Below are 56430 nucleotides of genomic sequence, written 5' to 3' on the forward strand. Positions count from 1 at the left end.
CGCTGGGCAATACGGCGGGCGCCCTGCCCGGCCCCGATCTCATGCTGTGCCTGACGCTGGCCTGGATGATGCGGCGGCCCGATTTCCTGCCGGTCTGGATGCTGGTGGTGGTCTTCCTGGCCGAGGATCTGATCCTGATGCGCCCGCCGGGCCTGTGGACGGCGCTGGTGCTGGTGGCGACCGAGTTCCTGCGCGCCCGCACCGCGCTGACGCGCGAACTGAACTTTCTGGTCGAATGGCTCCTGGCCTCGGGGTTGATGCTGGCGATGCTGCTGGTCTATCGCACGGTCTTCGTTGTCACGCTTCTGCCGCAGCCGCCCTTTGGCTTTGCCGCGGTTCAGGTGGCCTGGTCGGCGCTGGCCTATCCGGTGGTCGTTGGCCTGTCGCGGCTGGTCTTCGACCTGCGCAAACCCGCAACGGGCGAGATCGACGATCAAGGGAGGCGCCTGTGAATGCGTAAGTCCCCGTGAGGCGCACCCAGAAGGACACCGAGAAAAGCGCCCGCACCATCACAAGGCGTGGGCTGATGCTGGGCGGGGCGATGACCGCCATGGTGACCGCGCTTGGCGTGCGGATGCGCTATCTCCAGATCGACCAGGCCGAGGAGTTCAAGCTTCTGGCCGAGGAGAATCGCGTCAATATCCGGCTGATCCCGCCCGTGCGCGGCATGATCTATGACCGCAATGGCAAGATCCTGGCCCAGAACGAGCAGAATTACCGCATCTCGATCACCCGCGAGGATGCCGGCGATGTCGATGTGGTGATGCGGCGGCTGGCGACGCTGATCCCGATGACGGCGGAAGAGCTGGAGCAGACGATTTCCGACGTCAAGAAGCACTCGGCCTTCGTGCCGGTCGTGGTGAAGGACCGGCTGAGCTGGGACGAGTTCTCCAAGGTCGCGATCAACGCCCCCGCCCTGCCCGGCGTGGTGCCAGAAGTGGGCCTGTCGCGCCTTTACCCGCGCGATTTCGATTTCGCCCATGTGGTGGGCTATGTCGGCCCGGTCTCGGACAAGGATCTGGCCGGGCTGGAAGATCCCGACCCCGTGCTGCGCCTGCCCAAGTTCCAGATCGGCAAGATCGGCGCCGAGCGCTGGCTTGAGCCGATGCTGCGCGGCACGGCTGGCACGAAGAAGATCGAGGTCAACCATGTCGGCCGCGTGATGCGCGAGCTGGAGCGCAAGGAAGGCCAGAAGGGATCCGACATCCTTCTGACCATCGACGCCAACCTGCAAAACTTTACGCAGGCAAGATTGGGCGAGGAAAGCGCTGCTGTGGTGGTGATGGATGTCACCAATGGCGATGTGCTGGCTTGCGTCTCCTCGCCCAGTTTCGACCCCAACCTTTTCGTGCGCGGCATCAGCCATGCCGATTACTCGGCCCTGACCGAGCATGACCACCGGCCTCTGGCCAACAAGTCGGTCTCGGGCGCCTATCCGCCCGGCTCGACCTTCAAGATGGTGACGGCGCTGGCAGCGCTGCATTCCGGCTCGATCGGCGTGGGCCATTCGGTGCGCTGCCCCGGCTATCTGGAATATGGCGGCCGCAAGTTCCATTGCTGGAGCCGCGGCGGCCATGGCGCGGTCGGGCTGACACGGTCCTTCGAGCAAAGCTGCGACGTGTTCTATTACGACGTGGCGCAGAAGGTTGGCATTGACAAGATTGCCGAGATGGGCCGGATGCTGGGCCTGGGCCTGCGCCATGACCTGCCGATGTCGGCGATCACCGAAGGCATCATGCCGACCAAGGCCTGGAAGCAGGAGCGCTACAAGCAGGACTGGCGGATCGGCGACACGATCAACGCCTCGATCGGCCAGGGATATGTGCTGGCCTCGCCGCTGCAACTGGCGGTGATGACAGCGCGGATCGCAAGCGGGCGCGCGGTGGAGCCGCGGCTGGTGCATGTGGTCGATGGCAAGGAAATGCCCGTGGCCGAGGCACCCCTTCTCGACATCGCGCCGGAATTCCTGACGGCCGTGCGCAAGGGCATGCATGACGTGGTGAACGGCGCGCATGGCACGGCGAAAGGCAGCCGGGTGGTCGAACCGACCATGGTCTTCGCGGGCAAGACCGGCACCAGCCAGGTGCGCAACATCACCGCCGCCGAACGGGCGCGGGGCGTGGTGTCGAATGATCAGCTGCCCTGGAACCGCCGCGACCACGCGCTGTTCGTGGGCTACGCGCCCTATGACAATCCGCGCTATGCCGTCTCGGTGGTGGTGGAACACGGCTCGGGCGGATCGACCACCGCCGCGCCCATCGCGCGCGACGTGATCCTGGCCGCGTTGAACAAGGGCCTGCCGCCGCTGGAGGCCTATCCCGCCTCGCAGCGCGGCCGGATCGAGACCATGCTCAAGGAGCTGCCGTTGCGTGATCCGGCGACCGGCATCGCCCCCAAGGCGGAAAGGGCCTGAGCCATGGCCTATCTGGAAAACCGGCTCAAACATGTGCCGACCGGGCTGCGCAAGGTCCTGTACATCAACTGGCCGCTGGTCGTGCTGGTTACCGCCGTTTCGCTGGTCGGGATATTGATGCTCTATTCCATCGCGGGCGGCGATTTCGATGTCTGGGCGCGGCGGCAGGCCCAGGTCTTCGTCGCCGGCATGGTGCTGATGTTCATCGTGGCCTTCGTGCCGATCTGGGTCTGGCGGTCGATGGCGGGGGCAGCCTATATCGTCTCTTTCGCGCTGCTGATCTTTGTCGAGTTCATGGGCCGGATCGGCATGGGGGCGCAAAGGTGGATCGAGCTGGGGCCGATCAACCTGCAACCGTCCGAGATGATGAAATTCGCCCTCGTGATGCTGCTGGCGGCCTATTACGACTGGCTGGACCTGAAGAAAGTCTCGCGGCCCTTCTGGGTGCTGGTGCCGGTGCTTCTGACCGTGGCGCCCACGGTGCTGGTTCTGATGCAGCCGAACCTTGGCACTTCGGTCATGCTGCTGGCGGCGGGGGCGACCGTGATGTTCGTGGGCGGCGTATCCCTGTGGTATTTCGGCGCGGTGATCGCAGTGGTCGCCGGCGCGGTCGCCTCGGTCTTCCTGTCGCGCGGCACGCCCTGGCAATTGCTGCATGACTATCAATATCGCCGGATCGACACCTTCCTTGACCCTTCGGCCGATCCTTTGGGCGCGGGCTACAATATCATCCAGGCCAAGATCGCGCTGGGGTCGGGCGGTTGGAGCGGCAAGGGCTTCATGCAGGGCACGCAATCGCGGCTGAACTTCCTGCCGGAGAAGCAAACCGACTTCATCTTCACCACGCTGGCCGAGGAATTCGGCTTTGTCGGCGCCTTCTCGCTTCTGGCGATCTATGCGCTGATCATCGGCTTCTGCCTTTATGCCGCCTTGCAGAACAAGGACCGCTTCTCCTCGCTGCTGATCATCGGGGTCGCAGCGAATTTCTTCTTCTACATCGCGGTGAACCTGTCGATGGTCATGGGCATGGCCCCGGTCGTGGGCGTGCCGCTGCCGCTGCTGTCCTATGGCGGTTCGGCGATGCTGGTGATCCTGGTCGGCTTCGGGCTGGTACAAAGCGCCTATGTCCACCGCCCGCGCTGAGGCGGATTCTCTCTTGTCTTTCCTTGGCTTGCCGCTTCATCTTGGTGTGAAACGCTCCGGGGGTCCGGCGGCTGGTCCCCGGGGCCTTGCCGCCAACGCCGCCGCCTTGTCCTGAAAGGCCCTGCCCATGCTGACTCTGCTCTTCGCCTCTCCTGCCAATTGGGACGAATATCGCGAAGTTCTGCCCGGCGCGCTGGAGGCGGCGGGGATCAGGGCGCAAATCTTTACACTGGAAAATCAACCGGCACCGGACCAGGTCGACTATCTCATCTACGCGCCTTCCTCACCCTTGCAGGATTTCACCCCCTTCACGCGTGCCAAGGCGGTGCTGTCGCTCTGGGCGGGAGTGGAGCGGATCGTGGGCAATACCACGCTCACCCAGCCGCTCTGCCGCATGGTCGATCCCTGGCTGACCGAGGGGATGGTGGAATGGGTGGTGGGCCACACGCTGCGCCACCACCTGGGCATGGACAGGCATATCGTCAACCCGGACCATGTCTGGGACCCCGCCAGCCCACCCCTGGCGCGCGACCGGCGGGTGGCGGTGCTGGGCCTGGGCGCCCTGGGCCTGGCCTGCGCCCGGGCGTTGCAGGGTTTGAACTTTGCCGTGTCAGGATGGAGCCGGACCGCGAAGGACATCGCCGGCCTGCCCACCGCCCATGGTGCCGATGGCCTGCGCGCCACGCTGGCCGCGGCAGAGATCGTGATCCTGCTGCTGCCCAAGACGCCAGAGACAGAGAACACGCTGGATGCCGCCGCGCTGGCGGCGATGCCCAAGGGCGCGGTGATCCTGAACCCGGGCCGCGGCGCGCTGATCGACGATGCGGCGCTGCTGGCCGCGCTGGATGCGGGCCAGATCGGCCATGCCACGCTGGACGTATTCCGCGTCGAACCCTTGCCCAAGGATCATCCGTTCTGGTCCCATCCGGGGGTAACCGTCACCCCGCATATCGCTGCCGATACGCGGCCCGCCTCGGCGGCGCGGGTGCTGGTCGAGAACATCCGCCGGGGCGAAGCGGGGGAACCGCTGCTGAACCTCGTGGATCGCGCGCGGGGCTATTGAGCGCGGCGCCCCGGGTCAGGGCTTGCCGACCTTGGGGGCGCGGAACACTTTGGTGCGGGCAAACAGATCCTCAAGCTGGTTGAGCCGGTCCTGCACCGCATCGGCCAGCCGGCCCTGAACCTGGGCCAAGAGCGCCTCGACCACGACAAGGATCGCGGCGGTGGAATCCCAGGCGGCGGGGACCTCGATCTGGCAGGCCAAAGTGTGCCGGGCATGGGCCACGGCGGGCGAGAGCCAGCGATCGGTGATCAGCACCACCTCGGCGCCCTGCGCCGCCGCCAGTTCGGCGAATTGCCCGGCATTGCCCTCGTATCGGCGGATGTCGAAGATCACCGCGACATCGCCCGCCCGCAGGTCGAGCAGCGCCTGCTGCCAGTCGGTCAGGTGATCGGCCAGGAAGGAAACCTCGGGCCGGATCACCCGCAGAAGCGTGGCCATGTAGTCGGCATGGGCATGGGTCAGCCGCCCGCCCATCACCACCACCCGCCGGTTGATGTCGGACAGAAGCTCGGCCGCGCCCAGGAAATCGGCGGGGCGGATCTGGGCCAGCGTCGCGTCGATATTGGCGACGACCTGCGCGGCGAAACCCTGCAAGGGATGGGCAGGCGCGCCTTCGGTCAGCGACAAAGGCGCGACCAGAAGATGCTCGACCTCGCGCCGCAGGACCTGCTGGTAATCGGAATAGCCCTTGAAGCCCAGTTTCTGCACCAGCCGCACCACCGTGGGCGATGACACATCCGCCGCCCGCGCCAGCGTGGTGATGGACCCCAGCGCCGACATCGGGAAATGCGACAGGATATGGGTCGCGGCCTGGCGCTCGGCCCGTGTCAGATCGGCCAGCGCCGCGCGCATCCTGTCTTCGATCCGGGCCGGTTCAGCCATTTCGCCCCCAATGTCGAAAGAAACGATTGTAACAGAGATTCGCACGCCGGAATATTCTTGACAGAAATCGCGCGGGCGGGAACCCTTGATCAAAACGGGGAGATGACTCGCAGATGACAATGGGGGCAACCACGCCGGGAGCGGCGCGGGCGGCGGCTTGGCCGCGCCTTATGGGGCGCTGACCGATGCCGCGCAGCGCGATCATCTTCGTGCGCCTGATCGAGGCGCTTAATTACCGCATCGGCCGGATGGCGATGTATCTGCTGTTCGTCCTTGCCGGTGTCTTGCTGTGGTCGATCATTGCCAAGGCCTTTGGCCGCCCGCCGCTCTGGACGCAGGAAATGGCGCAATTCGCCATGGTGTCCTATTTCGTGCTGGGCGGGGCCTATTCGCTGCAATTGGGCGCCAATGTGCGGATGGATCTGATCTACGGCCGCTGGTCGCCACGGCGGCAGGCGGCAGTGGATGCGGTCACGGTCTTCGCGATGATCTTCTTCCTGGGCGTCGTGCTGTATGGCGGCATCGACAGCACGATCTATGCCTTTGAAATCGGCGAGAGGTCGCGCACGGTCTGGCGGCCCTATATGGCCCCGATCAAGATGATCATCTGTTTTGGGGTCTTCCTGATGATCCTCCAATCCCTGGCCTTCCTGATCCGTGACATCGCGCGGCTGCGCGGGGAAGAAATCTGATGCCGAACGAATATATCGCCCTCGTGATGTTCGGCGGCATGGTGATCATGCTTTTGACCGGCCAGCGGGTCTTTGCCGTCATCGGTTTCGTCGGCGCGGTTGCGGCCCTTGCGCTCTGGGGCACCGGCGGCTCGGCCATCCCCTTCACCAGCGGCATCAAGCTGATGAACTGGTATCCGATGCTGACCCTGCCGATGTTCGTCTGGATGGGCTATGTCATGTCGGAAACCCGCATGGCGGACGATCTGTACAAGATGTTCCATGTCTGGTTCGGCGCCATTCCGGGCGGGCTGGCGATCGGGACGATCTTCCTGATGGTGCTGATTTCCGCCATGAACGGCCTGTCGGTGGCGGGTCTGGCGATCGGCGCCACCATTGCTTTGCCCGAGATGCTGAAGCGCGGCTATGACAAGGTGATGATCACCGGGGTCATTCAGGGCGGGTCGAGCCTTGGCATCCTGATCCCGCCATCGGTCGTGCTGGTGCTCTATGCGATGATCGCGCGCCAGCCGGTCGGGCAATTGTGGCTTGCCGGGGTGTTTCCGGGCCTGCTGATGGCCGGGGTCTTCCTGATTTACATCATCATCCGCTGCGCGCGGAACCCCGCGCTTGGCCCGCCGCTGAGCGCCGAGGAACGCGCGGCAAGCCAGGGGGAGAAATACCGGCTGCTGCGCGCGGGCATCCTGCCCTTCGCGATCTTCGCAGCGATGATGGGGCCGTTCCTATATGGCTGGGCCAGCCTGGTCGAAGCCTCGGTGATCGGCGCCACCATCGCGACGCTGGTGGCCGTGGTGCGCGGCCGGATGACCCGCAAGGTCTTTGACAGCTGCATGGTCCAGACCCTGGGCGTCAGCTGCATGTTCATGTGGATCATCTTGGCCGCCCTGGCCTTCGGCGCGGTTTTCGACGGGCTGGGCGCGGTCAAGGCGATCGAGACGCTGTTCCTGCAGGATATGGGTCTGTCGCCCTGGACGATCCTGATCCTGATGCAGGTGTCCTTCCTGATCATGGGCATGTTCCTGGACGACACCGCGATGCTGGTGATCGTGGCGCCGCTCTACATACCGCTGGTCGCCAAGCTGGACCTTGGCATGCCGCCGCAGGATGTGCTGATCTGGTATGGCGTTCTCTACACCATCACTTGCCAGATCGCCTATATCACCCCGCCCTTCGGCTATAACCTGTTCCTGATGCGCGCCATGGCGCCCGACCATGTGTCGCTGGCCGATATCTACCGATCCATCGTGCCGATCGTCGGGCTGATGATCCTGACGCTGGTGATCGTGATGCTGTTCCCGGACATCGCGCTCTGGCTGCCGCATCTTGTCTACGGCGCGCCTTGAGGCCCCGAACCGAAAACCGGGCAGAGACCCGCGAGACCAGAAGATCAACCCAACGGAGGTAACAATGACGACGACCAGACGGAAATTCCTCAGCACCGGCGCGCTGGCCGGGGCCGCCGCTCTTGCCGCCCCCGCCGTTCAGGCGCAGGCCGCGCCGATCAAGTGGCGGATGCAGACCTATGCCGGCGCCGCCTTGGGCGAGCATGTGGTGAAACCCGCCATCGACGCGTTCAACAAGATCGCCGCCGGGCAGATGGAGATCGAGCTTTACTACGCCGATCAGCTGGTGCCGACGTCGGAACTGTTCCGCGCCATGCAGTCGGGCACGATCGATGCGGTGCAGTCGGATGACGATTCGATGCAGTCGCCCACCGAAGTGACGGTGTTCGGCGGATATTTCCCGCTGGCGCTGCGCTATTCGCTGGACGTGCCGGTGCTGTTCAACCAGTACGGGCTCGACCAGATCTGGAAGGAAGAATATGGCAAGGTGGGCGTGCAGCACATCTCGGCCGGATCCTGGGATCCCTGCCATTTCGCCACCAAGGACCCGATCAACAGCCTGAAGGATCTGGAAGGCAAGCGCGTCTTCACCTTCCCGACCGCAGGCCGGTTCCTGGCGCAATTCGGCGTGGTGCCGATGCAGCTGCCCTGGGAGGACATTCAGGTCGCGCTGCAAACGGGCGAGCTGGACGGGATCGCCTGGTCGGGCATCACCGAGGATTACACGGTTGGCTGGGCCGATGTGACCAAGTATTTCCTGACCAACAACATCTCGGGCGCCTGGATCGGCCATTTCTTCGCCAATCAGGACCGCTGGAACGAAGTGCCGGAGCATCTGCAAGAGCTGATGAAGGTCTGCTTCGAGCAGTCGCATTATTACCGCCAGTGGTGGTATTGGGGCGGCGAGGCCGATCTGCGGGTCAACGGGCCGAAGCTCCAGCTGACCTCGATCCCCGATTCCGAATGGGCGACCGTGGAACAGGCCGCCGCCACCTTCTGGGACGAGATCGCGGCGGAGTCCGAGGTCAAGGCCAAGGTCGTCGAAGTCATCAAGAAATACAATGACGTGATGAGCAAGGCCGGGCGGCCCTACCGCTACGGCTGATCCCGACACGGCGGGCCGGCGCGCCTTGCGCCCCGGCCCGTCCTTCGGGACCCTGAAAGGCAAGAAGATGACCCCTTCCGTCGCGGCGGATTGCTGGCCCAGAAAACCCGAATTCGGAGGGGCCGGGGCAGTGGCGTGACCCCTGCCCTGCTGCGCCCCTTGGGGCGCTGTCCGAAACCTATGAATTTATGAGGCCGAAATGCCCGGAACCCTGACCCTTGACGCCCTGAAGAAGCTTGTCGCCTCGGGCGAGATCGACACTGTCCTTGTGGCCGCCCCCGACATGCAAGGCCGCCTGATGGGCAAGCGTTTCCACGCCGCCTTCTTCGTGAATGGCGGCTATGAAGAGACCCATTGCTGCGACTATCTTCTGGCCGTCGACATGGAGATGACCACCGTCCCCGGCTACAAGACCAGCAGCTGGGAAAAGGGCTATGGCGATTATGTCATGAAGCCCGATCTGGCGACGCTGCGGGCACTGCCCTGGCTGCCGGGCACGGCCCTGTGCCTGGCCGACCTTCTGGATCACCACACGCATGAGGAAGTTTCGGTTTCGCCCCGCGCGATTCTGAAACGCCAGGTCGCACGGGCCCGGGCGATGGGCTTCGAGCCGATGATGGCGACCGAGCTGGAATTCTACATCTTCGAGAACAGCTATGAAGGGCTGCGTGATGGCGGCCTGTCGGCGCTGAAGCCGATCAGCGCCTATAACGAGGATTACCACATCTTCCAGACCACCAAGGAAGAGGGGCTGATGCGGGCGGTGCGCAATGGCCTCTATGGTGCGGGCATCCCCGTCGAAAACACCAAGGGCGAGGCCGATGCCGGCCAGCATGAGGTGAACTACAAATATTCCGACGCGCTGGACACGGCCGACAACCATGTGATCGTCAAGCAGGCGGTCAAGGAGATCGCCCATGCGGCGGGCAAGTCGGTGACCTTCATGGCCAAATATGACCACCGCAAGGCCGGATCGTCGAGCCATGTCCACCAAAGCCTGTGGACCAAGGACGGCAAGCCGGTTTTCGCCGACAAGGCCGATGCGCATGGCATGTCGGCGACCATGAAGCATTTCCTGGCGGGTCAGCTGGCCCATGCCACCGAGATCACCGCCTTCCTTGCGCCCTATGTGAACAGCTACAAGCGCTTCTGCATCGGGCTTTTCGCGCCGACCAAGGCGGTCTGGAGCGCCGACAACCGCACGGCGGGCTTCCGCATCTGCGGGCTGCATTCCAAGGCGATCCGGGTGGAATGCCGCATCCCCGGCAGCGACGTGAACCCCTATCTCGCCTGTGCGGCCCTGCTGGCCGCTGGTCTGGCGGGGATCGAGGGCAAGCTGGAGCTGGAGCCCGAGATGAAGGGCGACATGTACAGCGCCCAGGGCATCCGCGAGATCCCGCACAACCTGCGCGACGCCTCGGCCGCGCTTCTGGGCAGCACGATGCTGCGCCAGGCCTTCGGCGACGATGTGGTCGAGCATTACCACCATGCGGCGGAATGGGAGATCCTCGAGACCGACCGCGTGGTGACGGATTTCGAACTGCAAAGGCTCTTGGAGCGGGTGTAAGAGCGCCCGCCACCGCAGGGAATTGCACGACAGGGCGGGGAAACCCCGCCCCAAGACACAAGGGGGACGGCCCCCGCAAAGGTGAGACGATGAAACCCATCCAGTTGATTTCCCCGGTCGATGGCCGGGCCTATGTCGAAAGGCAGCCCCTGTCGCCCGAGGCGGCCGAGGCCGCCGTTGCCCGCGCACGGGCGGCGCAGAAACCCTGGGCGGCGCGGCCCTTGGACGAGCGGATTGCCCTGGTCAAGGCCGGCGTCGCCGCCCTGACCGCGATGAAAGAGGACATCGCCGAGGAACTGGCGCGGCAGATGGGCCGGCCGATCCGCTTTGGCCAGGGCGAGATGGGCGGCGTGAATGCCCGCACCGACTATATGGCCGGCATCGCCGCCGAGACGCTGGCGCCGCATATGATCGAGGATTCCAACGCCTTCCGCCGCTATATTGCGCGCGAGGCCCTGGGCGTGGTCTTCGTCATCGCGCCCTGGAACTACCCGTTCCTGACCGCGATCAACACCATCGTCCCGTCGCTGATCGCCGGCAACACCGTGATCCTGAAACACGCCAGCCAGACCCTGCTGGCGGGCGAGCGGCTGGCCCAGGCCTTCCATGCGGCAGGTGTGCCAGAAGATGTGTTCCAGAATGTCGTCCTGGACCACGCCACGACCGAGGCACTGATCAAGGCCCGCGCTTTCGACTTCGTGAACTTCACCGGCTCGGTCGCGGGCGGCCAGGCGATCGAACGGGCGGCCGCGGGCACCTTTACCCCGCTGGGTCTGGAACTGGGCGGCAAGGATCCGGGCTATGTCCGGGCTGACGCCAATCTGGACGCGGCGGTCGATACGCTGATGGACGGGGCGATGTTCAACTCGGGGCAATGCTGCTGCGGGATCGAGCGGATCTATGTCCATGAAAGCCTGTACGACGCTTTCGTCGAGAAAGCCGTGGCCTGGGTGAACGGGTTGAAGCTGGGCAGCCCTCTGGACCCGGAAACCACGCTGGGGCCGATGGCCAATGTGCGTTTCGCCAAGGTCGTGCGCGAGCAGGTGGCCGAGGCCATCGCGGCGGGCGCGAAGCCGCTGATCGACGCCAAGGCATTCGCGGCAGATGATGGCGGCGCCTACCTTGCGCCGCAGGTGCTGGTGAATGTCGACCACACGATGCGGGTGATGACCGAAGAGTCCTTCGGCCCGGTCGTGGGCATCATGAAGGTCAAGGACGATGCCGAGGCGCTGGCGCTTATGAACGACTCGCCCTACGGGCTGACCGCCTCGGTCTGGACCGACGATTACGAAACCGCGGCGGCAATCGGCGCGCAGATCGAGACCGGTACAGTCTTCATGAACCGCGCCGATTACCTCGACCCCGCCCTGTGCTGGACCGGCTGCAAGGATACCGGCCGCGGCGGTTCGCTCTCTTATCTGGGTTTCCATTCGGTGACCCGTCCGAAATCCTATCACTTGAAGAAGGTGTGACATGTCTCACGGCGTTCCGAACCGGAACTGGTCCTACCCCACTGCCATCAAATTCGGCGTGGGACGCATTGCCGAACTGGCCGAACACGCGGCCTCGGCCGGGCTGAAGAAGCCCCTGCTGGTGACTGACAAGGCGCTGGCCTATCTGCCGATCACCTCGGCGGCGCTGGATGTGATGGACAAGGCCGGTCTGGGCCGGGCGATGTTTTCCGACGTCGACCCGAACCCGAACGAGAAGAACATGGCTGACGGCATCGACGTCTATGTCAAGGGCGGCCATGACGGGGTGATCTGCTTCGGTGGCGGCTCGGCGCTGGATCTGGGCAAGATGATCGCGCTGATGGCGGGGCAGAAGGCCAGCCTCTCGGTCTGGGATCTGGAAGATGTCGATGACTGGTGGACCCGTGCCGATGCCTCGAAGATCGCGCCGATCATCGCCGTGCCGACCACGGCTGGAACTGGATCGGAAGTCGGCCGGGCGGGCGTGCTGACCAACAGCGCCACCCATAAGAAGAAGATCATCTTCCATCCGGCGCTGATGCCCAAGGTCACGATCTGCGACCCGGCCCTGACCGTGGGCATGCCCAAGTTCATCACTGCCGGCACCGGCATGGATGCGCTGGCCCATTGCCTTGAGGCCTATTGCAGCCCGTTCTACCACCCGATGAGCCAGGGCATCGCACTGGAAGGGATGCGGCTGGTGTTCGAGAACCTGCCCAAAGTCTATGCCAGTCCCAACGACCTGATGGCCCGCGGCCATATGATGTCCGCCGCCGCCATGGGCGCGGTGGCCTTCCAGAAGGGTTTGGGCGCGATCCATTCGCTGTCGCATCCGATCGGCGCGGTCTATGGCACCCATCACGGCACGACGAATGCCGTCGTGATGCCGATGGTGCTGGATTTCAACCGCCCGGCCATCGAGGACCGGATCAGGGCAGCGGCGGCCTATCTGGGCATTGAAGGCGGCTTTGACGGCTTCCGCGCGGCGGTGATGCGCCTGCGCGAGACGCTGGCCATTCCGCCGACGCTGACCGCTCTGGGGGTGAAGGACCCCGATCTGGCCATGCTGACCGAAATGGCGCTGGAAGACCCGTCCTGCGGCGGCAACCCCATCGAGATGACGGCGGCGAACACCCGCGCCCTTTACGAGGCCTGCCTGTAACAGGCAGCCTTGATCAGCGCCTTCGGTTTGTCCTCGCCGCCCGCGACGAGACGCCGAAGGCGAACAAGGAGCAGGCGATGGTGCGGCGGCTTGAAACTGAAATCGCGGTGATCGGCGCAGGGGTGATCGGCCTTGCCGTGGCCGAACGCCTGCTGGCTGAAGGGCGCGATGTCCTGCTGATCGACCCCGGTGCGCCCGGCATGGGGGCGAGCTATGGCAATGCCGGCACCATCGCCGATTATGCCGTGGCCCCGGTCGGCACGCCGGATGTGCTGAAGAACCTGCCCTCGCTTCTGTTCAACAAATCCTCGCCGCTGGCGATCCGCCCCGGCGGGTTTCCGGCGCTTCTGCCCTGGCTGTTGCGGTTTGCTCGCCAGTCTCTGCCCGGCCCCGCCGCGCGCAACGCCCAGGCGATCGCGGCGCTGCTGAAGGGCGCAGGTCCGCTGTGGCAGGAGCTTGCGGCGCGGATTGGTGCCGCCGACATCCTGCAACCGCGCGGCTGCCTGTATCTCTACGGCAGCGCCGCCGAAGCCGCGGCAGCCGAGGCCGAAATGGCCCGGCGGCGCGATCTTGGCGTCTCGGTCAGGGTGATCGCGGGTGCCGAACTGGCGGCGCTGGAACCGGGCCTGCCCCCGATGGCGGGGGCGGCTTTCTTTCCCGATGCGATCTTCCTGAACGACCCGGGCAAGATGATGCAGGCGCTGGCCGCCCGCGTCACCGAAGGCGCCGAACATCTGATGGCCCCCGCCACGCTTCTTGCGCGCGAAGGCAAGGGCGTGCGACTTGAGGGGCCGGGCTTTGCCGTGACCGCGCGCCATGCGGTGCTGGCCGCAGGCGCACATTCCCGCCCGCTGGCCGCCATGGCCGGTGACCGGGTGCCATTGGACACCGAACGCGGCTATCACGTCGAATGGGACATGCCCAAGGCGCGGCTGACCCGCCCCTCCTGCGTGATGGCGCGTGGGTTCTACCTGTGCCCCATGGCGGGACGTTTGCGGGCGGTCGGCACGGTGGAACTGGGCGGGCTGACCGCGCCGCCGTCGCCCCATCGCATCGCCAAGCTGGTCGAAGGCGCACGCAGCGTCTTTCCGGACCTGCCCGGAACGCCGGACCGGACATGGATGGGCTTCCGCCCCTCGATGCCCGACAGCCTGCCGGTGATCGGGCCGTCCCACGCGGGACCCGAGATCCTGCATGCCTATGGCCATGGCCATCTGGGTGTGACGCTGGCCCCGGTCACCGCCGGGATCATCGCAGATCTTGTGGCCGGGCGACCCGCCACACGCGCCCTGCCCGCCATCAGCCCCGCCCGGTTCTGAGCCGCGAGAGGCCCGCGCCTGCGAGGCACCGCGGCGGAATGGAAAACGCCCGCCCCTTTGCAGGGACGGGCGTTCCAATCTTGCGCGGCGCGGTCAGGGTGCCGGGGTCGGCGCGGGTGTGGTCGAGGCGCCGGTCGGCTCGGGCGCGGTGGTGGCCCCGCCCGGCAGTTCGGTCGCGGGCGCGGGTTCCGAGGATTCCGCCGCGGGCGGCGTCGGCCGGCCATAGATGATTTCCTTGCCGCCGTCGTAGATCATCTTCAGCGAGACATAGAGGATAAGCGCAAGGCCGACATAGGCGATCCAGCGGTGCTTGTTCAGCAGCTTGGCCACGAAGGTCGCGGCAAAGCCCATCAGCGCCACCGAAAGCACAAGCCCGATGATCAGCACGGTCGGGTGGCCATGGGCGGCACCGGCCACGGCCAGCACGTTGTCGAGCGACATGGACACGTCGGCGACAACGATCTGGGTTGCCGCCTGGGCGAAGGTCTTCTGCTTGCCGACGGGGGCGATCTGACCATCCTTGTTCAGGTCTTCGCCGGTGACGGCCTCGGCCGCAGCATGTTCCGCCTCATGCCCGCCCTCGCGCAGCTCGCGCCACATTTTCCAGCAGACCCAGAGCAGCAGGATGCCGCCGGCCAGAAGCAGGCCGATAATGGCAAGAAGCTGGGTGGTAAGAAGCGCGAAACCGATCCGCATGATCGTTGCCGCGATGATGCCGACGAGGATCGCCTTGCCCCGCAGTTCCTTGGGCAGCCCGGCCGCCGCCAGACCGATCACGACGGCATTGTCGCCCGCTAACACAAGGTCAATGCCGATGACCTGAAGAAGGGCCATGAAGCCCGCGTAGGTGAAGATTTCCATTCTGTCCCCATGTTGGCATGCGCCCCGCCAAGGACGCGATTTCTGGGCTAACTAGGGTCTGTCCCTCTGGATCACAAGAGCGTGGGTTAAAATTGACCTTGCAGCGCGCAGGGGCCGGAGCCACAACCCGGTTTGCGGCGTTGGGGCTTTGCAGACGCGGAAAGCCTGCGTCCCTGCTCGTTTTGCCATGGTTGCTGATGGTGCCCGACCTCGTTCAGACCCTTCTGAAGAACCCTCTTTTCGACCATCTTCTGGTCGTGGCGGGTGTATTGCTGATCGCCCTGTCGATCCTTCTTGTGCTTCAGGTGCGAAGCACGCCGCAATCTGCGGTCGCCTGGATCCTGTTCATCATCCTGCTGCCCTATATCGGCGTGCCGATCTTTCTGGCGCTTGGCTTTCGCAAGCAGCGCCGGGGGGTCTCTCCTCGGCGCTTCACCGATGGGCCACGGGAACTTTCCGCCGATCTGGCGGCCCGCCTGCCCGACGGCGCGGCGGATGCGGCGCGGCTGTTCCGGTCAACCGGCGCTGCCCCGGTGACGACCGGCAATGCGCTGGAGATCCATCGCGATGATGCCCATGCCCTGGCCGAACTGAACCGGATGATCGACGGCGCGACGCACGACATCGACGCTCTGTTCTATATTCTGCGCAACGATGCGGCGGGGCGCGCCTTTGTCGAGCGGCTGACGGCGCGGGCGCAAGCCGGGGTGACGGTGCGTCTGGGTCTGGACCGGCTGGGCACGCTGAAACGCCCGCGCAAGGAATTGGCGGCGCTGGTCGCTGCGGGGGGCGAGGTGCGCTATGTTTCGCCCTTCCTGCATCTGCGCAATGCGGGCAACCTGAACCTGCGCAACCATCGCAAGCTGGTGTTGACCGACGCTTTCTGCGCGCCGGGCCGGTCCGCAACGCTGTGGACGGGCGGACGCAATATTGGCAATTCCTACCTCTTGCAGCCACCGGGCGGGCGGGTGGACCTGTCCTTCACCGCCACGGGACCGATCGCCGCCGCCTTTGGCGAGGTCTTCGCCTCGGACTGGCTGGTGGCCGGCGGCAAGGACCTGCGTGCGGCAGCCGCCCTGGCGGTGACGGTGGCGGAAGCCGAACAGGGCAAGGTGGCGGAAGCGGCGCCGCCGCCGCCCGCCACCGGTTCTGGGGACGGCCCCGCCTTGCAGCTCGTCAGCGCCGGCCCGGATGAGCCGAAGGACGGGCTGCACGATGGCCTTGTCGCGGCCATTCACCGCGCCCGAGACAGGGTCTGGATCGCGACGCCCTATTTCATTCCGACCGAACCGCTGGCCCTGGCGCTTGCCAATGCTGCGCGGTCGGGCCGCGATGTCCGCATCTTCGTGCCGGGCCGGTCGGACCAATGGACCGCCGATTTCGCCCGCGGCACCTTTCTGCGCGAGGTCGAGCGGGCGGGCGCGCGCATCCTGCGCCACGACCGCGGCATGATGCATGCGAAACTGGTGCTGATCGACGGCTGGAGCCTCACCGGCTCGGCGAATTTCGATATCCGCTCGATGCGACTTAACTTTGAATGCATGGTGGCGGTTTATGATTCCGCCACCTCGACGGCGCTTGAGGCCTGGTTCCTTGCAGCCAGCGAGGGGGCGGCCGAACCGCTGCCGCCCTCGCGCCTGCACCGGCGCATCCTTGAACGCCTGTTCCGGCTGGGAGCGCCGATGCTGTGACCAAGACGAAAGACGAGACCCACGAAACCGGCACCCTGCGCGTGGTGACCTGGAACATCCGCAAGGCCATGGGGACCGACCGCAAGCGGGACCCCGAGCGGGTGATGCAGATCATCGCCGGGATGAAGGCCGACCTCGTCCTGATTCAAGAGGCCGATTTCCGCCTGCCGCCGCGCCCGCCCGTGCTGGCGCCCGCCCGGATCGAGGCGGCGACGGGACTGAAGCCCGCCGTCTTTCCGCATGGCCGCGAGTCTTTGGGCTGGCATGGCAATGCGCTTCTCTTCGGTCCGCGATTGACCATCGATAGCCTGAACCATCATGATCTGCCCGGGGTCGAGCCGCGCGGCTGCGTCGAGGCGGTGCTGGTCAGGGGGGAGGCGCGGCTGCGTGTGCTGGGCGTGCATCTCGGCTTGTTGCGGGCCTCGCGCCGGACGCAGCTGTCCGCGATCCTGGCGATCCTTGAGGCCGGGCCGGAGTTGCCGACGCTGATCGCTGGTGATTTCAACGAACGCTCGCTGACGGTCGGGCTGGGGCGGCTGTCGCGCCGCTTCCGCATCCTGTCGGGCGGGCCGACCTGGCATTCCCGCCATCCGGTCTTCGCGCTGGACCGCATCGCCGTGACGAAGGAATTCGCAGATGCCTCGGCCAGCGCGCTGCGCAACGCGCTGACGGCGCAGGCCTCAGACCATCTGCCGCTTGTCGCGGACCTGACCCTGGGCTGAGACGCCGTTCTTAAAGCATCCCCGGCACCACCTGATCCGGCGGGCGGTGGCCATCGGCGAAGGTCTTGATATTGATGATGACCTTCTCGCCCATCTCGATCCGGCCCTCGATCGTGGCCGATCCCATATGCGGCAGCAGCACGACATTCGGGACCTCGCGCAGGCGTGGGTTCACTTCGGCGCCCCGCTCATAGACATCGAGCCCCGCCCCGGCGAGTTCGCCTGACCGCAGGGCCCGCGTCAGCGCGTTCTCGTCGATCACCTCGCCGCGCGAGGCGTTCACGATCACCGCCGTGGGTTTCATCAGCTTGAGCCTGCGGGCATTGACCAGATGGAAGGTCGAGGGCGTATGGGGGCAATTGATCGAGACGACATCCATCCGCGCCATCATCTGGTCCAGGCTTTCCCACCAGGTCGCCTCAAGCTCGGCCTCGATCTCGGGGCGGACACGATGGCGGTTGTGGTAATGGACCTGGCAGCCAAAGGCGCGGGCGCGGCGGGCGACGGCCTGGCCGATCCGGCCCATGCCAAGGATGCCCAGCCGCTTGCCGGCAAGGCGCGTGCCCAAAAGCGCCATGGGCGACCAGCCATCCCATTTCCCGGCCTGCATCTGCGCCAGACCTTCGGGGATGCGGCGCGTCACCGCCATGATCAGCGCCATGACCATGTCGGCCGTGTCCTCGGTCACCACGCCGGGCGTGTTCGTCACCAGGATGCCGCGCTGCCGTGCCGTCGCCACGTCAATGTGATCGACACCGGCGCCGTAATTCGCGATCAGCCGCAGCTTCTGACCCGCCTGGGCGATCACGCCCGCATCAATCTGGTCGGTGATCGTCGGGACCAGCACATCGGCCCGTGCCACGGCGGCGACCAGTTCCTCGCGGCTCATCGGTCGGTCGGGCTCGCGCAGCTCGACATCGAACAATTCCTTCATCCGCGTCTCGACCACCTCGGGCAAGCGTCGCGTCACGACAACAGTCAGGCGCTGGGATGGCATGGTGTCTTCCTATGGGCTTTCATTGCGCGCAGTCCTGCGGCATGGTGGAAAAAAGCGGGGCGGATCACAAGCCCCGACGGCATTCGAGGCAAAGGACGGCCCCGCGACAGCGGGCCGCGAGGCGGGCAAAGATGCGATTGCGGGTGATCGCAGGGCTTGGCGCCCTGATGCTGGTATTGGCGGCGACCGAGGTCATTGCTCCGCTGGTGGCGCAGGAACTTGAGGGCGAGACCACGCCCGCCGCCGCCTCTTCGGCCGAGGCCATCGCGGCGATTCCGCCCACGCCCGAAGCCAAGCCCGAAGTGAAGAAGGAACCCGTCTGCCGCCCCGGCTTCGGCTGTGTCACCAGCCTGCCGCTGCCCCGTTTCGTCAGCCTCAAGGGCGATGAGGGCAATGCGCGGCGCGGTCCCGGCCTGACCCATCGCATCGACTGGGTCTTCACCCGCCCCGGAATGCCGCTGATGATCACCGCCGAGTACGAGCATTGGCGCCGGGTCGAGGATCAGGATGGTGCGGGCGGCTGGGTGCATTACGCGCTTTTGTCAGGTGTTCGCACCGTGCTGGTGATCACCGATATGGCCGAATTCCATACCAGCCCCGACCGCAATTCCGAAGTGGTGGCCCAAGCGGAATATGGCGTGATCGGCAAGGTCCAGGAATGCAATCCGGGCTGGTGCCGCATCACATCGGGCGGCGAGAAGGGCTGGATCGAGAAATCCGCCCTTTGGGGTGTGGGGGCCGACGAGGTCATCGAATAGGCGTTCCCGGCCCCGCCTTTATCCTGGCCTGACAGCCTCCCGGCGCAGCTGCGGGCAGAGGGGCTAGCCCTTGTTTCACCTGCCAAAAATGCGCCGTTTCCGGCCCTGCGGCTGTCGTTTCCGACCGCGCGCCCTGCCCGCGCCACCGCTAGAACGGGCGCCAGAACAGGAGCCGTCCATGCCTTTCCTTCCGACCCTGCGCGCGGCGCGGCCCGCGGTGGCGGCCTTTGCCGCCATGGGCGTCGTCTGGGGCTCTTTCGCGGCCGAATTGCCGGACATCAAGGCCATGCTGGGCGTCGACGAGGCGCGGCTGGGCTTTCTTCTGTTCTTCACGCCCATCGCCGCAGTGACCGCGATGCTGCTGGCGCCACGGATCGGCACCGCGCTTGGCCGCGTTGCACTGCCGGTTTCAGCCTTGCTCATGGTCCTGGCTTTCGTCTTGCCGGGTCAGGTGGCGCAGGCGGCGCTGTTCCCGGTCGCCATGATGGCGCTTGGGGCAGGCACCGGGCTGACCGATGTCTTGATGAATGCCCGCACCGCCCAGATCGAGAACGAGCGGGGCCTGCATCTGATGAATCTGGCCCATGCCGCCTATTCCTTCGGCTATGCCGGGGGCGCGCTGGCGACAGGGGCCCTGCGCGCGACGGGCTGGACGCCGCCCGGTGTGATGATGGCGATGGCGGCGGTTGCGCTGTTTTGCGCCCTTTTCACCCTGGAGCGTGACGGGCGCATCCATGGCTTGACCCGGCCCGCAGGCGGCGGCGGGGCTGGCCTTGGCCTGCTGCCGCTTCTGGGCGGCGCGATCGTGCTGATCGCCTTCCTGACCGAGAATGCCGCCGAAAGCTGGTCGGCGCTGCATATCGAGAAGACGCTGGGCGGCAGCCCCTCGGAAGGGGCGATGGGCCCCGCGATCCTGGCGCTGACCATGGGCTTCGCGCGGCTGGGCGGTCAGGGGCTGGTCAGCCGGATGGATCCGTTCACGCTGTTGAAGGGCGGCGCGGTGGTGGCGGCGCTTGGGGCGCTGGTGGCCTCGCAGGCGGTGACGCCCGCGATGGCCCATGGCGGCTTCATCGTCATGGGCATCGGCGCGGCGCTGATCTCGCCCACCGCGTTTTCGCTGGTGGGACGCCTTGGCCCGCCCGAGGCCCGGGCGCGGGCCGTGGCGCGGGCCACGATGTTTGGCTATTGCGGCTATTTCTTCGGCCCGCCGACCCTGGGCTTCATTGCCGGCGCCTTTGGGCTGCGCGCCGCCTTCGTTTTCACTGCTTTGGTCCTGCTGACCATCCTGCTTCTGGCGCCGCTGATGGCGCGGGTCGCGCGACCCATGCGGAATGCCAAGGCCTGACGACTTGCCGCAGGCTCAGGGCGCCTGCACCTCGATCAGCCTTGGGCCATTGCGCGGGGCAGACAGTGCCTTGGCCAACTCGGCGGGATCGACCGTGATGCGCTGGAACGGCAGGCCGCAGGCGGCAGCGAAATGCCCCATATCCAGCGGCGAGGGCGAACAGCCGATCACCTTGATCTGCGAGCCGGTCATCGCCTCGGCGATCTCGCGGAAGGCGGCGTTGTTCCAGACCAGGAAGGTGACATCCAGCCCCTCGTCCAGCGCGCAGCGCAATTCGGCGGGCGAGAAGCCCAGGCCGCCATCGCCGATCAGGCAGATCACCGGCACTTGCGGATCGGCCACCGCCGCGCCGATGGCCGCGCCGGGGCCAAAGCCAAGCGCACCAAAGCCGGTGGCGGCGTTGAACCAGGCGCGCGGAAACGGCGCGTCGTAGAACAGGTTCGCGGCATAGACCGGCTGGGTGCTGTCGCCCACGATGCGGGCGGCGGGCATGGCGGCGCGCGCCGCCTCGACCATCGCGAGCATTCCGGGCATCGAGGGATGAAGGGATGCCAGTTCCGCCCGTGCCGCCTTGCGCGCGGCTTCGGCCCGGGCCGCGCCATCGCCCTGGCGTGCCGAAAGACGCGCGGCCAGTGCTGCCGCGAAAGCCCCGGCCTCGGCCCGGATCGGCAGCACGGCGTTGTGCCGCGCAAGCTGCTCGGCGCAGAGATCGACACGGATCATGCCTGAAAGATCCGGCAGGCGGCCATTCACATACATGTCGTAGTCGGTCATGCCCAGTTCGGTGCCCAGGGCCAGGATCTGGTCGGCCGCGGCCAGAAGGTCGCGCGGGGCATCGAGGCTGGGCGAGGCCGGCACGCAAAGCGGATGGCTGTGCAGCAGGCCACGGCCATTGGTCGTCAGGATCACCGGCGCATCCAGCACCTCGGCCAGCCGGCGCAGGGACGCTTCGGCAAAGCGTGCGCCGCCCCCGGCCAGGATCACCGGGCGTTTGGCCTTGTCCAACAGCGCCACGGCGCGATCCAGCTCCGCCGCGCTGGCCTGCGGCGCGGCAGGCAACCCGGCGGGCGGCGCCAGCGGCGGGCAGGCCAGCGGCATCACATCGGTCGGGATCTCGATATGGGCCGGGCCGGGACGCGCGCCCAGCATGGCAGCGAAGGCGCGGTCCAGCGCCGGGCCAAGCTCGGCCGGATCGGTCAGCGTTTCCGTGTGGCAGAGCGGGCGGATCATCGCCGCCTGATCGGGCAGCTCATGCAGAAGCCCCAGCCCCTTGCCCAGCGCGGCGCGGCGGTTGACGCCCGAGATCACCAGGATCGGGATCGAATCCTCGCGCGCCTGCCCCATGGCGGTCAGCGTATTGGTCAGGCCCGGCCCGCTGATCACGAAGGCGACGCCGGGCTTGCCGGTGACGCGGGCATAGCCATCGGCCATGAAGCCCGCGCCCTGTTCATGGCGCGGCGTCACATGGCGGATGACGCCGCTTTCCAGCCCGCGATACAGCTCGATCGTATGGACGCCCGGAATGCCGAACACCACCTCGACCCCGCGCGCGGCAAGGCCCTCGACCAGCCTCTCCCCAACCGTCGTCATGCCGCGTTCCCCATCAAACCCTGGGCATGAAGCGCGATGCGTCGGATCGCCTCGGTGGTGCGGGCATCATCCTGCGTCAGCGACAGGCGCAGCCAGCCCGCCATTCCCGCACCGAAGCTTTCCCCCGGCATGACCGCCACGCCCTGCGCATCGAGCAGATCCAGGGCGAATTGTTCGCCCGAAAGGCCGGTGGCGCGGATATCGACCATGGTGAACATGCCCGCCTCGGGGCTGTGGACCCGCAGCCCCGCCACGCCTTCCAACCCGCGCGCGATCATGGCGGCGCGGTTGGCAAAACGCGCGGCCATCCCCCCCGCCACCGGCGAAGGTTCGGAAACTGCAAGGGCCATCATATCCGCAAGGAAGGGCTGGCTGCCAAAAAGCATGGTTTCTGAAAGCGGCAGCAGGCGGCGGGCGAATTCGGTAGGGCCGATCACCCAGCCCGAACGAAAGCCGGGTGCCGCATGGGATTTGGAAATCGAGCAGGCAATGACCGTGCGATCGGCCAGATCGGGCTGATCCATCGGCGAGGCGAAGGTCACGCCGGGAAAGACCAGTTCCTCATAGACCTCGTCCGAGACGATCCACAGATCATGGGCGCGGGCAACCTCGCCCAGCGCCGCGATGTCCGAGGGGCGCAAAACCGCCCCCGAAGGATTGTGCGGCGTATTGAGGAACAGAACCCGCGTGCGCGGCGTGACGGCGGCGGCGACATCCTCGGCCCGCAGGCGGAAGCCATCTTCGGGGCGCAGCCGCACCGGCACCATCGTGGCGCCGGTCTGGGCGATCAGCCCCTCATAGGTCGCGTACATCGGATCGCCGACGATCACCTCATCTCCGGCCTGAACCAAGGTGCGGAAGATGCCGTAAAGCGCGGTCTGGGTGCCGGGCAGGCAGATCACCTGATCCGCGCCCACCGGCCTGCCCCTCCGCGCCGAATAGCGCTGCGCCAGCGCGGCCACCGTCTTCGGCTCGCCCCGCCCGTTGGAATAGCCGGTGCGCCCCGCCCTCATTGCCGCCGACGCCGCCTCGATCAAGGCCTGCGGGGTTGGCACATCCGGTTCACCGATCGTCAGTTCGATGATCTCGCGCCCGGCGGCGGCCATGGCGCGGGCGCGGACATGCAATTCCCATTTGGCCGAGCCGAGATGGGCAAGGCGGTCGGTCACGGAAGCATATCTCATGGCGCGGTCTTTCGGTCCTGGTCGGTGAGTTCGGGAATGAATGTGGCATAGAGGGTCAGATCGAGGCCCAGAATGGCGCCGACCGAGGCCAGCCCGATGCGCACCAGCTCGCCCCCGGCAAAGCCATGCGGCAGGATAGAGCCTTCCAGCCACAGCCCGTCGATCACCGCATTGCAGGCGATGGCCTCGCGCCGCAGACGGTCCTGCCCCTTGTCGCCCCGGTCCAGCGCGGCGATCAGGTCCTGCAACTGGTCGCGATAGCGCAGGTAGCTGCGTTCGTGCTGGGCAAGCAGCCCTTCATCGGCCTGGACCCGGTGCAGATAGCCGGCCCAAAGGCCGACGGCTCGGGCATCGACCACGGGCGGGCGCAGCGAGGCCGCGACAAAGGCCGCCAGACGTTCGCCCGGATCGGCCGAAACCCCCGCCAGGGCATCGGCGCCCTTGTCGGTCATGCCATCCACAAGCGCGGTATAGGCAGCGCGGGTCAGTTCATCCTTCGAGCCGAAATAGTGGCGGATCAGTCCCGGCGTCACCCCAGCCCGGGCGGCGATGGCGCGCACGGTCGCAGCCTGTGGCCCGCCCTCGGCGACAAGCGCCTGGGTGGCCGCGATCAGCGCCTCACGGCGGTTCTCCTCGCTGTCGCGAATATAGGGGCGTCGTTCGGTTTGCATCTGGCGGGCCGATGTCTGTTATACAGATGCATAATTAGCGAATGCCTCGCCGGAGGCAAGCCCGTTTGCGGCGCTTCAGGTGCCCGGGTGACCGCCGGGCACCGCGGCGACATCCTTGTGGATGATCACATCGGCCCCCGGAAACTCGGCCAGAAGCGCGCGGCGCAGGGCGGCGCCGATGTCATGTGCCTGCCGCAGCGTCTGCGTTCCGTCCAGTTCAATATGCAGATAGACGAAAAGTCGGCTCCCCGAGGTCCGGGTCTTGAGGTCATGGTATCCGTGCACCCCGGGCCAGGCTGCCGCAATCTCGCCAATGCGGGCGATGGTGGCCGGATCAGCCTGGCGGTCCATCAGCGCGTGCCAGGCGCCGCGCCCGATCTGCAGGGCGCCGAAAGCCATGATCCCCGACGCCCCGAGGGCGACGATCGCATCGATCCTGGTGATGCCGAAGCGCGACGAGGCCCAGAGCGCCACAAGGGCCCCCAGCGAGGGGATAAGATCGCCCAGATAATGCAACCGGTCCGCCGCCACGACCTTGTTGCCGGTGCGCGCGGCCACGCGGCCCTGCCACCAGACCAGCACCAGCGTCAGCGCCATCGAGATCAGGATGACAACCATCCCTGCCGCTTCGCCTTCGATCACCGGCGCGACCGGAGACATCAGCCGTCCGACCGCCCCCCAGGAAATCGCCGCCGCAGAACCCAGGATGAACAGCGCCTGCGCCAGCGCGGCAAGGTCTTCGGCCGAGTTATGGCCGAAGGCATGGTCGTCATCGGCTGGCCGCGCCGCGTAGAGGATCGCCACTGCCGCCGCCAGCGACATCATCAGATCCATGGCACTGTCAGCCAGCGAGGCCGCGATGGAAAGCGCGCCGGTATGCCACAGCGCCCAAAGCTTCAGTGCGACAAGCGTGCCCGCCACGGCGACCGAGGCGGCACCGGCGGAAAGTGAAAGGCGAAGGTCGGGTTGCGCGGACATGTTTTCCGATTAGGCGGCCGCGCGGCAGGTTTCAATCTGCTGAAAGGCGCAAATTCCCGCTTTGGCGCAAAATTCGACGCCACCTGCAAATGCGTCTCATCTCAAGGGCTTCGCGGCACATTTGACGGCTGGCGACGCCCCGAAAGCCCGCCCTTCCGGTGCCGGATATGCGCTTGGCAGACGATGTGCGACGTCCGGCGGCGCGGCGCGGGATCGGGTCCGCCGGCCCTTGCCCCCCCTTCCTCTGGGCGGTAAATGCCCTCGCCGGAGGCTCCGGCCAGGGCAAGCGGGCGCATCTGGTCCAATCGCTCCACCCGGCCAGTTTCCGCTTTCCCTTTCCGCGATTCCCCGCTATAGGCCCGCGGTCTGCCATGCACCCTTGGAGGATGGCAGCTTAACCTATGGAGAGAACCTATGGCTCGCGAGATCCCCGATCTTCAGGCCGTGGTACGGACGGGGACAGGCAAGGGGGCCGCCCGTCAAGCCCGTCGTGAAGGCAACGTACCCGGCATCATCTATGGCGACGGCAAAGAGCCGATCGCGATCAGCCTGAATTACAACTATCTGCTCAAGCGTCTGAAGCAGGGCCGTTTCCTGCAAACGCTGTTCAACCTCAAGGTTGAAGGGCAGAAGGATCAGCATGTCATCTGCCGCAGCGTGCAGCGCGACGTGGTCAAGGACCTGCCGACCCATGTCGACTTCATGCGCATCCATGATGAATCGCGCATCAACCTGTTCATCCATGTCGATTTCGTGAACCACGACGCGGCGCCGGGCCTCAAGCGCGGCGGCACGCTGACCATCGTGCGTCACGAAGTGGAACTGGAAGTCGTCGCCGGCGACATCCCGGACCACATCACCGTGGACCTGACCGGCAAGCAGATCGGTGATGTGATCCACATCAACGACATCGAACTGCCCAAGGGCGCCAAGCCGACCGTGGCGCGCAACTTCGCCGTTGCCAACATTGCCGCGCCTTCGGGCCTGGCGGCCAGCGACAATGCCGAGGAAGCCGCCGCCTGATCCGCAAGGCTCAGGACCGGAACCAAGGGGGCCGCAAGGCCCCCTTTTTCTTTGCCCCATCGGGGACTGCTTTCGAAGACCACGGTGGCGCCCGCGCGCTAACCCGTGCCCATCGGCCCGTAGATCGCCGGGTGGATGCCCATCCCGATCAGCAGAAGCGTGCCGCCGCCTGCGGCCCCCACAACCGCATCAGCCCCCAGACCCTCCGCCATGCAGCGCCGGCATATCCAGAGTGACGCCGCGCAGGCAGGAGCGGGGCGTGGAGAGCGGCCTTTGGTTGAGCCGCGGCGGCAGGGCCGCTATATGAAAAAGCCTAGGGAGGCCGCGCCGCGGCGTCCAGCGGACGAAAGGGCGCAAGCGGTGAAACTCTGGGTCGGTCTGGGCAATCCCGGCGCGAAATATGCCGGTAACCGGCACAATATCGGCTTCATGGCACTGGATCGCATCGCCGCCGACCATGGCTTCGGCCCCTGGAAGAAGGTGCATCAGGGGCAGGTCAGCGAAGGGCGGCTGGGGGCGGAGAAGGTCGTCTTGCTGAAGCCCGAGACCTTCATGAACCTGTCGGGCCAATCGGTGCGTTCGGCGGTGGACTTCTGGAAGCTCACTGCCGCAGATGTGACCGTCTTCCATGACGAGCTGGACCTCGCCCCCGGCAAATGCCGGGTGAAACAGGGCGGCGGCCATGCCGGGCATAACGGCTTGCGCTCGATCCATGGCCATCTGGGCGAGGCCTATGGCCGCGTCCGCCTTGGCATCGGCCATCCCGGTCACAAGGATGCCGTGGCTGCTTACGTGCTGCACGATTTCGCCAAGGCCGATCAGGACTGGCTGGACGATCTGCTGCGCGGGATTTCCGATGGCGCCGTGGCGCTGGCCGAAGGCGATGGCACGCGGTTCCTGAACGCGGTCTCGCTGCGGGTGGCGCCGCCCCGGTCCTCGACCAGCCCGGCGGCAAAGACCGAAAAGCCCGTCGTGGCAGAGCCTGCGCCCGACACGCGCAGCGCGATGCAGAAGCTGATGGACAAGTTCCGCTGAGGCGCGAGGTCCGCAATATTCTTCGAAGAGGGTGGCCAATTTCCTTCGAAGGAAATTGACCGGAGCTTTCGCCCCCCAGCGCCCTAGCCGCGCGGCACCAGCCCCGTCAGCGCCCGGCTGACCAGCCCCGAGACCCCCGGCCGCTCCACCGCGACGAAGGGTAAAGGTCGGCACAGCTCGATCGCCGCCACGCCGACACGGGCAGTCAGCGCGCCATTGACCACGCCCTCGCCAAAGCGCCGCGACAGTTTCGACAAGACGCCCCCCCCCGCCACCGATCCCATCAGATCATCTGTCAGGGCCACCGCCCCCGTGGCAATCAGCGAGGTGAAGACCCGGCGCAGCAGGCCCAGACTGCCGAAGGTGCCCGACCGCCCGCCATAGATCTCGGCCAGCCGCCTGATCATGCGCAGGTTGGAAAACAGCGCTGCCGCCACATCGGCCAGGGCCAGGGGCACCAGCGCCGTCACCAGCGCCACGCGCCGCGCCGCCTCTTCCACTTCGGCCTTGGCACGGGCGTCGAGCGGGGCGAGCAGTTCATGCTCGGCCAGCGCCAGTAGGGCATCGGCATCCATCACCTCGGCTTCGCGCTCGGCCAGACGCGCCCGGCCCCAGGCCGTGTCGGGCCTCGTGGCATAGAGCCGGGTCAGATTGCCGGTGACACGGCGGGCAAGCGCAATATCGGCCTTGGCCCGCGCCTCTCGCGCATGATCGCGGAAGGAGTCGAGCCGGTGCAGGCGCGCATAGGCCGCGTATTCGCGCAGGCCAAGCAGCAGGGCGAAGCCCACGGCCACCACGATCAGCACGCCTGCCAGCCAGCCAAGAAAGGCGTTGCGCGCCAGAAGGGAGGTCACGAAATCCCAGGCCGCGACCGACAGGACGAAGCTGAACAACAGACCAAAGGCGGCCCCGGCCCAGGACCACAGCCCGCCCGCCTTCGCCGTTACCACCGCAGCCGCCGCCTGCATCGCCGCCCCTTCCGGCAGCGCCTCGGGCACATCCGGGGCAAGGCCCGGATCGGCCTCGTCGCCCTCATGGATCACGAAGGGCCGCGACGGCGGCCTAGGGTCATCGGTCACAGCTGGTCTCCGATCAGGAATTCCACCGCCCGGTCCAGGCGGATATGCGGCGGCCCCTCGCCCGGTTTCAGCGTGATCCGCGCGGGCGCAAAGCCCATAAGCCCGAATTCGGCATCAAGCCAGCGCTCCGCCCCCTCGCGCGCGGGCGAGAGGATGCGTGCCGGATCGCCCGGCAGGGCGCCGGGATACATTACCGCCGTCTTGCCGGTCGAGAGAAGTCGCCCCCGCACCGCCGGCAGGCTTTGCCCGTCGCGCTCGACCCGTTCTTCCACCGTCGCGCGCAGCCCGGCCAGCGACATGGCCGCCGTCTCGGCCCCCGCGAAATCGGCGCGCGCCTTGGCCTCGGCCAGCAGCTCCTGGGTGATCGCGGTCAGCGCGGGGTGCTGTTCATGATGCAGATGATCGGCCTTGGTGGCGGCGAAGAGGATCTTCTCCACCTTCCGCGCGCCCAGTAGCGCAGACAGCCAGCCCGTGCGGCCGATGCGGAAGGCGGCCAGAACTTCGGCCATGGTGCGGCGCAGATCCTCGACCGCCCGCGGCCCCTGATGGATCGCGCCCAGCACATCCAGCAGAACCACCTGCCGGTCGAGCCGGGCGAAATGGTCGCGGAAGAAGGGGGTGACGACGCGGGACTTGTAAGCCTCATAGCGGCGGTCCATCTCGCGCCAAAGGCTGCCGCGCGGCGATTGGGCCGGTCTGGGCAGGGGCGCGAAGGTCAAGACGGGCGAGCCCGCCAGATCGCCGGGCAGCAGGAAGCGGCCGGGCGTGCAATCCGACCAGCCGACGGCCCGGGCGGCCTGAAGATAGGCAGTGAAGGCCCCGGCCAGCAGCTGGGCCCGCGCCTCGTCCAGGCGCAGCGCGCCATCCTCGGCCCGCGCCAGGGCCAGGAATTCCGCCGCTTCGGGGCGTTTCGCGATCCGGGCCAAAGTGGTTTCGGACCATTCGGCATAGGACTTGTCCATCAAGGCGAGGTCCAGAAGCCATTCGCCGGGATAATCGACAATGTCGAGATGCAGCACCTGCGGCCCGCGCAGCCCGGCGAACCAGCCGCCGGGGCGGTAGCGCAGCGACAGGCGCAATTCGGAAATCGCCCGTGTCGATTGCGGCCAGCGCGGATCGTCACCGGTCAGCGCCGCCAGGTGCCCCTCGTAATCGAAACGCGGCAGGGTGTCGTCGGGCTGGGGTTGCAGATAGGCGGCCTCGATCCGCCCGTCGCGCGCGGCGCTGAATTGCGGCATCCGGCCCCGGTTCAAGAGATTGGCGATCAGCCCGGTAATGAACACGGTCTTGCCGGCGCGCGACAGGCCGGTGACGCCCAGCCGCAGAGAGGGCTCGAACAAAGCCTCGCGTGTGGCGGCCTGCACCCCCTCGACCGAGCGCGCGATCCTGTCCGTCATGCCGAAAAGCGCCACGCTGCTCGTCCTTTGCCTCTTGCGCCCAAGATAGGCAGGCCCTGCCTGCTTGGAAAGATGGACAGCGCTCGGGCTTCGGGCTAAGGCGCGGCCATGCCGCGTTTCGCCCTGAAGATCGACTATGACGGAGGCCCGTTCTGCGGCTGGCAGCGCCAAGCTGGCGGCTTGCCTTCGGTGCAGCAAGCGGTGGAAGAGGCCTTGGCGCGGCTGGAGCCCGGCGAGCATCGCATCGCCGCTGCGGGGCGCACCGATACCGGCGTGCATGCGACCGGCCAGGTCGCCCATGCCGATCTGCACAAGGATTGGGACCCATTCCGGCTGTCCGAGGCGCTGAACTGGCATCTGAAACCCGCCCCCGTGGCCGTGATCGCCTGCGCCCGCGTCGCGGATGAATTCCACGCCCGCTTCTCGGCGGTGGAGCGGCGCTATCTGTTCCGCATCGTCGCCCGCCGTGCGCCCTTGACGCAGGAACGCGGCCAGGCCTGGCATGTCCTGAAACCGCTCGACCTGGACGCCCTGCGCGAAGGCGCCCGGCGGCTGGAGGGGCAGCATGATTTCACCACTTTCCGCTCGACGCTCTGCCAGGCGAAAAGCCCCGAGAAAACGCTGGACGAAGCGCGGGTCAGCGAACACCCCTATCCGGGGGGCATCGAATACCGCCTGACCTTCCGCGCCCGCAGCTTCCTGCACAATCAGGTGCGCTCGATGGTGGGCACGCTGGAACGCGTCGGCGCGGGGGCCTGGGCACCGCAGGATGTGACCGCGGCGCTCGAGGCGCGCGACCGCGCGGCCTGCGGGCCGGTCGCCCCGCCGCAAGGCCTTTATCTTACCGGCGTCGGCTATCCTGAGGACCCGTTCACCGCCTGACCCGCCGGCCGATCTTTCGGCGAAATCGCCTCAGATCTGCCCGTCCAAGAGGCGGCGAACCTCATCGCGCAGGGCTTTCAGCTCGAAAGGCTTGGTGATGAACCCGTCCGCCCCGATCGCCAGCCCCTTGCGCTTCTCGATCGAGGATCCCCTTGCCGTCATCATCAGGATCTTCACGTCCTTCAGGGCCGGGTCCAGCCGCACATCCTGACAAATCTCATAGCCCGAAGCCCCGGGCAGCATCACGTCCAGAAGCACCAGATCGGGCTGGATCGCCTTGATCCTGGGCAGGGCATCCGCGCCATCGGCAACGCGGTCATGGGCATAGCCTTCGCGCTCCATAAGGAATTCCAGCGCCAGCGCGATATTGTCCTCGTCCTCGACCACCAGCACATGGTGACGACGCCGTTCAGCCATGGCCCGCCCCTTGCAATCTGCCGCCCGCCCCCCGATGAAGACGGCAGGAGGACCCCAAGATGGACGCATTCACCGCACTTTTGCAGCAGGCGCTGCTTGACCCGTTCCGCATCGTGCTGCTGGTCGGGCTCGTGATCACCCAGATCCGCACCCAAGCCGTGACCGGCATGGTCCTGCCGCTTCTCGCCGGGGTGGTTTTCGTGGCGGTGATCCTGCCGGTAACGATGGGCTTCGGCGCGGCCGAGGGTCTGCCTCTGGCGATCGCGGCGGGGATCGTGGCGAATATCCTCTGGCTCGTGCCCATTCTTCTTGTCGCCCGTCTGATCATGCGCCGGGGGCGCTGAGCCTTCTCCGGCGAGGGGCGCGGCGCAGGCCCTGCGCCCCCGGCGGGAAAAGGGGACAGGGCGCGCCACCATGGCGGCGCGCCCCTTTGGGGAAGGCACCCCTATTTGGTATCGGCGAAGATGTCCTTCTTGTGGGTCCCGTTCGGCACGAAGAGCGTCCCGATCACCACGGTCATCGTTGCCACGACGATCGCATACCAGAGGCCGGCATAGATGTTGCCGCTCTGGGCCGAGATCGCGAAGGCGGTCGCGGGCAGAAGTCCACCGAACCAGCCGTTGCCGATGTGATAGGGCAGCGACAGGCCGGAATAGCGGATGCGGGTCGGGTAGAGTTCGACCAGCATGGCCGCGATCGGACCATAGACCATCGTCACCAGGATGATCAGATAGGTCAGGGTCAGGATGATCATGATCTTCTGGCCGGTGAAGATGTCGAAGAAGTGGTTGGCCTTGGCCACGGTGGTATTGTCGGCCGCGACGATCGGATAGCCGGCCGCGGTCAGCGCCGCATTCAGCTCGCCATCGAAACGCTTCTTCTCATCCGCCGCATTCTCGGCAGCGCCCGAATAGCCGTTGATCACCGTCTCGCCCACCTTCACCGTGGCGATGGTCCCTGCCGGGGCCTCGACGGTTTCGGAATTGGCCGAGCGCGAGGTCAGAGCCGCCTTGGCGATGTCGCAGGAATTGGTGAACTTGGCCGTCCCGACCGGGTTGAACTGGAACGAGCAGTCATTCGGATCGGCGGTCACGACGATCGGGGTCTGATGCGCATTGTAGAGCATCGGGTTCGCGGTCTGGGTCAGGAAGTGGAAGACCGGGAAGTAGGTGAGCGCCGCGATCAGACAGCCGCCCAGGATGATCGGTTTGCGGCCGATGCGGTCCGAGAGGCGACCGAAGAAGATGAAGCCATAGGTGCCCAGGATCAGCGACCAGGCGACGAAGACGTTGGCCGAGAAACTGTCGACCTTGATCACGTTCTGGACGAAGAACAGCGCGTAGAACTGGCCCGAATACCAGACCACGGCCTGGCCTGCGGTCAGACCCAAAAGCGCGATCAGGGCGATCTTGCCATTGCGCCAGTTGCCGAAAGCCTCGCGCAGCGGCGCCTTCGAAGCCGAACCTTCTTCCTTCATCTTCTTGAAGGCAGGGGATTCGTTCATCTGGAGGCGGATATAGAGCGAGATCAGCAGCAGGAAGATCGAGCCAAGGAACGGAATCCGCCAACCCCAGGCGTTGAAAGCCTTGATCATCTGCGGCGTGCCATCGGCATTCATCACCGCCGCGCCAGCGGCATCAAGGACCGGCTGGTCGGGGTAATTGCCGTTCACATAGCCCTGCACCATCAGGATCACGATGAGCGAGAGCAGAAGCCCGAGCGTCGCCGTGGTCTGGATGAAGGAGGTGAAATAGCCACGCTGGTTCTGCGGGGCGTGCTCGGCGACATAGACCGCCGCGCCGCCATATTCACCGCCCAGTGCAAGACCCTGCAACATGCGCAGCGCGATCAGGATGATGGGCGCAGCCACGCCCCAGGAATAGTAGCTGGGCAGAAGGCCGACGAGGAAGGTCGACGAGCCCATGATCAGGATCGTCATCAGGAAAGTGTATTTCCGGCCGATCATGTCGCCCAGCATCCCGAAGACCAGCGCGCCGAAGGGGCGCACGATGAAACCCGCCGCAAAGGCCAGAAGCGCAAAGACGTTGCGCGTGGCTTCCGGGAAGGGCGTGAAGAACTGCGCCCCGATGATCGCGGCCAGCGAGCCGTAGAGATAGAAGTCGTACCATTCGAAGATCGTGCCGGCGGAAGAGGCCAGGATAACCTTCTTCTCTTCGCCGGTCATGGGACGCGAGCGGTCGCGCACGTCCGTGGCAGACATAGCCATGTGTTTCCCTCCTTGATACCCCGACTCGCGGTCAGGGCTGTTCCCGTTCGCATTCGGCCTCTGCGCCCGCCCGGTCAGGTCGGGCCGGGCCCCTTGCCCCCGGCCTTGCGGCCCGGGGCCGGGCGAGATGGAAATCGCCGCATCTGGCGACCCGCCTCCCTCCGGTCTTGCCTTCCGCCCCCCGGTGCCCTCTTCACCGGCGGACGGGCCGTCATGCCGCCACTTGCCCGACGATCGACGACAGCGCCTGCCGCACCTCGGCGATGGGTCCCATCGCGTCGATGCGGGCCAGAACACCCTTGCCCTCGTAATAGGCGATCAGCGGAGCCGTCTGGGCGTGATAGGCCTTAAGCCGTTCGCGCACCGTCTCGGCATTGTCGTCGGCCCGGCGTTTGAACGCCGCGCCGCCGCATTTGTCGCAGGTCCCCGCATGGGCGGGCTGCTTGAATTGGTCGTGGTAGCCCTCGCCGCAGGACCCGCAGGCGTAGCGGCCCGAAACGCGGCCGACCATGGCCTCGTCATCGACCTCAAGGCTGACCGCCGCCGTCACCTTCTGGCCATTGGCCGCCAGAAGCGCATCCAGCGCCGCCGCCTGGCCATCGGTGCGCGGGAAGCCGTCAAGGATGATACCGCGCGCCATATCGGGCTGCGCCATGCGGTCCTTGAGGATCGCGAGCACGATCTCGTCGCTGACAAGCTGGCCCGCCTCCATCACCGATTTGGCGCGGCGCCCGGCTTCGGTCCCGGCCGCGACGGCCGCGCGCAGCATGTCGCCCGTCGAAAGCTGCACCAGACCGAAATCCTCTTCCAGCATCCGGGCCTGGGTGCCCTTGCCGGCCCCCGGGGGGCCGAGAAGGATCAATACGGGGGCGTTGGACATGCGCGCCTTATCCCTTGTTCATGCGGTTTGCGATGAGGTCGTCGACGACCGAGGGATCGGCCAGCGTCGAGGTATCGCCCAGCGCGCCGAAATCGTTCTCGGCGATCTTGCGCAGGATGCGGCGCATGATCTTGCCCGAGCGGGTCTTGGGCAGGCCGGGCGCCCATTGGATCAGGTCGGGCTTGGCGATCGGGCCGATTTCCTGGCGGACGAAGGCCTCAAGCTCCTTGCGCAGCTCGGGCGTCGGCTCGACGCCCTTCATCAGGGTGACATAGGCGTAGATGCCCTGGCCCTTGATGTCATGCGGGTAACCCACGACCGCAGCCTCGGCGACCTTCTCATGCGCCACAAGCGCGCTTTCGACCTCGGCCGTGCCCATGCGGTGGCCCGAGACGTTGATCACGTCATCGACCCGGCCGGTGATCCAGTAATAGCCATCGGCATCGCGGCGGCAGCCGTCGCCGGTGAAGTAATAGCCGCGATACTGGGCGAAATAGGCTTCCTGGAAGCGCTCATGGTCGCCCCAGAGCGTGCGCATCTGGCCGGGCCAGGAGTCGGCGATGCAAAGGACGCCTTCGGTCTCCGTCTCTTCCATCACCTTTGCGGTGCTTGCATCCAGCACCACCGGCTTCACCCCGAAGAAAGGCTTGGTCGCGCTGCCGGGCTTGGCCGGGATCGCGCCGGGCAAGGGCGTCAGCATATGGCCGCCGGTCTCGGTCTGCCAGAACGTGTCGACGATCGGGCATTTGCCCTTGCCGACATGGGTGTTGTACCAGTTCCAGGCCTCGGGGTTGATCGGCTCGCCCACCGAGCCCAACAGCTTCAGCGACGACAGGTCGTGCTTCTCCACCCATTCCGGCCCCAGGCCCATCAGGCTGCGGATCGCGGTCGGCGCGGTGTAGAACTGGTTGACCTTGTGCTTGGCGCACACCTCCCAGAACCGGCCCGCATCGGGATAGGTCGGCACGCCCTCGAACATCAGCGTCGTCGCGCCATTCGCAAGCGGCCCATAGATGATGTAGCTGTGACCGGTGACCCAACCCACATCGGCCGTGCACCAAAAGACGTCGCCGTCATGGTAATCGAAGGTCATCTGGTGGGTCAGCGAGGCATAGACCAGATATCCGCCGGTGGTATGGACGACGCCCTTCGGCTTGCCGGTCGAACCCGAGGTGTAAAGGATGAACAGCGGGTCTTCCGCGCCCATCTCGGCATAGGCGCAGTAGGTCTTGGCCGCCGCCATCTCGGCGGTCAGGTCGAAATCGCGGCCATGGACCAGATGTGCCTCGTCGCCGGTATGGCGGACCATCAGGCACTTCACCTTGTCCGAGCAGTGCAGGAGCGCCTTGTCGGCATTGTCCTTGAGCGGGGTCTTCTTGCCGCCACGCGGGGCGTAATCGGCGGTGATCAGGATCTTGGCTTCGGAATCGTTGATCCGGTTGGCCAGGGCATCGGGCGAGAAGCCCGCGAAGACGATGGAATGGATCGCGCCGATCCGTGCGCAGGCCAGCATCGCATAGGCCGCCTCGGGGATCATCGGCAGATACAGGACGACCCGGTCGCCCTTCTTCACACCATGCGCCTTGAGCACATTGGCCAGCCGCGAGGTCTGTTCCAGCAATTCGCGATAGGTGATGTGGCGTGCCGGGGTCTTCGGGTCATCCGGCTCCCAGATGATCGCGGTCTGGTCGGCACGCGTGATCATGTGGCGGTCGATGCAATTGGCGCTGACGTTCAGCGTGCCGTCCTCGAACCATTTGATGTCGATCTTGCCATAGTCGAACGAGGTGTTCTTGACCTTGGTGAAGGGGCGGATCCAGTCGATGCGCTGCGCCTCCCCTGCCCAGAACGCATTCGGGTCGGCCACCGAGGCCTGATACATGTCGTCGTATTTCGCAGCGTCGACATGCGCCTTGGCAACGAACTCTTCCGAAGCCGGATAGATGTCGCCCGCGACCGGATGATCCTTCATGGCGTCCTCCCCTCAAATCTGCTGCGCACCGCGCCTCAGGCCCGCAGCCCCATCCTCGCGCCGCAACGGCTCGAAGACTTTTCCCATCCCGACAGTAACGCAGCGTCAAAGTTTGCGTAACCCCTTTTAACGCAAACATAATTCTGTAAATTTCTTCACTGCTTTGGTGTGAATAAAGAAAAATTGATGAAAACAGCGGCGGGTTTGATATGGATTTTCAACGCCCTGCGCCTTCACAGAGTCGCGAGATGCCCGGAAAGTTGCGCGGGGTTTGCAGGTTTTCGGTCTGGGACAGGCTGTCGCAGGGTCAATGCCGTCTGGCGCAAGCCGCGGTTGATTCGCCCCTCATCCGGCGGGATTCAGTTCTGAAACCGCAGCCAGGTATCGCACCTCGGGAGGGTGCAGCCCCTCTTGCGCCAGCAGGACACGCCGAACCTCGGGGCGCGCGCCGGCAATCGCCAGCCTGCCGCCCTTGCGCCCGATCCGCCGCGCCAGAAGTGCGAAACTGCGCGCACCGGAACTGTCGATCAGCGGCACATCGGTGAAGTCGACCACGAATTCGGCAGGGCGATCGGCGATGCGGTCCAGCACCGCACCCACCTGCGCCGCCGAGCCGAAGAAAAAGGGACCATGCAGGCGATAGACCATCGCATCGCCCTTGCGGCCGGTCTCCAGCTCTGGCCCGTCATGGCTCTCGGGCTGATCCAGCACCGTTGCATCCGACATGCGCTTGATGAACACGAGCCCGGCCAAAGCAAAGCCGATGACGATCCCTTCGGTCAGATCGCGGAACACCACAAGCAGGAATGTCGTCGCCACGATCAGCATGTCGCCCCAGGACGATCGCAGCAGCGCCACCAATTCGGCCTTCTCGATCATCCCCCAGCTCACCACCGCCAGCACCCCTGCCAGCGCGGCCAAGGGCACATAGGCGGCAAGCGGCGCCGCCACGAGAAGGAAGATCAGCAGGAATAGCGCATGAAGCATTCCCGAGACCGGCCCGCGGCTGCCCGCCCGTACATTGGTTGCGGTGCGCGCAATCGTGCCGGTGACGCAGAAGCCCCCGAACAGCGCCGAACCAATATTCGCCACGCCCTGCCCCACCAGTTCGGCGTTCGAGCGATGGCGCGCGCCGCTCATCCCATCTGCCACCACAGCGGACAAGAGCGATTCAATCGCGCCCAGAAGGGCAAAGGACATGGCAAAAGGCAGGGCCGCGACCAGATGATCCCGGTCCAGCGGCGGCAGGGCGGGCAGAGGCGGCAGGTTGGGCAACGCGCCAAAGCGGCTGCCGATGGTGGCAACCGGCAGATGCGCCGCCGCCGCCAGGGCCGAACACAGGACGACGGCGATCAGCATCCCCGGCGCTTTCGGCGCCACCCGCCGCAACCCCAGGATCACCGCCACCGTCAGCGCCGCCACGGCGACGGCCGCCCAGGTTACGGTCCCGCGCGCCGCCCACAAAGCCGCGACCTTGCCGATGATCTCACCCGGCTCGGCCCCGGGCAGGGTCAGGCCGAACAGCTCTTTCACCTGGCTGGCAAAGATGATCACCCCGATCCCGGCGGTAAAGGCTACCGTCACCGGATAGGGGATATATCGGATATAGGTGCCCAGCCGCAGCGCCCCTGCCGCGATCAGAACAAAGCCCGAAAGAAACGTGGCCGTGATCAGCCCCTCGACGCCGGTCTGCATCACGCAGGCCGAAACGAGCACGATGAACGCCCCCGCTGGCCCCCCGATCTGGAACCGGCTGCCGCCCAGCGCCGAGACGAGGAAGCCCCCGACAATGGCCGTGTATAGCCCGCGCTCCGGCCCCACCCCGCTGGCAATAGCGATCGCCATCGACAGCGGCAGCGCCACGATGGCGACCGTCAACCCGGCCAGAAGATCGGCCCGCAAGGGCGCCGCGCCATAGCCCTCGCGCCAGACCGTCACGATCTTGGGCAGAAATTCTAGCCGATCCTTGTGGGGGGCGGGGCTGTCGGTCATGGTGCGGTCCAGCAAGGCCAGTCGCCAGGGAAGCTGGCATGTCAGTTCATTCGCTGCCAGATGACCGCCCCGCCAGACCATTTGTCAACCATGCCGAAGGCCCTGCGATGAAACGCCCCGATCCCGTTGCCCCCTCTGACGACGCCTCGCGTGCGCTCGCCTGGCAGCTTCTCTCCGAAGCGACCCATGCCGCGCTGTCCTGGACCGACCCGGAAACCCTGACCCCCGGCATCAGCCGCGTGGCCTTCGCGCTGGATCCCGAGGCCGGGCCGCTGACCCTGATCTCGGGCCTCGCCCCCCATACCACCGCCTTGCGCGCGCAACCGGCCTGCGCCCTGATGGTGGGAGAGGTCGGAGACAAGGGCGATCCAATGACCCACCCGCGCCTGATGCTGCGCGCACTCGCCGCGTTCGTCCCCGCCGATGATCCGCGCCGCGCAACCCTTCGCGCGCGCTGGCTGGCCCGCAACCCAAAGGCCACAGTCTATATCGACCTGCCCGATTTCTCTTTCGTCCGCCTGGTGCCGCAATCGGCGCTGCTCAATGGCGGCTTTGCCCGCGCCTTCCGGCTGTCCGCCGCCGATTTCGAGGCCTGACCCCGCGCGCAAGGACCGCCCCGGCGCGTCCTGTGCTAAGGGGAGAGTGCCTTCATCAGGAAAGGACAGACCATGCCCAGCCCGAAGAACACGATCTGCCTCTGGTATGACAAGGAGGCCGAGGAGGCTGCCAATTTTTACGCCTCTATCTTCCCCGACAGCAAAGTCACCGCCGTCCACCACGCCCCCGGCGATTATCCGTCGGGCAAGAAGGGCGATGTCCTGACCGTCGAATTCACCGTCTTCGGCATTCCCTGCATCGGCCTCAACGGCGGCCCGGTCTTTGCCCAATCCGAGGCCTTTTCCTTCCAGATCGCCACCGATGACCAGGACGAGACCGACCGCTACTGGAATGCCATCGTCGGCAATGGCGGCAAGGAAAGTGACTGCGGCTGGTGCAAGGACCGCTGGGGCCTGTCCTGGCAGATCACGCCCCGCACCTTGACCCAGGCCTTTGCCGCAGGCGGGGCCGAGGCCCAGCGCGCCTTTGCCGCGATGATGACGATGCAGAAGATCGACGTCGCCGCGATCGACAAGGCGCGGCGCGGCTAGGCCGCAGTCACACCGGCACGTCCATGCGGATGCGCGCGACGACCGTTCCTTTCACCGCCTCGCCCCAGCGCAACGAGGCGATATTGCCCCCCGCGCCCTGCCCCGCCAGCGCATTGGGCTGCACATAGCGCACCGCGTTCGCGGCATTGGTGATATTGCCCTGCGGCAATGCGGTTTCGACCATACGGATGCGACCGCCAAAGGGGATATAGGCCGAGGCGTCGATGTTCCAGGTCGTGGCCTCGGTGTTCTGATCATGCGTCGCGGTGATCGGATTGGCGATGCGCTGGCTCACCTGGTTGAAGGTATTCCCTTCGACCAGCACATCGCGCGAGCGGGTGAAATCCAGCGTCGCAAAGGTCGTATCCAGCGCCTCGACCCGGTCCACCGTGGCATTGAACGCCCGGAACGTGTTGTTCACCAGGCTGAATCCGTTGAGGAAATGCCCCGATCCATAGGGTTTCACCACCAGCCAGCGGAAGGCCGAAGAGACATCCGACGCGATGAAGATATTGCCCACGATGTTCAGCCCGCCAAACGAGAGCTCGTTGCTGAAGCCGGGTTCGGGGTCATGCTCATTCCCCCATTCGATGAAGCAATTGTCGACGTAATTGCCCTGCACCACCGTCGCCACATTGGTCTGGGTGAAGACCAGCCCCGCCACCCGCAGCCCGGCCGTAGCATCATCGCCCTGGAAGAAATGGTTGTTGCAGATCATGTGCGAGGTGCCGTTCATCACCGCGAAATGGCGGAAGCGCACGATCCGGTTGTTGCGGATCTTCGTGTCATTCGCCTGCACGTTCAGCGAGATGGTGGTGCGGTTCTGCGCGTCCAGCGCCTGCTCGTTCGACAGGAACTGGCAATAATCCAGAAGCATCCCCTGACAGCCCGTCCCGGTCGAGGTGATGCCGCGATCCAGCGGCTTGTTGAAGGTGCAGCTGTCGAAACGGTTCACCGACCCGGCCAGGGGCATCATCACGCCCGACGAAATCCCCAGGCAGTTGAACTCGATCTGGTGCATCTCGAAATTCGACAGGGTCGAGAAGCCCGCGAAATCCAGCAGATATTTGAACCGCTTGAACGTATAGGTCCGCGTCCCTGCCGCCCCATACAGGGGCTGTGACAGCTCTATCGTCCCCGCGCCAAGATTCTTCGACTTCACATAGACTTCGCGCCCGCCCCCCGTGACCTGCACCAGCGCACCCAACGGCACATTCGCCACATTCGCCACCGCCGTCAGCGTGGTCGGGGAGGAGGCCGAATAGGTCGCCACCGAGGTGACGGTCGTGGTGTTCCAGTTGGTCGAGGCGACTGCATTCAGCGTGCCATTGCGCAGGATGCGCTTGGTGGCGAAACTGCTCAGCCCCGAGACCGCCGCCACATCGACCGGCGCGGTCAGGTCGACCCGGCGTCCCGACATGTCAAAGGCGACATGATCGCTGAAATAGAACAGCGCCTGCAACGCGCGGCGGAACCCTTCCTGGTCGCCGCCAAAGGCCGCGGCATAGGTATCGAGATCGAAATTCCGCGTCAGCACCAGCCGGTTCGCCGCTGGCATGGTGACCGTGCCGTTGAAGCGGATCGGCGCAGTGACGGTCAGATTGCCGGAAATCAGATAGGTGCCGGGCGAGACGAGGATCGTCCGTCCCGCCGCCGCCGCATCCGCCGCCTGGAAGGCCGCAAAATCATTGGCCACGCCATTGCCGATGGCACCATAGTCGCGCACGTCCACCACATCCGTCAGATTGCGCAGGAAGACCGACGTGACATCCTCGACCACAATGTCGTCGATGCGCACCACGCCGCCCGTGGGCCCGGTCAGGTCCAGTCCGACATGGGCAAAGATCGGCTCAAGCCCCCAGACCATGTTCACGCCCGTCCGGTTGCCCGCGCCGATGATCGCCTGAACCGTCACCACCTCGCCATAAGTGGTCAATTGCGTCGACGGCCCGATCTGCGGCGCCGAAGTCACATTGGTGCCGCCGACATTCCCCGCCCAGGCCGCGATGCGCACAGCGGGCAGATTCCCCGAGACGGCCTTCACCCGCGCGGTGATGCGAATATACATGTCCGGGCGCAGCGGCGTTTCGGCGAAGGCGCGCAGCTTTTGCGTCGAGGCCGTCTTCTGCAGTTCAAGACAGCCTGCGAAGTCCTGGTCATTCGTGACCAAGGCGGCATTGGGCGCGCCCGCATAGCTCGCATCGCCCAGCAGGCCGTTCGCGCTGGACCACTGGGTCAGCCCGGCCGAAAAGGGCGGCGGCATCAGCACGAGCCCATCGGTAATCGCCTTGTTCATCTGAATGCCCCTCTGCCCGATCGCTGAAGCGCAGCCACGGCCCGCCGGGACCCGCGCCTTGGGGCAAGGGAAGTATCAACAGGCCGTTAACGCGGCCTCAGCCGCCCGCGCGGCAGCGGCCGCCGCAATGCAACGACAAGACAAGATCGATCAGCCTCAGACCCCCAGACCCTCGGCCCGCAGCACATCAACCGCATTGATCTTCCAACCCTCGGGCGTGTTCACCATCTGATAATCCAGCACATGCGGCCTGCCCTGTGCATCGGTAACCTCGACCCGTTGCCACAGCACGCCACCTTCGTCATGCATCTCGCCCATGGTCACCTCTCTCGGGCGATGCACCATCGGATAACCCTGCGTCACCATGCGGGCGAAATTCTCGGGATTGCCGAAGACCGCGCGGATATTCGGGCTGGCATAGGTGAAGGCGGTCACGAAATCATCGGCCAGAAAGGCGTCAATCTGGCTGCGGATCGTGTTCTGGATCTCGGCTTCCTGCGCCAGAGCCGCACGCGGCGGGGCGATCAGCAGAAGCGCAAAGGCAAGACATAGGGACAGACGGCGCATGGCGCGGCCCTTTCGATCAGGACTGTCCCCGAGACGAAGGATAGGCGCAAGACGCCCCCTGTCAATGCCCGGCCCGTCACGGGGCCGGGCCAGCCTCAGCCCGCCAGCTCGCCCGCCAGCGCGCGGTCGATCAGCGCGACCGTCTCCTTGATACCGTAAAGCGCAATGAACCCGCCAAAGCGCGGCCCTTCGCTGGCACCCAGAAGCACCTCATACAGCGCCTTGAACCAGTCGCGCAGCGGCTCGAAAGCGTGTTCCTTGCCAACGGCATAGCAGATGTTCTGCAAGGTCTCGTCCTCGACCGGACCCGCATGGGCCACAAGCCGCGCCCGCAGTTCCTCGATCGCCGCGCGCTCCTTGTCTGTCGGCACGCGGAACACCCGCGACGGCGCGATCTTGTCAGTGTAATAGCGCAGCGCGAAAGCCGCTGCCGCGTCAAGATCGGGGTTCTTCTCCGGGCTCGCCTCAGGCGCATATTTGCGGATGAAGCCCCAAAGCCCCGCCGCATCCTTGGCCCCCGCCACCGAAGCCAGGTTCAGCAGCATCGCGAAAGGCACCACCATCTTCGATTCCGGCGGCTTGCCGTTGTGGATGTGCCAGACCGGGTTGTTGACCTGCTGTTCCACCGTCTGATCCGGGAAGGCGCGCAGCTGCTGGTGATATTCATCCACCGCCTTGGGGATCACATCCCACCACAGCCGCTTCGCCGTCTTCGGCTTCTGATACATGAAATAGGACAGGCTCTCGCTGGCCGCATAGGTCAGCCATTCGTCGATCGTCAGCCCGTTGCCCTTGGACTTGCTGATCTTCTGGCCCTCGAAATCCAGGAACAGCTCATAGGTGAAATGGTTGGGCTTGCGCCCGCCCAGAACCTCGCAGATCCCGTCATAGATCGGCGTGTTGGTGGAATGGTCCTTGCCATACATCTCGAAATCGACATCCAGCGCCGCCCAGCGCGCGCCGAAATCGGGCTTCCATTGCAGCTTCACATGGCCGTCCGTCACCGGCAGCGTCCACTCCCGCCCGTCCTCGTCGTCAAAGGTGATCGTGCCATCCGTGGCATTCACCTCCTTCATCGGCACGTACAGAACCCGCCCCGTCTCGGGATGGATCGGCAGGAAGCAGCTATAGGTCTGCTGCCGCTCCTCGCGCAGGCTGGCCAGCATAATCGCCATGATCGCGTCATAGCGTTCCGCCGCCAGGCGCAGCGTGTCGTTGAACCGGCCCGACTTGTAGAAATCCGTCGCCGAGATGAACTCATACTCAAAGCCGAACGTGTCGAGGAACCGCCGCAGCATCGCGTTGTTGTGGTGGCCAAAGCTCTCATATTCCCCGAACGGATCGGGGACCGAGGTCAGCGGCTTCTGGATATTCGCCTTCAAGAGCGCCTGGTTCGGCACGTTCTCCGGCACCTTGCGCATCCCGTCCACATCGTCGGAAAAGCAGATCAGCCGGGTCGGGATGTCCGAGATGATCTCGAAGGCGCGGCGGATCATCGTCGTGCGCGCCACCTCGCCGAAAGTGCCGATATGCGGCAGGCCCGAGGGGCCATAGCCGGTCTCGAACAGGACATAGCCCTTTTCGGGGTCCTTCTTCTCATAGCGTTTCAGAACCGCGCGGGCCTCCTCGAACGGCCAGGCCTTCGATTGCATCGCCGCATCCCGCAAGCTCGTCATCGCACGCATCCCTTCCCGCCGGGGCCCCTTGCCGCAGCCCTGTGTCCTCTATTGCCGCCGCCCCGCCCCGTCAATAATCTCCGCCCCATGCCCCCCCTGCAAGAGACCGCCATGAACGACACCCCCGCCCTTTCCGCCCAGGACGCGCTGATCGCGGTGATGATCGCCTGTTCGGCCTCGGACCAGGACATGCGCACGGCCGAGCTGGTGGCGATCACCCGCATGGTCAACCACATGCCGGTCTTCGCGACCTACGATGCCGACCGCATCCGCCGCGTCGCCCGCATGGTCTTTGACCTCTTCGAAGAGGAAGACGGGCTCGACGCCCTGTTCGGCCTGATCCGCGAGGCCCTGCCGGAGCGGCTGAACGAAACCGCCTATGCGCTCGCTTGCGACGTCGTCACCTCGGACGGCCGCCATTCCCAGACCGAGCTGCGGATGCTGCAGGAGGTCTGCGAAGAGCTGAAGATCGACCGCCTGCACGCGGCGGCGATCGAATGGGGGGCGAGGGTAAGGCATATGGGGGTGTGAGGGCGGACCCTACTCGTCTAGTAGAATCGTACAGAACGCTTGGTTTCTCTTCTTCGCAGTTTCCACCAAAGTATCGTAACCGTAGACTTGGATCAGCACTTGCTCCTGATCTCGATACCGATACCAAATCTTCGGATTGTAGTTGTTCTTGAAATCATGCCGCCTGAGAACCGGTATCAAACTCGACGTGATGTCCGCGACAATGAATGCCTGCCTCCGCGTAACTCCAGCGAAGGAAATGTGTGTTCCGTCAACCTTGCTGATCCCGCCAGATGCCAGAGCTTTTTCGAGCGTATCTATGACCTGAGTTACCGGGTCAGTTTTTGCATCACCAAACTTATAGTCGTTTCGACTCGGCTTCTTGAACTCAACAATAGCGAGTGAAGTGCCGTCCTCATCACCCAACACCATTGAGTCATCGAAGAACAAGAGGTCTGTGACCTTATCGCCCTGCTGGCGTCTTTTCCCGTGCATCGTACGGTCACTCGAAACGTACGGGACGAAAGCAAGAGCATCGTCAATAAGCCAAAGATTATGCTCAAAATATTCGACATTCGTCGAATCACTGAATCGCCTAAAGATCAGAGAGTGGACCTCATCCTCACTGCCCCGCTTATCTGACGCATTGAAACGTCGAGACGCATCCAATAGATCGATAATGCTTTTGCGGTGCAGAACATACTCAGCTAGCGCCTCCTTCTTTCCAGCATCAATCTTTCCCGCGAGTTCGTGGATTTTCTCAATGTACGATTCTTGATTGTTGGATGCTTCGGCAATCTGCTTGAGCAGATCACCTGTTGCACGAAATCGCGAGAGAGCCAAATCCTGTACGAACTCCTCCGGCCCCCAATTATTTGGCTTCCTAGAAACATACTCGTCTAGCGTCTGCCCTTTGAGCCCCAGTCTCAAAATAGGATTCTCTTGCAACGTCAGAGTCAGCTGTCGGCTCTGACCTTCCTTAATCTTCTCAACCTGAACCTGCTCTTTTTCTTGGATAGCAGAACAGACGCTTCCCACTATCGATTCAATAGCTTTTGCAGGAAGGTCGATGCTAGTACGCGAGTCATTTAGGCGCGTCTCGAATGCGTCACCCCGAACCACTGCAACAATAATATATTTCTCGTCGCTCCTGTCGGTAAAGTGCGCTGCCCCAAGTTTATTTGAAAGATCGCGAGGGTGCCCGACGATCCGATCAGCCGCCGCCACCAACAGGGAGTGACTCTTGAACTGACGAGTCTTAGGTATTTTTGTCAGAGCGTAGTTGAGACGACAGGTAACTCCGTCGATTTCACAGTCAAACTCGCCAGTGTCATGAGGCACAAATAGGGACTTAAAGTAGTAAGTGATATTTTCAGGCTCACCTTCACCAAATTGGAGTGAAATCTGCGGCAGCCCTCGCGAAAGAAAATAGGGAAGAAAATGCGATCCAATCTCTCCCTTAATATCGTCAGTTGTCAGCTCACTGATCAGATTTCGCCACTCATTCTTTACGTCGTCAAGCTCCAGGCAGACACCGAAATCTTCAAAATCCGGCTCCCCCTCGTGGAAGACGATCTCCTCGTCCCTTTCAATGTCAAAGCGAAACGTCCGAACAGACTCTGAAACCCCAGACAAAAATCGACTAGAGTAGTGAATGCGCGAGAATACTTTGAAAGCTATGAATCTTCCAAAACCTCGTCCGCGCTTACTCAGCTTGAACCCGCTAAACGGCGTTCTGAACGAAGTATAGTTATCGTCATTCAGACCTATACCGTTATCCGAAATTGAGACAAAAAAGTTATCTGGGTCACCAACATTATCAAACCGAAGGTGAATTCTCCCCTTCCTAGTGGCATCTTCGCCGAATCTTTGCTCGATCCCATCGAATGAATTGGAAAGTGCCTCAAAGATGGGAAGCATAAAGCCGTGCGAGCTGACGCTCAAATGAGTTCGGGCAAGGACCGCTCGCATATCCGGCTTGATCAATGCGTCGGTTCGGCCAGCAGTGGCGACAAGACCTTCCATTAAGCGTCGCACTCCCGGCTGACTCGTTCAAACATTCACGGCACACTAGCAGAGACCGTTCGTCTCTGTCTCCTAGACTTGTTGAGCCTGTACTAAGAACTACCGCTTGGCAGCCCCTTAGCCTGATCTACCCCCAAACCCCCGCCCACCGGCTGATCAACTGCCCCTGCAGCCGCCGGGACCGTTTGATCCAGGCCTCCACCCCCTCGGGGTGTTCCCTTGCGGCCACCGGCACGGCGTCGCGCCGGGCCGGGTCGCCGGTGAAGATGGCGAAGATCATCTCGCGCCCACCGGGGGGGCTGATATGCCCCGCCAGCGCCGAGACGAAATTCAGCGTGCCCGACTTGGCCACCACCTTCACCGGATGGCCCTTGATCACCGCGCCCTTGTCGTCCTTCATGCCGACATCGCGCAGGATCGGCTTCAGCCCGCGCCCCTGGCGATGCGCCGCCAGCAGGATCGCCGCCATGTCCTGCGCCGAAATCCGCGAGGCGCCGCCGAGGCCGGAATGGTCGACGAAGCGCGCCGTGACGCCGAAGGTCCGGTCCACCCAGTCGGTCATCGCAGCGCCCGAGGCCGCCAGACTGTCGGCCCCGCTGGCCGCCAACCCGTTGCATTCGGCGGTGATGTTGGTCGAGAATTTCAGCATCTCGCGCAGCACTTCGGGCAGGGCGTCGCTTTCGACCCTTCCGATCTCGGTGCCCGCAGGCGCGGCCGCCACCATTTCCGGTGCGGGCAGGGCAATGCCCTGCGCCCGGGCGAGCGTCTGGAAGACCTCTGCCGTGTAAAGCCCCGGCTGGCGCACCGGCAACCAGCGGCTGCCGCCCTTGCCCAAGGCACCCGAGGCGACCGTCCAGTCCTCATGGTCGCGGTTGCGCTTGTAGGTGAACAAGGGCGTCTCGCGCCGCACCACCTGCATCCGCGCCAGATCGACGGCGGGGACGAAGCGTTCGCCCCGCGCATCCATGCTGACCGCCCAGTCGCCGCCCGCCTTCTTCCACTCGAAATAGACCCGGTTGAAATTCAGGTTCAGCCCGCAAAGCGCCGGGTTGTAGCCCACCTGCACCGGCTGATCCTCGGCGATGGCCTCCATCCGGGGCAAGGCGCCATCGGCGGCCAGAAAGCGGCCCTCGACCCGCTTCAGCCCCGCCTTGGCCAGCCGCGCCACCAGATCGCCCAGCTGGTCGGTCTGCAAGGTCGGATCGCCGCCGCCCAAGAGCACCAGATCGCCGCGCAGCGTGCCGGCCTCGACCGGCCCGGTCGCCAGCACGCGGGTCGCATAGCGATGCCCGGCCCCCAGCCGCTCCAGCGCGAAAAGCGAGGTGACGGTCTTGGCGACCGAGGCGGGCGGCAGCGCCTTTGCAGCATCGCGCGCCTCGAGCACCGCCCCCGTCGCGGCATCCAGAACGATGAAGCCGACCGATCCGCCCAGTTTCGCCGCCGCGACCAGCGCCTCGGCGTCCTTGACCGCGCCGCCCGCCGATGCCGCGGCGCCCTTGCCCCCGGCCGGGCGCGGCATCGGCCGGGGCGAGCGGTCGATCCCCTCGGCCCAGACGGGCAATGCCGCCCCCGCCAGAAGCCCCGCCATCATCCCGCGCCGTGTGATCACTCTGGCACCTCCCGCTGACCTTTCCTGCCCCTGATACTCGATTCGCCGCCGCAAGCCATGCGCGAAGCCGTGATCTACCGCCGCCACTCGCCACGCGCCCGGATCGCGCTCGACGAGGCATCGTTCATCGGCACATTGACGAAAACCCAGGCCGGCGGATGTTTCAGCGCGATGCTCTCGCCCCGCCGCAGCCGATAGCCGCGGAACACCTGCGCCGCCACCGACAGCCGTGCCCGCAGCCCCGAACCCGGCCGCGCCAGCACCCCCACCGGCACTTCGGCCATGATCTGCCGCCAGCGCGCCCAGCGGTGGAACTGCACCAGATTGTCTGCCCCCATCAGCCAGACAAAGGTCACCCCGGGATACAGCGCCTTGAGCTTCTTCACCGTCTCGGCGGTCAGATTGGTCCCCAGCTCGGCCTCCAGCGCCGTGATCTCCACCCGCGGATGCCGCATGATCGCGCGGGCATGGGCCAGCCGGTCGGCCAAAGGCGCGGGCGGGCGCGGCTTCAAGGGGTTGCCCGGCGTCACCAACCACCACACCCGATCCAGCCCCATCCGCTTCAGCGCCTCGTGGGTGATCAGGACATGGCCTTCATGCGCCGGATCGAAGGATCCGCCCAAAAGACCCACCACCATCCCCCGCCGCGCCAAAGGAAAGCCCTGCCGCATAAGTGTTTCTCGCCCTCCCGGTCCTTTGCGCCTTGGTCCTTGCGTGCCAGGGGAAAGTCAAGCCATCCCGCTTGACGCAGGCCCGGCCTTCTGCACCATCTCCACCATGGACACGGCCACGACCTTCCACGATGCCGACCCCGACGATCCGCCTGCGCAGGCCTGCCTTGCGGCCTATTTCAACCTGCTTGCCCAGGTGATCCCCGGCCTCGCCCCGCCCGGCCTGCCCCTTTACGATGCCGCCGATTACCGCCCGCCCTCGGGCGTTTTCCGGCTGGCGCGGCAGGGCGGCCAGACGCTGGGCTGCGTGTCGCTGCGCGCCCATGCGCCGGGCATAGCCGAGGTGAAGCGGCTCTGGATCGCGCCCGAAGCCCGGGGGCAGGGCCTTGCCCGCCGCCTCATGCAGGATATCGAGACCCGCGCCCGCGCCATTGGCTACACAAGGCTGGTCCTCGACACCAACGCCGCCCTGCCCGCCGCCATCGCGCTTTACCAAGGTTCGGGCTGGGCCGCGATCCCGGCCTATACCGGCTTCCCTGCGACGCATTGGTTTGGCAAAGACCTTTGAATCCGCCGCCGCAGCAGTTGCAGCTTTGGTCCCGGCCCGCTAGATCAGCGCCAACCCGCGACAGGAGCACCAGATGGCCAGCTATCAATATGTCTATCACATGGACGGCGTGACCAAGACCTATCCCGGCGGCAAGAAGGTATTCGAGAACATCCGCCTGAACTTCCTGCCCGGCGTGAAGATCGGCGTCGTCGGCGTGAATGGCGCCGGTAAATCCACCCTGCTGCGCGTCATGGCCGGCTGGGACAAGGATTATCAGGGCGAGGCCTGGGCCGCCAAGGGCGCGACCGTGGGCTATCTGCCGCAGGAACCGCAGCTGGACGAACAGTTGAATGTGCGAGGCAATGTCATGGAAGGGGTCAAGTCCAAGACCGCCAAGCTTGACCGCTATAACGAGCTGGCGATGAACTATTCCGACGAGACCGCCGAGGAAATGGCCCGTCTCCAGGATGAAATCGACGCCCAGAACCTCTGGGATCTCGACAGCCAGGTCGATATCGCGATGGAGGCCCTGCGCTGCCCGCCCGATGATGCCGATGTCGCGACCCTGTCGGGCGGCGAACGCCGCCGCGTCGCGCTGTGCAAGCTTCTGCTCGAAGAGCCGGACATGCTCCTGCTCGACGAACCGACTAACCACCTGGACGCCGAGACGATCGCCTGGCTGCAAAAGCACCTGATCGACTACAAGGGAACGATCCTGACCGTCACCCATGACCGCTATTTCCTGGATGACATCACCACCTGGATCCTTGAGCTGGAGCGTGGCCGCGGCCTGCCGCATGAGGGCAACTATTCCTCGTGGCTGGACGCCAAGGCCAAGCGGCTGGAACAGGAAGCCCGCGAAGACAAGGCCAAGCAGAAGGTTCTGGAAAAGGAACTGGAATGGATCCGTGCGGGCGCCAAGGCCCGTCAGGCCAAGTCCAAGGCCCGGATCAGCGCCTATGAGAAACTGGCCGATGAATCGGTCAAAGAGCTGGTCGGCAAGGCCCAGATCATCATCCCGCACGGGCCGCGCCTTGGCTCCAAGGTCATCGAGTTCGAGGGCGTCTCGAAGGCGATGGGCGACAAGCAGTTGATCGAGAACCTGTCCTTCATGCTGCCCCCGGGCGGCATCATCGGCGTGATCGGCCCGAACGGCGCCGGCAAATCGACGCTGATGAAGATGATCACCGGCGCCGAAAAGCCCGATACCGGCACGATCACCCTGGGCGAGACGGTTCAGCTTTCCTATGTCGACCAGTCGCGCGATGCGCTCGACCCGAACAAGAATGTCTGGCAGGAAATCTCGGACGAGCTGGACATCGTCGTTCTGGGCGATGCCGAGGTGAACAGCCGGGCCTATTGCTCGTCCTTCAATTTCAAGGGCTCGGACCAGCAGAAGAAGGTCGGCATCCTGTCGGGCGGCGAACGCAACCGCGTTCATATGGCCAAGCTCTTGAAATCCGGCGGCAACGTCCTGCTGCTTGACGAACCGACCAACGATCTGGACGTGGAAACCCTTCAGGCGCTGGAAGCCGCGATCGAGGCCTTCGCCGGTTGCGCGGTGATCATCTCGCACGACCGCTTCTTCCTTGACCGACTTTGCACCCATATCCTTGCGTTTGAGGGCGACGCCCATGTCGAGTTCTTCGAGGGCAATTTCGACGCCTATGAACAGGACAAGATCCGCCGTCTGGGGCCGGATTCGGTAGAGCCGAAGCGGGTGAAGTACAAGAAGTTCACGCGTTGACCCGATAGCTTGCCGTCTCCGCCGCGCTTTCGGGCCCGGCGGAGACGGCACCGGCGCGAGAATCCGATGTGAATCTTAAGAATGGGTTAATTCTTCTCCATTAACTCATTGAATTTATTTAATCCCGCCTCTGTCCCACCGTGGGACATCGCCGCCCTTCCCCCGCCCCCGCGATCCAGGCAGGATGCGGCCATGATCGCGATTCCCCTGATCCGGCAAGGCAAGGGCCTGGCGCTTGTGGCCGCCCTGGCAGCCTGCGCGCCCGCGCCTCAGGCCCCTGCCCCCTCGCCCCTCCACATCCTGACCCCGGCCCCCGTTGCCCAGCCGGAGAGCCTGACCTTCCTTCTGCCCGGCGCGCTGACGACCTCGGCCGTCTTCGGCCCGGCCCGCGACTGGGGCGATGCCAGGAACCCGGTGATCGAATACCGCCTGCCCGGGATGCTGGGCCAGCCGGTTCATCCGCGCCTGACCATCGAAGGCGCCGCCGCCTGGATCGCGGCGCAGGCCAACCTGCATCCCGGCGCTCGGATAAACCTTCTGGCCTATTCCACCGGCGCCGCCATCGCCTTCGAGGCGGCACCGCTGATCGACACCCCCAGCCGCGTCACCATCGCCGCCGTCTCTCCCGCGACACCCTTTCCCGGCGCGGCGCTCGCGGCCCTGCGTGGCGGCCTTCAGGTGGTCGGATCGGCCCTCGCGACCGGCAGTCTCGGCTGGCAGCCGATCTGGGAGGATTACTTCAAGACCCTGTGGTTCGGCAAAGGCTGGCGCGCCTCGCCCGAGAAACGCGCCCAGGCCGAAGACCTTGTCCGCCGCCTCCGCGACCAAATCGAGACTCCCGGCGGCGGCAGGGGCAAGGCGCAATCCGGCGCGCTTCTGCTGTGGACCCTCTCCGATGCGGCCCGAACCAGCGGCGCCCGGATCGCCATCTTCCATGGCGAGCTGGACCCGGTCTTCCCGCTGCACCAGGTCCGCGCTCTGACAGAGGCGCTTGGGGCCGAACTCTGCGTGCTTCAGGAAGGGGGCCATCTGCTGCTGCAATCGCGGCCAGAGCTTATAGATCGAATCAGGGATTATCTCCTCGACCCGGAAACGCCGCCCCGCTGCCCGTGAAACGCCGGGAACCGGCGCCAGAGGCAGCCGCACGGTGCGCCCCGCCCCTGTCGGACGTGCTGATTTCGGCGCGACTTTTCAGCATCGCGACGCAAGAGGGCCAGGGCCGTGCCGATCTCCTGGCGCTTTGTCAGGCGCATCCTGCCGCCGCCCGGCACGATCGGCCGAAAATGCCACATTTGCGCCGCATTGCTGCGGCGGGGGGCGCGACAGTCCTTGCGCTTGCGCTCCCCCTCGTGCCGGCCTTCCTGACGCGCAAATTCAGGCTGACCGGCGTCGACAGCGATCCCGGCAAAACCGCCTTCCGCCCCCTTCTGGCGGCCATCATCCCTGGCCATGAGACCACAATGCGCCGCTGCCGAGCGACGCGCGAAGCCGCCCTCCTGCTGCGGAAATCGGCCATGACGAGCTGCGCAAGGCCCGGCACGTGCGGCGATACAGCTATCTGATATTGCCGGATAATGCCTGCGGGATAGCCGCTCTGCGGTATCTCTCGCAGCCCCGCAGCCGCAGCGCGGAACCGGTCGCCCTCCTGATGCGTTTGCCAGGCAAGCAAAGCAATTCTGGAGCGACACAATGAAAGGCATTCTCGCCTGGGTCATCGGTATCCCGATCCCGATCATCATCCTTCTCTACCTGACCGACGTCTTCTGACCGGTCGTCCCAAAAGGGTGAGCGTCGGCGGGCTGGCTGGCGTTAACCACTCACCATGCTTCCCTTGTTCCGCCACAGTTCCGCCACCTCATGCCGCGCAAAATCGTGCCATCAGGAGGTTCGATCATGGCTTGCGTTCTTGTGATCCTGGGAAGTGTCTGCGGCTTGGCCTTGTCTGTCGCCGCATTGGTGTCTGGCACGGGGCCGCTTCTCGCCCTTGCCATCTGGTCCGGCAGCGGCGTCCTTGCGCTGGCCATCGGCGTTGCGATCGCGATGGTGGGCAGCCCCCTTCAACCGGGCGAGGCGACTGTCGATCCGGTTTCGGCCTGATCAGGTAAGCTATCCGCGTCCCGACCCCGGGCCGTGGAATGAAATGCCGCTCGGCCCGCGACCGGCGACAAGCGGTTTGCTTTTACAGGCGCCTTCACCGCCGCTTCCTTGCCAAGACTTGATTTTTCACTGACTTCCAGCAATATCTGCGCTGCGACGTTATCTCTTTCGACCTGTCTCCGATTTTCGGCACAGCATCGACCACAGCTGACTGCGCCGGGCCGCCGCACTTCCGCGGGTGGCATATAAAGGAGAATCACGATGGCCAAGGGCACCGTGAAATGGTTCAACGAAACGAAGGGCTATGGTTTCATCGCCCCGGAAGGCGGCAAGAAGGACGTGTTCGTCCACATCACCGCGCTGGAGCGTGCCGGTCTGCGCAGCCTGAAGGACGGCCAGGCCGTGACCTTCGACATCGAAGCTGGCCGTGACGGCCGCGAGTCGGCGACCAACCTCGCTCTCGCCTGAGCTTCACTTCGGCCTAACGAAAGGGGCGCAGCCGCAGGGCCGCGCCCCTTTTCAATTTCGACGGCGTCAGGCCGCGCGCCAGGCCAGCCGGTCGCGCAGGGCGTGTTCGAAGCCGACCTTCAGGCTGACCGTCGAAACCGGGGTGCGCAGGGTCACCGGCGCGTTGCGCTCTTGCGGGAAATCATGGCGCTCATGCTCGGCGCAAAGCAGGATCATCGGCACCCGCGACTGGACCGCTGCCAGGGTCCGGCGGGCCAGGGCCCCGGCCTCGCCCCCGCCGAAAGCATCGCAATCCATCACGAAAAGCCCGTAACCGCCCGGATCGTCGATCATCGCTGCCAGCGCGGCGTAAAGTTCGGTCTCCACCTCGACCGGGCCACCCAGGGCCGCCACCCGCGACACCAGCGGCGCAGCCTCGCTTTCCGCCAGAACGAGGACGCGCACGCCCCAGCCTACAGGCAGCGCCTGTTCGGTGTCGAAGTCACGGGTGAACTGCATCTTGTGTCTCCTTGGCCCGGCTTTGGGGCTGGACAGATCTTGCAGGTCGAGTTGGTTAATATTGAGGGAGAATTCGGGAATTGCTGGTGCGATGCCGCCTTATTTCCGCCCTCCTTCCCGGCCCCGTTGCCCGACCCTGCGAAAGAGCGCAGAGTGAGAGGGCCGCCCAGCCTGAGACCACGATGACAGAACCCGATTACCAAGCCCTTATCGACGCCCCGACTTGGGCCTTCATCCGCGCCACGGATGACGCCTATCCGCCCGACACCGCCACGCTGACCGTGGCCGACCAGCGCCGCATCTATGACCACATGTGCCGGGCTTTCTTTCGCGGCTATCCTGCGGGCGTGACGGCTGTTGATGAGACGCTCGCGGGCGTGGCCTGCCGCCGCTATCCGGGCGCAGGATCGGCCACGGTGATCTACTGCCATGGCGGTGGCTTTGTCGTGGGTGGGTTGCACAGCCATGACGATGTCTGCGCCGAAATCCGCGGCACGACCGGGCTGACCGTGATCTCGGTCGATTACCGGCTTGCGCCGGAACATCCCCATCCGGCCAGTTTTGACGATGTGGTCGCGGTGATCCGCGCTGTGCCGGGACCTCTGGTGCTGGCGGGCGACAGCGCGGGCGGAAATCTCTGCGCCGCCGCCGCCCATGCCCTGCGCGATCCGCGCATTCTGGGGCAGGTCTTGATCTATCCGGGCCTTGGCGGAGACAGGACCAAGGGCAGCTATGCGAACCACGCCCATGCGCCGATGCTGACCAAGGATGACCTTGAGTTCTATGCCGGAATTCGCCACGGCGGCGTCGCGCCGGCGCCGGGCGATCCGACAGTCTCTCCTTTGCAGGACCGCGATTTCAACCGGCTGCCGATGACCCTTGCCATCGGTGCGGAATGCGACCCGCTGCATGACGACGCGCCCGCCTATGCCGCCGCGATCCAGAAAGCCGGGGGCCGCGCCCATGCCGTCACCGCGACCGGCCTTGTCCACGGCTATCTGCGCGCCCGCGCCACCGTACCGCGCGCGGCAGAAAGCTTTGCGCTGATCACCGACACCATCGCCGCCTTCGCGCGCGACACTTGGCCCTTTGGAGCAACCCCATGAACCAGCACGCAAATCTCACCCATTGGGCCGAGAGGGTAGACCTTTCCGCCGCCTTCCGCTGGACCGTGCGGCTGAACATGCATGAAGCGGTGGCAAACCATTTCTCGATGGCGGTGAACCCGGAAGGCACGCGGTTCCTGATCAACCCGAACGGGCGGCATTTCAACCGGATCACCGCTTCGTCGCTTCTGGAGCTGGATGCCGACGATCCCGAGACGATGAACCGTCCCGACGCGCCCGACCCGACCGCCTGGGGGCTGCATGGCAGTATCCACCGCGCCTGCGCGCATGCGCGCTGCGTGATGCATGTCCATTCGATCCATGCGACCGTGCTGGCAAGCCTTGCCGACAGCCGCCTTCCGGCCATCGACCAGAACACGGCGATGTTCCACAACCGGCATGTCGTCGATGATCATTACGGCGGCATGGCCTTTGGCGACGAGGGTGCGCGCTGCGCGGAAATGCTGAAAGATCCGAAGGTTACCACCATGGTCATGGGCAACCATGGCGTGCTGGTGATTGGCCGCACGGTGGCCGAGACCTTCAACCGGCTTTACTATTTCGAGCGCGCCGCCGAGACCTATATCCGCGCGCTGCAGACAGGGCAGAATCTGCGTTACCTGTCGGAAGAAGTTGCGGAAAAGACCGCGCGCGAATGGGAAGATTACCCCGGCGTGGCCGATATGCATCTGCTCGAGATCAAGGCGATGCTGGACAAGGATGCCCCGGACTACGCGCATTGACAGGCAAAGCCCCGAACTTTCGATGAAAATTCGGGGCGTGTTTCAGGCGGACATAAAGGGTTTGGCCGTCATCGTATCGGGGACGGGCACGCCCATGCGGGTCAGGATCGAGGGGGCGAGGGCCAGCTGGTCCAGCACCACATCGGACGCGGGCATCGGGGAATCCCCGAAGTAGTAGAAGGCGAAATCGCGCTGGTCCTCGGTCGTGCCGCCATGGTGGCCACGCGAATCCTGGCCGTGATCGGCGGTGACAATCACCTCGAATCCGCTTTTGCGCCAACGGTTTAGGAAGGGCGCGAGGGTGGCGTCCATCTTGAAGCAAGCATCGTCCATCTCTTCGCAATCGTGATAGAAGCGATGACCCATGCTGTCGAGCGTGCAGGTGTGGAGAATGCCGTAATCGATGCCCTTGACCTCGGCCAGACGGGTCAGGGTGCCGAACAGGTCGTAGTCGGACGGCGTCATCTGGTTCACATGGCCATAGCCATGCATGGTGTGAAAGCGGCCATGGGTGATCGGGCCTTCGGGTTCGTCATATTCGATGTCACGCACCACATCGAAAGGCGCACGATTGAAGAATTCCGACCAATAAGAATGGGTTACGGCCCCGGTTTTCTTGCCCGACCTGGACAATTCCGAGAAAACGTCGGGAAATTCCAGCCGCCGGATATCGGCATTGTCCCAAATGCCATGCACCTGCGGCGGCACGCCGGTGTGGATTGAGGCATAGCAGCAGGCCGAGGTCGAGGGCAGGACGGCGCGCATCTTCCAGACCCGCGCATCGCCATGCGCGACCCAGCCTTCAAGATTGCCGAAAAGGCGGCGCCAATTGGCGTAGGGCACGCCGTCGAGGATGA

General features: G+C 65.2%; 51 protein-coding genes (2 of these 51 cut by a window edge). 29 read left to right on the forward strand and 22 right to left on the reverse strand.

What is annotated here, in order from left to right; translation table 11 throughout:
* From ACED67_RS13990 to ACED67_RS14005, 4 genes are all read left to right on the forward strand, one after another.
* Nucleotides 1–452, forward strand: partial view of a rod shape-determining protein MreD gene (locus ACED67_RS13990; protein WP_395542291.1) — the 3' portion only. It extends 88 nt beyond the left edge of the window; 452 of the gene's 540 nt are visible here — the last part of the coding sequence; its start codon lies off the left edge, out of view; its stop codon occupies nucleotides 450–452.
* 14 nt (nucleotides 453–466) lie between these two features.
* Complete coding sequence (gene mrdA, locus ACED67_RS13995) at nucleotides 467–2413, forward strand: penicillin-binding protein 2 (RefSeq protein WP_395542292.1); 1947 nt, start codon at nucleotides 467–469, stop codon at nucleotides 2411–2413.
* 3 nt (nucleotides 2414–2416) lie between these two features.
* Nucleotides 2417–3556, forward strand: coding sequence for a rod shape-determining protein RodA (rodA, locus tag ACED67_RS14000; RefSeq protein WP_395542293.1), 1140 nt, complete (start codon nucleotides 2417–2419; stop codon nucleotides 3554–3556).
* A gap of 127 nt (nucleotides 3557–3683) precedes the next feature.
* The gene (locus tag ACED67_RS14005; RefSeq protein WP_395542294.1) at nucleotides 3684–4619 is read left to right on the forward strand and encodes a 2-hydroxyacid dehydrogenase; all 936 of its coding nucleotides are present in this window, start codon (nucleotides 3684–3686) and stop codon (nucleotides 4617–4619) included.
* A gap of 15 nt (nucleotides 4620–4634) precedes the next feature.
* Here the strand turns inward: ACED67_RS14005 and ACED67_RS14010 are convergent, their stop codons facing one another.
* Nucleotides 4635–5501, reverse strand: a complete 867-nt coding sequence (locus ACED67_RS14010; protein WP_395542295.1) for a MurR/RpiR family transcriptional regulator — start codon at nucleotides 5499–5501, stop codon at nucleotides 4635–4637.
* A gap of 185 nt (nucleotides 5502–5686) precedes the next feature.
* Here ACED67_RS14010 and ACED67_RS14015 point away from each other — a divergent pair, with 185 nt between their 5' ends.
* From ACED67_RS14015 to ACED67_RS14045, 7 genes are all read left to right on the forward strand, one after another.
* Entirely contained in the window at nucleotides 5687–6193 is a 507-nt protein-coding gene (locus ACED67_RS14015) for a TRAP transporter small permease subunit (protein ID WP_395542296.1), read from the forward strand.
* Nucleotides 6193–7536 carry a TRAP transporter large permease gene (locus tag ACED67_RS14020; RefSeq protein WP_395542297.1) on the forward strand — a complete coding sequence of 448 codons (1344 nt, stop codon included), beginning with the start codon at nucleotides 6193–6195 and terminating at the stop codon, nucleotides 7534–7536. The genes ACED67_RS14015 and ACED67_RS14020 overlap by 1 nt, the downstream gene beginning before the upstream one ends.
* Nucleotides 7537–7600: 64 nt before the next feature.
* A complete protein-coding gene (locus ACED67_RS14025) occupies nucleotides 7601–8641 on the forward strand; it encodes a TRAP transporter substrate-binding protein (RefSeq protein ID WP_395542298.1) in 1041 nt (346 codons plus the stop codon).
* 199 nt (nucleotides 8642–8840) lie between these two features.
* Entirely contained in the window at nucleotides 8841–10208 is a 1368-nt protein-coding gene (locus tag ACED67_RS14030) for a glutamine synthetase family protein (protein WP_395542299.1), read from the forward strand.
* 89 nt (nucleotides 10209–10297) lie between these two features.
* Nucleotides 10298–11680 (forward strand): aldehyde dehydrogenase family protein, encoded by a 1383-nt coding sequence (locus ACED67_RS14035; protein ID WP_395542301.1) that lies wholly within the window; start codon nucleotides 10298–10300, stop codon nucleotides 11678–11680.
* A gap of 1 nt (nucleotide 11681) precedes the next feature.
* Nucleotides 11682–12842, forward strand: a complete 1161-nt coding sequence (locus ACED67_RS14040) for an iron-containing alcohol dehydrogenase (RefSeq protein WP_395542302.1) — start codon at nucleotides 11682–11684, stop codon at nucleotides 12840–12842.
* Nucleotides 12843–12919: 77 nt separating this feature from the next.
* Complete coding sequence (locus tag ACED67_RS14045; protein ID WP_395542304.1) at nucleotides 12920–14161, forward strand: NAD(P)/FAD-dependent oxidoreductase; 1242 nt, start codon at nucleotides 12920–12922, stop codon at nucleotides 14159–14161.
* A 93-nt stretch (nucleotides 14162–14254) separates the two neighbouring features.
* Here ACED67_RS14045 and ACED67_RS14050 read toward each other — a convergent pair whose 3' ends face one another.
* Nucleotides 14255–15022: a TerC family protein gene (locus tag ACED67_RS14050; protein ID WP_395542305.1), complete on the reverse strand. Its 768-nt coding sequence runs from the start codon at nucleotides 15020–15022 to the stop codon at nucleotides 14255–14257.
* Between the two features lie 197 nt (nucleotides 15023–15219).
* On the opposite strand from ACED67_RS14050, the gene ACED67_RS14055 reads away from it, so the two are divergent.
* Both ACED67_RS14055 and ACED67_RS14060 read left to right on the forward strand, forming a co-directional pair.
* Nucleotides 15220–16713, forward strand: coding sequence for a phospholipase D-like domain-containing protein (locus tag ACED67_RS14055; RefSeq protein WP_395542306.1), 1494 nt, complete (start codon nucleotides 15220–15222; stop codon nucleotides 16711–16713).
* Complete coding sequence (locus tag ACED67_RS14060; RefSeq protein WP_395542307.1) at nucleotides 16710–17435, forward strand: endonuclease/exonuclease/phosphatase family protein; 726 nt, start codon at nucleotides 16710–16712, stop codon at nucleotides 17433–17435. Before ACED67_RS14055 ends, ACED67_RS14060 begins: the two co-directional genes overlap by 4 nt.
* A gap of 10 nt (nucleotides 17436–17445) precedes the next feature.
* Here the strand turns inward: ACED67_RS14060 and ACED67_RS14065 are convergent, their stop codons facing one another.
* Nucleotides 17446–18432 carry a 2-hydroxyacid dehydrogenase gene (locus ACED67_RS14065; protein ID WP_395542308.1) on the reverse strand — a complete coding sequence of 329 codons (987 nt, stop codon included), beginning with the start codon at nucleotides 18430–18432 and terminating at the stop codon, nucleotides 17446–17448.
* Between the two features lie 131 nt (nucleotides 18433–18563).
* Between ACED67_RS14065 and ACED67_RS14070 the strand changes: the two genes are divergently transcribed.
* The gene (locus ACED67_RS14070; protein WP_395542310.1) at nucleotides 18564–19190 is read left to right on the forward strand and encodes an SH3 domain-containing protein; all 627 of its coding nucleotides are present in this window, start codon (nucleotides 18564–18566) and stop codon (nucleotides 19188–19190) included.
* A gap of 178 nt (nucleotides 19191–19368) precedes the next feature.
* On the forward strand, nucleotides 19369–20535 hold the full coding sequence (locus tag ACED67_RS14075; protein ID WP_395542311.1) for an MFS transporter: 1167 nt from the start codon (nucleotides 19369–19371) through the stop codon (nucleotides 20533–20535).
* Nucleotides 20536–20550: 15 nt separating this feature from the next.
* Here the strand turns inward: ACED67_RS14075 and ACED67_RS14080 are convergent, their stop codons facing one another.
* The 4 genes from ACED67_RS14080 to ACED67_RS14095 form a co-directional block, all read right to left on the reverse strand.
* Complete coding sequence (locus ACED67_RS14080; RefSeq protein ID WP_395542312.1) at nucleotides 20551–22125, reverse strand: 5-guanidino-2-oxopentanoate decarboxylase; 1575 nt, start codon at nucleotides 22123–22125, stop codon at nucleotides 20551–20553.
* Nucleotides 22122–23309: a pyridoxal phosphate-dependent aminotransferase gene (locus ACED67_RS14085; protein WP_395542313.1), complete on the reverse strand. Its 1188-nt coding sequence runs from the start codon at nucleotides 23307–23309 to the stop codon at nucleotides 22122–22124. Before ACED67_RS14085 ends, ACED67_RS14080 begins: the two co-directional genes overlap by 4 nt.
* Nucleotides 23306–23980 carry a TetR/AcrR family transcriptional regulator gene (locus tag ACED67_RS14090; RefSeq protein ID WP_395542315.1) on the reverse strand — a complete coding sequence of 225 codons (675 nt, stop codon included), beginning with the start codon at nucleotides 23978–23980 and terminating at the stop codon, nucleotides 23306–23308. Before ACED67_RS14090 ends, ACED67_RS14085 begins: the two co-directional genes overlap by 4 nt.
* Before the next feature lie 75 nt (nucleotides 23981–24055).
* The gene (locus ACED67_RS14095) at nucleotides 24056–24958 is read right to left on the reverse strand and encodes a cation diffusion facilitator family transporter (RefSeq protein ID WP_395542316.1); all 903 of its coding nucleotides are present in this window, start codon (nucleotides 24956–24958) and stop codon (nucleotides 24056–24058) included.
* Nucleotides 24959–25372: 414 nt separating this feature from the next.
* Here ACED67_RS14095 and ACED67_RS14100 point away from each other — a divergent pair, with 414 nt between their 5' ends.
* The gene (locus tag ACED67_RS14100; protein ID WP_395542318.1) at nucleotides 25373–25981 is read left to right on the forward strand and encodes a 50S ribosomal protein L25/general stress protein Ctc; all 609 of its coding nucleotides are present in this window, start codon (nucleotides 25373–25375) and stop codon (nucleotides 25979–25981) included.
* 360 nt (nucleotides 25982–26341) lie between these two features.
* Nucleotides 26342–27016 (forward strand): aminoacyl-tRNA hydrolase, encoded by a 675-nt coding sequence (gene pth, locus ACED67_RS14105; protein ID WP_395542320.1) that lies wholly within the window; start codon nucleotides 26342–26344, stop codon nucleotides 27014–27016.
* 83 nt (nucleotides 27017–27099) lie between these two features.
* On the opposite strand, the gene ACED67_RS14110 is transcribed toward pth, so the two are convergent.
* Together ACED67_RS14110 and ACED67_RS14115 are read right to left on the reverse strand one after the other, a co-directional pair.
* Nucleotides 27100–28095 (reverse strand): YcjF family protein, encoded by a 996-nt coding sequence (locus ACED67_RS14110; RefSeq protein WP_395542321.1) that lies wholly within the window; start codon nucleotides 28093–28095, stop codon nucleotides 27100–27102.
* The gene (locus ACED67_RS14115; protein ID WP_395542451.1) at nucleotides 28092–29492 is read right to left on the reverse strand and encodes a YcjX family GTP-binding protein; all 1401 of its coding nucleotides are present in this window, start codon (nucleotides 29490–29492) and stop codon (nucleotides 28092–28094) included. The genes ACED67_RS14110 and ACED67_RS14115 overlap by 4 nt, the downstream gene beginning before the upstream one ends.
* Nucleotides 29493–29600: 108 nt before the next feature.
* Between ACED67_RS14115 and truA the strand changes: the two genes are divergently transcribed.
* Nucleotides 29601–30374, forward strand: a complete 774-nt coding sequence (gene truA, locus ACED67_RS14120) for a tRNA pseudouridine(38-40) synthase TruA (RefSeq protein WP_395542323.1) — start codon at nucleotides 29601–29603, stop codon at nucleotides 30372–30374.
* A gap of 30 nt (nucleotides 30375–30404) precedes the next feature.
* Here truA and ACED67_RS14125 read toward each other — a convergent pair whose 3' ends face one another.
* Nucleotides 30405–30791 (reverse strand): response regulator transcription factor, encoded by a 387-nt coding sequence (locus ACED67_RS14125; protein ID WP_395542324.1) that lies wholly within the window; start codon nucleotides 30789–30791, stop codon nucleotides 30405–30407.
* Nucleotides 30792–30850: 59 nt separating this feature from the next.
* Here ACED67_RS14125 and ACED67_RS14130 point away from each other — a divergent pair, with 59 nt between their 5' ends.
* Nucleotides 30851–31135 carry a hypothetical protein gene (locus ACED67_RS14130; RefSeq protein WP_395542325.1) on the forward strand — a complete coding sequence of 95 codons (285 nt, stop codon included), beginning with the start codon at nucleotides 30851–30853 and terminating at the stop codon, nucleotides 31133–31135.
* Between the two features lie 101 nt (nucleotides 31136–31236).
* On the opposite strand, the gene ACED67_RS14135 is transcribed toward ACED67_RS14130, so the two are convergent.
* From ACED67_RS14135 to ACED67_RS14150, 4 genes are all read right to left on the reverse strand, one after another.
* Nucleotides 31237–33018: an MFS transporter gene (locus ACED67_RS14135; protein WP_395542326.1), complete on the reverse strand. Its 1782-nt coding sequence runs from the start codon at nucleotides 33016–33018 to the stop codon at nucleotides 31237–31239.
* Nucleotides 33019–33229: 211 nt separating this feature from the next.
* Complete coding sequence (locus ACED67_RS14140) at nucleotides 33230–33898, reverse strand: adenylate kinase (protein WP_395542327.1); 669 nt, start codon at nucleotides 33896–33898, stop codon at nucleotides 33230–33232.
* Between the two features lie 7 nt (nucleotides 33899–33905).
* Nucleotides 33906–35870 (reverse strand): acetate--CoA ligase, encoded by a 1965-nt coding sequence (gene acs / locus ACED67_RS14145; RefSeq protein WP_395542328.1) that lies wholly within the window; start codon nucleotides 35868–35870, stop codon nucleotides 33906–33908.
* A 345-nt stretch (nucleotides 35871–36215) separates the two neighbouring features.
* On the reverse strand, nucleotides 36216–37862 hold the full coding sequence (locus tag ACED67_RS14150) for a SulP family inorganic anion transporter (protein WP_395542329.1): 1647 nt from the start codon (nucleotides 37860–37862) through the stop codon (nucleotides 36216–36218).
* 107 nt (nucleotides 37863–37969) lie between these two features.
* Here ACED67_RS14150 and ACED67_RS14155 point away from each other — a divergent pair, with 107 nt between their 5' ends.
* Nucleotides 37970–38458, forward strand: coding sequence for a HugZ family pyridoxamine 5'-phosphate oxidase (locus ACED67_RS14155; RefSeq protein ID WP_395542452.1), 489 nt, complete (start codon nucleotides 37970–37972; stop codon nucleotides 38456–38458).
* 72 nt (nucleotides 38459–38530) lie between these two features.
* Nucleotides 38531–39010, forward strand: a complete 480-nt coding sequence (locus tag ACED67_RS14160) for a VOC family protein (RefSeq protein WP_395542330.1) — start codon at nucleotides 38531–38533, stop codon at nucleotides 39008–39010.
* A gap of 7 nt (nucleotides 39011–39017) precedes the next feature.
* Here the strand turns inward: ACED67_RS14160 and ACED67_RS14165 are convergent, their stop codons facing one another.
* The 3 genes from ACED67_RS14165 to ACED67_RS14175 all read right to left on the reverse strand — a co-directional run bounded on the left by ACED67_RS14165 (nucleotide 39018) and on the right by ACED67_RS14175 (nucleotide 43549).
* Entirely contained in the window at nucleotides 39018–41306 is a 2289-nt protein-coding gene (locus tag ACED67_RS14165) for a glycosyl hydrolase family 28-related protein (protein WP_395542332.1), read from the reverse strand.
* A 156-nt stretch (nucleotides 41307–41462) separates the two neighbouring features.
* A complete protein-coding gene (locus tag ACED67_RS14170) occupies nucleotides 41463–41873 on the reverse strand; it encodes a DUF4864 domain-containing protein (RefSeq protein WP_395542333.1) in 411 nt (136 codons plus the stop codon).
* 95 nt (nucleotides 41874–41968) lie between these two features.
* Nucleotides 41969–43549, reverse strand: a complete 1581-nt coding sequence (locus ACED67_RS14175) for a lysine--tRNA ligase (RefSeq protein ID WP_395542334.1) — start codon at nucleotides 43547–43549, stop codon at nucleotides 41969–41971.
* Nucleotides 43550–43660: 111 nt separating this feature from the next.
* Here ACED67_RS14175 and ACED67_RS14180 point away from each other — a divergent pair, with 111 nt between their 5' ends.
* Complete coding sequence (locus tag ACED67_RS14180; protein ID WP_395542335.1) at nucleotides 43661–44080, forward strand: tellurite resistance TerB family protein; 420 nt, start codon at nucleotides 43661–43663, stop codon at nucleotides 44078–44080.
* Between the two features lie 9 nt (nucleotides 44081–44089).
* Here ACED67_RS14180 and ACED67_RS14185 read toward each other — a convergent pair whose 3' ends face one another.
* From ACED67_RS14185 to ACED67_RS14195, 3 genes are all read right to left on the reverse strand, one after another.
* Nucleotides 44090–46084, reverse strand: a complete 1995-nt coding sequence (locus ACED67_RS14185) for a hypothetical protein (protein ID WP_395542336.1) — start codon at nucleotides 46082–46084, stop codon at nucleotides 44090–44092.
* A 127-nt stretch (nucleotides 46085–46211) separates the two neighbouring features.
* Entirely contained in the window at nucleotides 46212–47693 is a 1482-nt protein-coding gene (gene dacB, locus ACED67_RS14190; RefSeq protein WP_395542337.1) for a D-alanyl-D-alanine carboxypeptidase/D-alanyl-D-alanine endopeptidase, read from the reverse strand.
* A 74-nt stretch (nucleotides 47694–47767) separates the two neighbouring features.
* Nucleotides 47768–48364: a nicotinate-nucleotide adenylyltransferase gene (locus ACED67_RS14195; RefSeq protein ID WP_395542338.1), complete on the reverse strand. Its 597-nt coding sequence runs from the start codon at nucleotides 48362–48364 to the stop codon at nucleotides 47768–47770.
* A gap of 106 nt (nucleotides 48365–48470) precedes the next feature.
* Here ACED67_RS14195 and ACED67_RS14200 point away from each other — a divergent pair, with 106 nt between their 5' ends.
* The 5 genes from ACED67_RS14200 to ACED67_RS14220 all read left to right on the forward strand — a co-directional run bounded on the left by ACED67_RS14200 (nucleotide 48471) and on the right by ACED67_RS14220 (nucleotide 53226).
* Nucleotides 48471–48932, forward strand: a complete 462-nt coding sequence (locus ACED67_RS14200; protein WP_395542339.1) for a GNAT family N-acetyltransferase — start codon at nucleotides 48471–48473, stop codon at nucleotides 48930–48932.
* 73 nt (nucleotides 48933–49005) lie between these two features.
* Entirely contained in the window at nucleotides 49006–50661 is a 1656-nt protein-coding gene (gene ettA / locus ACED67_RS14205) for an energy-dependent translational throttle protein EttA (RefSeq protein WP_395542340.1), read from the forward strand.
* A 192-nt stretch (nucleotides 50662–50853) separates the two neighbouring features.
* On the forward strand, nucleotides 50854–51774 hold the full coding sequence (locus ACED67_RS14210) for an alpha/beta hydrolase (RefSeq protein ID WP_395542341.1): 921 nt from the start codon (nucleotides 50854–50856) through the stop codon (nucleotides 51772–51774).
* Nucleotides 51775–52554: 780 nt separating this feature from the next.
* Nucleotides 52555–52758 (forward strand): hypothetical protein, encoded by a 204-nt coding sequence (locus ACED67_RS14215; RefSeq protein ID WP_395542342.1) that lies wholly within the window; start codon nucleotides 52555–52557, stop codon nucleotides 52756–52758.
* 261 nt (nucleotides 52759–53019) lie between these two features.
* On the forward strand, nucleotides 53020–53226 hold the full coding sequence (locus tag ACED67_RS14220) for a cold-shock protein (protein ID WP_395542344.1): 207 nt from the start codon (nucleotides 53020–53022) through the stop codon (nucleotides 53224–53226).
* A gap of 66 nt (nucleotides 53227–53292) precedes the next feature.
* Here ACED67_RS14220 and ACED67_RS14225 read toward each other — a convergent pair whose 3' ends face one another.
* Nucleotides 53293–53724 carry a hypothetical protein gene (locus ACED67_RS14225; RefSeq protein WP_395542345.1) on the reverse strand — a complete coding sequence of 144 codons (432 nt, stop codon included), beginning with the start codon at nucleotides 53722–53724 and terminating at the stop codon, nucleotides 53293–53295.
* Nucleotides 53725–53906: 182 nt separating this feature from the next.
* Here ACED67_RS14225 and ACED67_RS14230 point away from each other — a divergent pair, with 182 nt between their 5' ends.
* Nucleotides 53907–54830, forward strand: coding sequence for an alpha/beta hydrolase (locus ACED67_RS14230; protein WP_395542346.1), 924 nt, complete (start codon nucleotides 53907–53909; stop codon nucleotides 54828–54830).
* Complete coding sequence (locus ACED67_RS14235; protein ID WP_395542348.1) at nucleotides 54827–55573, forward strand: class II aldolase and adducin N-terminal domain-containing protein; 747 nt, start codon at nucleotides 54827–54829, stop codon at nucleotides 55571–55573. Before ACED67_RS14230 ends, ACED67_RS14235 begins: the two co-directional genes overlap by 4 nt.
* Nucleotides 55574–55615: 42 nt before the next feature.
* Here the strand turns inward: ACED67_RS14235 and ACED67_RS14240 are convergent, their stop codons facing one another.
* On the reverse strand, nucleotides 55616–56430 hold the 3' portion of the coding sequence (locus ACED67_RS14240) for an alkaline phosphatase family protein (protein ID WP_395542349.1). The gene runs 19 nt beyond the window's last position; only the last 815 of its 834 coding nucleotides appear in the window; the start codon falls outside the window, past its right edge; its stop codon occupies nucleotides 55616–55618.

Source organism: Neotabrizicola paludis (genome assembly GCF_044142105.1).
Taxonomy (GTDB): Bacteria; Pseudomonadota; Alphaproteobacteria; order Rhodobacterales; family Rhodobacteraceae; genus Pseudogemmobacter.

Excerpts from the sequence above, each read along its gene's own strand:
- ACED67_RS14025 (WP_395542298.1), top strand. The coding sequence starts at position 7,601 with ATGACGACGACCAGACGGAAATTCCTCAGCACCGGCGCGCTGGCCGGG.
- ACED67_RS14020 (WP_395542297.1), top strand. The coding sequence starts at position 6,193 with ATGCCGAACGAATATATCGCCCTCGTGATGTTCGGCGGCATGGTGATC.
- ACED67_RS14030 (WP_395542299.1), top strand. The coding sequence starts at position 8,841 with ATGCCCGGAACCCTGACCCTTGACGCCCTGAAGAAGCTTGTCGCCTCG.
- ACED67_RS14155 (WP_395542452.1), top strand. The coding sequence starts at position 37,970 with ATGAAACGCCCCGATCCCGTTGCCCCCTCTGACGACGCCTCGCGTGCG.
- ACED67_RS14015 (WP_395542296.1), top strand. The coding sequence starts at position 5,687 with ATGCCGCGCAGCGCGATCATCTTCGTGCGCCTGATCGAGGCGCTTAAT.
- ACED67_RS14135 (WP_395542326.1), bottom strand. The coding sequence starts at position 33,018 with ATGGCTATGTCTGCCACGGACGTGCGCGACCGCTCGCGTCCCATGACC.
- ACED67_RS14165 (WP_395542332.1), bottom strand. The coding sequence starts at position 41,306 with ATGAACAAGGCGATTACCGATGGGCTCGTGCTGATGCCGCCGCCCTTT.
- ACED67_RS14050 (WP_395542305.1), bottom strand. The coding sequence starts at position 15,022 with ATGGAAATCTTCACCTACGCGGGCTTCATGGCCCTTCTTCAGGTCATC.
- ACED67_RS14035 (WP_395542301.1), top strand. The coding sequence starts at position 10,298 with ATGAAACCCATCCAGTTGATTTCCCCGGTCGATGGCCGGGCCTATGTC.
- ACED67_RS14005 (WP_395542294.1), top strand. The coding sequence starts at position 3,684 with ATGCTGACTCTGCTCTTCGCCTCTCCTGCCAATTGGGACGAATATCGC.
- ACED67_RS14235 (WP_395542348.1), top strand. The coding sequence starts at position 54,827 with ATGAACCAGCACGCAAATCTCACCCATTGGGCCGAGAGGGTAGACCTT.
- truA (WP_395542323.1), top strand. The coding sequence starts at position 29,601 with ATGCCGCGTTTCGCCCTGAAGATCGACTATGACGGAGGCCCGTTCTGC.
- ACED67_RS14225 (WP_395542345.1), bottom strand. The coding sequence starts at position 53,724 with ATGCAGTTCACCCGTGACTTCGACACCGAACAGGCGCTGCCTGTAGGC.
- ettA (WP_395542340.1), top strand. The coding sequence starts at position 49,006 with ATGGCCAGCTATCAATATGTCTATCACATGGACGGCGTGACCAAGACC.
- ACED67_RS14195 (WP_395542338.1), bottom strand. The coding sequence starts at position 48,364 with ATGCGGCAGGGCTTTCCTTTGGCGCGGCGGGGGATGGTGGTGGGTCTT.
- ACED67_RS14180 (WP_395542335.1), top strand. The coding sequence starts at position 43,661 with ATGAACGACACCCCCGCCCTTTCCGCCCAGGACGCGCTGATCGCGGTG.
- ACED67_RS14130 (WP_395542325.1), top strand. The coding sequence starts at position 30,851 with ATGGACGCATTCACCGCACTTTTGCAGCAGGCGCTGCTTGACCCGTTC.
- ACED67_RS14070 (WP_395542310.1), top strand. The coding sequence starts at position 18,564 with ATGCGATTGCGGGTGATCGCAGGGCTTGGCGCCCTGATGCTGGTATTG.
- rodA (WP_395542293.1), top strand. The coding sequence starts at position 2,417 with ATGGCCTATCTGGAAAACCGGCTCAAACATGTGCCGACCGGGCTGCGC.
- ACED67_RS14175 (WP_395542334.1), bottom strand. The coding sequence starts at position 43,549 with ATGACGAGCTTGCGGGATGCGGCGATGCAATCGAAGGCCTGGCCGTTC.
- ACED67_RS14100 (WP_395542318.1), top strand. The coding sequence starts at position 25,373 with ATGGCTCGCGAGATCCCCGATCTTCAGGCCGTGGTACGGACGGGGACA.
- ACED67_RS14125 (WP_395542324.1), bottom strand. The coding sequence starts at position 30,791 with ATGGCTGAACGGCGTCGTCACCATGTGCTGGTGGTCGAGGACGAGGAC.
- ACED67_RS14215 (WP_395542342.1), top strand. The coding sequence starts at position 52,555 with ATGGCTTGCGTTCTTGTGATCCTGGGAAGTGTCTGCGGCTTGGCCTTG.
- ACED67_RS14140 (WP_395542327.1), bottom strand. The coding sequence starts at position 33,898 with ATGTCCAACGCCCCCGTATTGATCCTTCTCGGCCCCCCGGGGGCCGGC.
- ACED67_RS14085 (WP_395542313.1), bottom strand. The coding sequence starts at position 23,309 with ATGAGATATGCTTCCGTGACCGACCGCCTTGCCCATCTCGGCTCGGCC.
- ACED67_RS14045 (WP_395542304.1), top strand. The coding sequence starts at position 12,920 with ATGGTGCGGCGGCTTGAAACTGAAATCGCGGTGATCGGCGCAGGGGTG.
- ACED67_RS14095 (WP_395542316.1), bottom strand. The coding sequence starts at position 24,958 with ATGTCCGCGCAACCCGACCTTCGCCTTTCACTTTCCGCCGGTGCCGCC.
- ACED67_RS14210 (WP_395542341.1), top strand. The coding sequence starts at position 50,854 with ATGATCGCGATTCCCCTGATCCGGCAAGGCAAGGGCCTGGCGCTTGTG.
- ACED67_RS14150 (WP_395542329.1), bottom strand. The coding sequence starts at position 37,862 with ATGACCGACAGCCCCGCCCCCCACAAGGATCGGCTAGAATTTCTGCCC.
- ACED67_RS14170 (WP_395542333.1), bottom strand. The coding sequence starts at position 41,873 with ATGCGCCGTCTGTCCCTATGTCTTGCCTTTGCGCTTCTGCTGATCGCC.
- ACED67_RS14080 (WP_395542312.1), bottom strand. The coding sequence starts at position 22,125 with ATGACGACGGTTGGGGAGAGGCTGGTCGAGGGCCTTGCCGCGCGCGGG.
- ACED67_RS14055 (WP_395542306.1), top strand. The coding sequence starts at position 15,220 with ATGGTGCCCGACCTCGTTCAGACCCTTCTGAAGAACCCTCTTTTCGAC.
- ACED67_RS14230 (WP_395542346.1), top strand. The coding sequence starts at position 53,907 with ATGACAGAACCCGATTACCAAGCCCTTATCGACGCCCCGACTTGGGCC.
- ACED67_RS14185 (WP_395542336.1), bottom strand. The coding sequence starts at position 46,084 with ATGGAAGGTCTTGTCGCCACTGCTGGCCGAACCGACGCATTGATCAAG.
- ACED67_RS14040 (WP_395542302.1), top strand. The coding sequence starts at position 11,682 with ATGTCTCACGGCGTTCCGAACCGGAACTGGTCCTACCCCACTGCCATC.
- ACED67_RS14065 (WP_395542308.1), bottom strand. The coding sequence starts at position 18,432 with ATGCCATCCCAGCGCCTGACTGTTGTCGTGACGCGACGCTTGCCCGAG.
- acs (WP_395542328.1), bottom strand. The coding sequence starts at position 35,870 with ATGAAGGATCATCCGGTCGCGGGCGACATCTATCCGGCTTCGGAAGAG.
- ACED67_RS14075 (WP_395542311.1), top strand. The coding sequence starts at position 19,369 with ATGCCTTTCCTTCCGACCCTGCGCGCGGCGCGGCCCGCGGTGGCGGCC.
- ACED67_RS14010 (WP_395542295.1), bottom strand. The coding sequence starts at position 5,501 with ATGGCTGAACCGGCCCGGATCGAAGACAGGATGCGCGCGGCGCTGGCC.
- ACED67_RS14200 (WP_395542339.1), top strand. The coding sequence starts at position 48,471 with ATGGACACGGCCACGACCTTCCACGATGCCGACCCCGACGATCCGCCT.
- ACED67_RS14115 (WP_395542451.1), bottom strand. The coding sequence starts at position 29,492 with ATGACGGACAGGATCGCGCGCTCGGTCGAGGGGGTGCAGGCCGCCACA.
- ACED67_RS14160 (WP_395542330.1), top strand. The coding sequence starts at position 38,531 with ATGCCCAGCCCGAAGAACACGATCTGCCTCTGGTATGACAAGGAGGCC.
- ACED67_RS14220 (WP_395542344.1), top strand. The coding sequence starts at position 53,020 with ATGGCCAAGGGCACCGTGAAATGGTTCAACGAAACGAAGGGCTATGGT.
- ACED67_RS14090 (WP_395542315.1), bottom strand. The coding sequence starts at position 23,980 with ATGCAAACCGAACGACGCCCCTATATTCGCGACAGCGAGGAGAACCGC.